Annotated in this window: 57 protein-coding genes (1 of these 57 running past the window's edge); 26 read left to right on the top strand and 31 right to left on the bottom strand. The window is 60.5% G+C overall.

Annotated elements, in window-relative coordinates; all coding sequences use genetic code 11:
- The 5 genes from uhpC to J9788_RS11955 all read right to left on the bottom strand — a co-directional run.
- Positions 1-1209, bottom strand: the 5' portion of a protein-coding gene (gene uhpC / locus J9788_RS11975; RefSeq protein WP_265183263.1) for an MFS transporter family glucose-6-phosphate receptor UhpC. 120 nt of this gene lie to the left of the window's left edge; the window shows 1209 of its 1329 coding nt (coding positions 1-1209); it begins with the start codon at positions 1207-1209; its stop codon lies off the left edge, out of view.
- A 60-nt stretch (positions 1210-1269) separates the two neighbouring features.
- Positions 1270-2811: an MASE1 domain-containing protein gene (locus tag J9788_RS11970; RefSeq protein WP_182264938.1), complete on the bottom strand. Its 1542-nt coding sequence runs from the start codon at positions 2809-2811 to the stop codon at positions 1270-1272.
- On the bottom strand, positions 2811-3440 hold the full coding sequence (locus J9788_RS11965) for a response regulator transcription factor (protein WP_182264937.1): 630 nt from the start codon (positions 3438-3440) through the stop codon (positions 2811-2813). Before J9788_RS11965 ends, J9788_RS11970 begins: the two co-directional genes overlap by 1 nt.
- Positions 3441-3563: 123 nt before the next feature.
- Complete coding sequence (locus J9788_RS11960; RefSeq protein WP_046896834.1) at positions 3564-4328, bottom strand: arylamine N-acetyltransferase; 765 nt, start codon at positions 4326-4328, stop codon at positions 3564-3566.
- Between the two features lie 89 nt (positions 4329-4417).
- On the bottom strand, positions 4418-5707 hold the full coding sequence (locus J9788_RS11955; RefSeq protein ID WP_046896835.1) for an oligosaccharide flippase family protein: 1290 nt from the start codon (positions 5705-5707) through the stop codon (positions 4418-4420).
- A gap of 155 nt (positions 5708-5862) precedes the next feature.
- Between J9788_RS11955 and J9788_RS11950 the strand changes: the two genes are divergently transcribed.
- Positions 5863-6714, top strand: a complete 852-nt coding sequence (locus tag J9788_RS11950; RefSeq protein ID WP_046896836.1) for an ATP-grasp fold amidoligase family protein — start codon at positions 5863-5865, stop codon at positions 6712-6714.
- A gap of 3 nt (positions 6715-6717) precedes the next feature.
- On the opposite strand, the gene J9788_RS11945 is transcribed toward J9788_RS11950, so the two are convergent.
- Positions 6718-7614, bottom strand: coding sequence for a LysR substrate-binding domain-containing protein (locus J9788_RS11945; RefSeq protein ID WP_182264936.1), 897 nt, complete (start codon positions 7612-7614; stop codon positions 6718-6720).
- A gap of 117 nt (positions 7615-7731) precedes the next feature.
- Here J9788_RS11945 and J9788_RS11940 point away from each other — a divergent pair, with 117 nt between their 5' ends.
- On the top strand, positions 7732-8511 hold the full coding sequence (locus tag J9788_RS11940) for a 2OG-Fe(II) oxygenase (protein ID WP_046686611.1): 780 nt from the start codon (positions 7732-7734) through the stop codon (positions 8509-8511).
- A 38-nt stretch (positions 8512-8549) separates the two neighbouring features.
- Here the strand turns inward: J9788_RS11940 and ansP are convergent, their stop codons facing one another.
- On the bottom strand, positions 8550-10016 hold the full coding sequence (gene ansP, locus J9788_RS11935) for an L-asparagine permease (protein ID WP_033642262.1): 1467 nt from the start codon (positions 10014-10016) through the stop codon (positions 8550-8552).
- A gap of 432 nt (positions 10017-10448) precedes the next feature.
- On the bottom strand, positions 10449-10886 hold the full coding sequence (locus J9788_RS11930; protein ID WP_046896838.1) for a PACE efflux transporter: 438 nt from the start codon (positions 10884-10886) through the stop codon (positions 10449-10451).
- A 112-nt stretch (positions 10887-10998) separates the two neighbouring features.
- Between J9788_RS11930 and J9788_RS11925 the strand changes: the two genes are divergently transcribed.
- Entirely contained in the window at positions 10999-11892 is an 894-nt protein-coding gene (locus tag J9788_RS11925; RefSeq protein WP_046896839.1) for a LysR family transcriptional regulator, read from the top strand.
- Between the two features lie 16 nt (positions 11893-11908).
- On the opposite strand, the gene J9788_RS11920 is transcribed toward J9788_RS11925, so the two are convergent.
- Positions 11909-12472, bottom strand: a complete 564-nt coding sequence (locus tag J9788_RS11920) for a DedA family protein (RefSeq protein WP_015377041.1) — start codon at positions 12470-12472, stop codon at positions 11909-11911.
- 50 nt (positions 12473-12522) lie between these two features.
- On the bottom strand, positions 12523-13200 hold the full coding sequence (locus J9788_RS11915) for a DJ-1/PfpI family protein (RefSeq protein ID WP_182264935.1): 678 nt from the start codon (positions 13198-13200) through the stop codon (positions 12523-12525).
- 91 nt (positions 13201-13291) lie between these two features.
- On the opposite strand from J9788_RS11915, the gene J9788_RS11910 reads away from it, so the two are divergent.
- From J9788_RS11910 to pbpG, 3 genes are all read left to right on the top strand, one after another.
- Positions 13292-14236, top strand: coding sequence for a GlxA family transcriptional regulator (locus J9788_RS11910; protein ID WP_182264934.1), 945 nt, complete (start codon positions 13292-13294; stop codon positions 14234-14236).
- 45 nt (positions 14237-14281) lie between these two features.
- The gene (locus J9788_RS11905) at positions 14282-15385 is read left to right on the top strand and encodes an adenosylhomocysteinase (RefSeq protein WP_046896842.1); all 1104 of its coding nucleotides are present in this window, start codon (positions 14282-14284) and stop codon (positions 15383-15385) included.
- 151 nt (positions 15386-15536) lie between these two features.
- A complete protein-coding gene (gene pbpG, locus J9788_RS11900) occupies positions 15537-16466 on the top strand; it encodes a D-alanyl-D-alanine endopeptidase (protein ID WP_015377045.1) in 930 nt (309 codons plus the stop codon).
- A gap of 34 nt (positions 16467-16500) precedes the next feature.
- On the opposite strand, the gene J9788_RS11895 is transcribed toward pbpG, so the two are convergent.
- Positions 16501-16956 (bottom strand): GNAT family N-acetyltransferase, encoded by a 456-nt coding sequence (locus J9788_RS11895; protein ID WP_046896843.1) that lies wholly within the window; start codon positions 16954-16956, stop codon positions 16501-16503.
- A 76-nt stretch (positions 16957-17032) separates the two neighbouring features.
- On the opposite strand from J9788_RS11895, the gene J9788_RS11890 reads away from it, so the two are divergent.
- The 3 genes from J9788_RS11890 (at position 17033) to J9788_RS11880 (ending at position 19527) form a co-directional block, all read left to right on the top strand.
- Complete coding sequence (locus J9788_RS11890) at positions 17033-17437, top strand: VOC family protein (RefSeq protein WP_182264933.1); 405 nt, start codon at positions 17033-17035, stop codon at positions 17435-17437.
- Between the two features lie 50 nt (positions 17438-17487).
- Positions 17488-18486: an alpha/beta fold hydrolase gene (locus J9788_RS11885; RefSeq protein ID WP_241427871.1), complete on the top strand. Its 999-nt coding sequence runs from the start codon at positions 17488-17490 to the stop codon at positions 18484-18486.
- Between the two features lie 120 nt (positions 18487-18606).
- Positions 18607-19527, top strand: coding sequence for a DUF808 domain-containing protein (locus tag J9788_RS11880; protein ID WP_182264932.1), 921 nt, complete (start codon positions 18607-18609; stop codon positions 19525-19527).
- Between the two features lie 229 nt (positions 19528-19756).
- On the opposite strand, the gene J9788_RS11875 is transcribed toward J9788_RS11880, so the two are convergent.
- From J9788_RS11875 to J9788_RS11855, 5 genes are all read right to left on the bottom strand, one after another.
- A complete protein-coding gene (locus J9788_RS11875; RefSeq protein WP_182264931.1) occupies positions 19757-20296 on the bottom strand; it encodes a GNAT family N-acetyltransferase in 540 nt (179 codons plus the stop codon).
- Between the two features lie 156 nt (positions 20297-20452).
- Entirely contained in the window at positions 20453-21265 is an 813-nt protein-coding gene (locus J9788_RS11870) for a MetQ/NlpA family lipoprotein (RefSeq protein ID WP_046896846.1), read from the bottom strand.
- A 130-nt stretch (positions 21266-21395) separates the two neighbouring features.
- Positions 21396-22247, bottom strand: a complete 852-nt coding sequence (locus tag J9788_RS11865) for a DUF1460 domain-containing protein (RefSeq protein WP_046896847.1) — start codon at positions 22245-22247, stop codon at positions 21396-21398.
- 104 nt (positions 22248-22351) lie between these two features.
- The gene (locus J9788_RS11860; RefSeq protein ID WP_033652386.1) at positions 22352-22894 is read right to left on the bottom strand and encodes a GNAT family N-acetyltransferase; all 543 of its coding nucleotides are present in this window, start codon (positions 22892-22894) and stop codon (positions 22352-22354) included.
- Positions 22894-23361, bottom strand: a complete 468-nt coding sequence (locus tag J9788_RS11855) for an acyltransferase (protein ID WP_069100124.1) — start codon at positions 23359-23361, stop codon at positions 22894-22896. The genes J9788_RS11860 and J9788_RS11855 overlap by 1 nt, the downstream gene beginning before the upstream one ends.
- Before the next feature lie 204 nt (positions 23362-23565).
- Between J9788_RS11855 and J9788_RS11850 the strand changes: the two genes are divergently transcribed.
- Positions 23566-24156 carry a Yip1 family protein gene (locus J9788_RS11850; RefSeq protein ID WP_019453944.1) on the top strand — a complete coding sequence of 197 codons (591 nt, stop codon included), beginning with the start codon at positions 23566-23568 and terminating at the stop codon, positions 24154-24156.
- 62 nt (positions 24157-24218) lie between these two features.
- Here the strand turns inward: J9788_RS11850 and J9788_RS11845 are convergent, their stop codons facing one another.
- Complete coding sequence (locus J9788_RS11845) at positions 24219-25070, bottom strand: DMT family transporter (RefSeq protein WP_182264930.1); 852 nt, start codon at positions 25068-25070, stop codon at positions 24219-24221.
- A gap of 546 nt (positions 25071-25616) precedes the next feature.
- On the opposite strand from J9788_RS11845, the gene J9788_RS11840 reads away from it, so the two are divergent.
- The 3 genes from J9788_RS11840 to J9788_RS11830 are packed head-to-tail and all read left to right on the top strand — an operon-like array spanning position 25617 to position 28376.
- Positions 25617-26399, top strand: a complete 783-nt coding sequence (locus J9788_RS11840; protein ID WP_227414553.1) for an ABC transporter ATP-binding protein — start codon at positions 25617-25619, stop codon at positions 26397-26399.
- Positions 26400-26415: 16 nt separating this feature from the next.
- Positions 26416-27372 (top strand): ABC transporter substrate-binding protein, encoded by a 957-nt coding sequence (locus tag J9788_RS11835; protein ID WP_182264929.1) that lies wholly within the window; start codon positions 26416-26418, stop codon positions 27370-27372.
- Positions 27369-28376, top strand: coding sequence for an iron ABC transporter permease (locus J9788_RS11830; RefSeq protein WP_033652390.1), 1008 nt, complete (start codon positions 27369-27371; stop codon positions 28374-28376). The genes J9788_RS11835 and J9788_RS11830 overlap by 4 nt, the downstream gene beginning before the upstream one ends.
- Before the next feature lie 73 nt (positions 28377-28449).
- Here the strand turns inward: J9788_RS11830 and dld are convergent, their stop codons facing one another.
- The 3 genes from dld to J9788_RS11815 form a co-directional block, all read right to left on the bottom strand.
- Complete coding sequence (gene dld / locus J9788_RS11825; RefSeq protein WP_182264928.1) at positions 28450-30156, bottom strand: D-lactate dehydrogenase; 1707 nt, start codon at positions 30154-30156, stop codon at positions 28450-28452.
- 126 nt (positions 30157-30282) lie between these two features.
- Entirely contained in the window at positions 30283-31077 is a 795-nt protein-coding gene (gene map / locus J9788_RS11820) for a type I methionyl aminopeptidase (protein WP_033642282.1), read from the bottom strand.
- On the bottom strand, positions 31074-31277 hold the full coding sequence (locus tag J9788_RS11815; RefSeq protein ID WP_006324220.1) for a ParD-like family protein: 204 nt from the start codon (positions 31275-31277) through the stop codon (positions 31074-31076). Before J9788_RS11815 ends, map begins: the two co-directional genes overlap by 4 nt.
- Before the next feature lie 168 nt (positions 31278-31445).
- Between J9788_RS11815 and ddlA the strand changes: the two genes are divergently transcribed.
- Positions 31446-32549 (top strand): D-alanine--D-alanine ligase, encoded by a 1104-nt coding sequence (gene ddlA, locus J9788_RS11810; protein WP_015377061.1) that lies wholly within the window; start codon positions 31446-31448, stop codon positions 32547-32549.
- 34 nt (positions 32550-32583) lie between these two features.
- On the opposite strand, the gene J9788_RS11805 is transcribed toward ddlA, so the two are convergent.
- Positions 32584-33363 carry an ABC transporter substrate-binding protein gene (locus J9788_RS11805; RefSeq protein ID WP_046896852.1) on the bottom strand — a complete coding sequence of 260 codons (780 nt, stop codon included), beginning with the start codon at positions 33361-33363 and terminating at the stop codon, positions 32584-32586.
- 34 nt (positions 33364-33397) lie between these two features.
- On the bottom strand, positions 33398-34552 hold the full coding sequence (locus tag J9788_RS11800; RefSeq protein ID WP_049208944.1) for a pyridoxal phosphate-dependent aminotransferase: 1155 nt from the start codon (positions 34550-34552) through the stop codon (positions 33398-33400).
- Positions 34553-34670: 118 nt separating this feature from the next.
- Between J9788_RS11800 and J9788_RS11795 the strand changes: the two genes are divergently transcribed.
- From J9788_RS11795 to J9788_RS11785, 3 genes are all read left to right on the top strand, one after another.
- The gene (locus tag J9788_RS11795; protein WP_182264927.1) at positions 34671-35591 is read left to right on the top strand and encodes a LysR substrate-binding domain-containing protein; all 921 of its coding nucleotides are present in this window, start codon (positions 34671-34673) and stop codon (positions 35589-35591) included.
- A gap of 112 nt (positions 35592-35703) precedes the next feature.
- Entirely contained in the window at positions 35704-38001 is a 2298-nt protein-coding gene (gene bglX / locus J9788_RS11790) for a beta-glucosidase BglX (RefSeq protein ID WP_182264926.1), read from the top strand.
- A 75-nt stretch (positions 38002-38076) separates the two neighbouring features.
- Entirely contained in the window at positions 38077-39000 is a 924-nt protein-coding gene (locus tag J9788_RS11785) for a PEP phosphonomutase (protein WP_046896856.1), read from the top strand.
- 55 nt (positions 39001-39055) lie between these two features.
- Here J9788_RS11785 and J9788_RS11780 read toward each other — a convergent pair whose 3' ends face one another.
- A complete protein-coding gene (locus tag J9788_RS11780; protein WP_182264925.1) occupies positions 39056-39571 on the bottom strand; it encodes a hypothetical protein in 516 nt (171 codons plus the stop codon).
- On the bottom strand, positions 39568-40371 hold the full coding sequence (locus tag J9788_RS11775; protein WP_182264924.1) for a winged helix-turn-helix domain-containing protein: 804 nt from the start codon (positions 40369-40371) through the stop codon (positions 39568-39570). Before J9788_RS11775 ends, J9788_RS11780 begins: the two co-directional genes overlap by 4 nt.
- A 362-nt stretch (positions 40372-40733) precedes the next feature.
- Between J9788_RS11775 and J9788_RS11770 the strand changes: the two genes are divergently transcribed.
- From J9788_RS11770 to J9788_RS25170, 3 genes are read left to right on the top strand one after another with little or no spacing between them, the layout of a single operon-like run.
- The gene (locus J9788_RS11770; RefSeq protein WP_182264923.1) at positions 40734-40886 is read left to right on the top strand and encodes a hypothetical protein; all 153 of its coding nucleotides are present in this window, start codon (positions 40734-40736) and stop codon (positions 40884-40886) included.
- A gap of 36 nt (positions 40887-40922) precedes the next feature.
- Positions 40923-42209: an O-antigen ligase gene (locus J9788_RS11765; protein ID WP_182264922.1), complete on the top strand. Its 1287-nt coding sequence runs from the start codon at positions 40923-40925 to the stop codon at positions 42207-42209.
- Positions 42206-42808 carry a LuxR C-terminal-related transcriptional regulator gene (locus tag J9788_RS25170; RefSeq protein WP_182264921.1) on the top strand — a complete coding sequence of 201 codons (603 nt, stop codon included), beginning with the start codon at positions 42206-42208 and terminating at the stop codon, positions 42806-42808. The genes J9788_RS11765 and J9788_RS25170 overlap by 4 nt, the downstream gene beginning before the upstream one ends.
- A gap of 41 nt (positions 42809-42849) precedes the next feature.
- Here the strand turns inward: J9788_RS25170 and J9788_RS11755 are convergent, their stop codons facing one another.
- Complete coding sequence (locus J9788_RS11755; protein ID WP_094142463.1) at positions 42850-43650, bottom strand: alpha/beta fold hydrolase; 801 nt, start codon at positions 43648-43650, stop codon at positions 42850-42852.
- 238 nt (positions 43651-43888) lie between these two features.
- On the opposite strand from J9788_RS11755, the gene J9788_RS11750 reads away from it, so the two are divergent.
- The 5 genes from J9788_RS11750 to J9788_RS11730 all read left to right on the top strand — a co-directional run bounded on the left by J9788_RS11750 (position 43889) and on the right by J9788_RS11730 (position 49380).
- Entirely contained in the window at positions 43889-44644 is a 756-nt protein-coding gene (locus J9788_RS11750; RefSeq protein WP_182264920.1) for a CDP-diacylglycerol diphosphatase, read from the top strand.
- A gap of 168 nt (positions 44645-44812) precedes the next feature.
- The gene (locus J9788_RS11745) at positions 44813-45337 is read left to right on the top strand and encodes a MarR family winged helix-turn-helix transcriptional regulator (protein ID WP_182264919.1); all 525 of its coding nucleotides are present in this window, start codon (positions 44813-44815) and stop codon (positions 45335-45337) included.
- Positions 45334-46665 carry a cytochrome c gene (locus tag J9788_RS11740; RefSeq protein WP_182264918.1) on the top strand — a complete coding sequence of 444 codons (1332 nt, stop codon included), beginning with the start codon at positions 45334-45336 and terminating at the stop codon, positions 46663-46665. Before J9788_RS11745 ends, J9788_RS11740 begins: the two co-directional genes overlap by 4 nt.
- A gap of 16 nt (positions 46666-46681) precedes the next feature.
- Positions 46682-47134 (top strand): (2Fe-2S)-binding protein, encoded by a 453-nt coding sequence (locus J9788_RS11735; RefSeq protein ID WP_046896859.1) that lies wholly within the window; start codon positions 46682-46684, stop codon positions 47132-47134.
- Between the two features lie 2 nt (positions 47135-47136).
- On the top strand, positions 47137-49380 hold the full coding sequence (locus tag J9788_RS11730) for a molybdopterin cofactor-binding domain-containing protein (RefSeq protein WP_182264917.1): 2244 nt from the start codon (positions 47137-47139) through the stop codon (positions 49378-49380).
- A gap of 36 nt (positions 49381-49416) precedes the next feature.
- On the opposite strand, the gene J9788_RS11725 is transcribed toward J9788_RS11730, so the two are convergent.
- The 6 genes from J9788_RS11725 to lsrK form a co-directional block, all read right to left on the bottom strand.
- The gene (locus J9788_RS11725) at positions 49417-49719 is read right to left on the bottom strand and encodes a hypothetical protein (RefSeq protein ID WP_046896861.1); all 303 of its coding nucleotides are present in this window, start codon (positions 49717-49719) and stop codon (positions 49417-49419) included.
- On the bottom strand, positions 49716-50351 hold the full coding sequence (locus J9788_RS11720) for an AAA family ATPase (protein WP_025301991.1): 636 nt from the start codon (positions 50349-50351) through the stop codon (positions 49716-49718). The genes J9788_RS11725 and J9788_RS11720 overlap by 4 nt, the downstream gene beginning before the upstream one ends.
- A 271-nt stretch (positions 50352-50622) precedes the next feature.
- Positions 50623-50964 carry an HNH nuclease YajD gene (gene yajD / locus J9788_RS11715; protein ID WP_004939576.1) on the bottom strand — a complete coding sequence of 114 codons (342 nt, stop codon included), beginning with the start codon at positions 50962-50964 and terminating at the stop codon, positions 50623-50625.
- Between the two features lie 54 nt (positions 50965-51018).
- Complete coding sequence (locus J9788_RS11710) at positions 51019-51936, bottom strand: LysR family transcriptional regulator (RefSeq protein ID WP_046896862.1); 918 nt, start codon at positions 51934-51936, stop codon at positions 51019-51021.
- 59 nt (positions 51937-51995) lie between these two features.
- Positions 51996-53180 (bottom strand): MFS transporter, encoded by a 1185-nt coding sequence (locus J9788_RS11705; protein ID WP_046896863.1) that lies wholly within the window; start codon positions 53178-53180, stop codon positions 51996-51998.
- Positions 53181-53399: 219 nt separating this feature from the next.
- On the bottom strand, positions 53400-54965 hold the full coding sequence (lsrK, locus tag J9788_RS11700) for an autoinducer-2 kinase (protein WP_182264916.1): 1566 nt from the start codon (positions 54963-54965) through the stop codon (positions 53400-53402).
- Between the two features lie 193 nt (positions 54966-55158).
- Here lsrK and lsrG point away from each other — a divergent pair, with 193 nt between their 5' ends.
- Complete coding sequence (lsrG, locus tag J9788_RS11695) at positions 55159-55452, top strand: (4S)-4-hydroxy-5-phosphonooxypentane-2,3-dione isomerase (protein ID WP_033642299.1); 294 nt, start codon at positions 55159-55161, stop codon at positions 55450-55452.
- Positions 55453-55509 lie beyond the last annotated feature (57 nt).

The raw sequence follows: 55509 nt of genomic DNA, 5'->3' as shown, positions 1-55509 counted from the left end.
GCCTTCGATGACCCGCGACAGCGGCCAGCCCGCCAGCGCTGCCCCCAGGTAGGCGAACAGGCCGAGAAAGCCGGTGATGGAGCCCGCGGCGCCTTTGTGCCCGCATTCCACGGCGGCGAGGCCAATCAGCATCTGTGGGCCGAAGACAAAAAAGCCCACCGTAAAGAAACAGCCCGCCAGCAGCGCGTAGTGATGCACCGGCGCCAGCCACAGCGCGGCGACGGAAACCATCAGCCCGAGCGTGAACAGCAGAATCATCGGCGCGCGCTGCCCGCCGAACAGCACATCCGAGCCCCAGCCGGCGAACAGCGCGCCGAGCAGGCCGCCTATCTCGAACAGCATCACCGTCGCATTGGCGCTGAGCAGGTTGACGCCGTGGCTTTCCGTCAGCCACAGATTGCCCCAGTCGTTCAAGGCGATGCGGATCAGATAGACCAGCACGTAAGAGACGCCGAGCAACCAGATCATCGGGTTGTTCAGCATCGTGGCGCGCAACATTCGCCACAGCCCCATCGGCGGGCTTTGCTGTTCCTGGCGCAGCTCCAGCGGATCGTGGCGCCACTGGCCGACCGACGGCAGGCCTTCTTCCTGTGGCGTGCCTGTCAGCTGCCGCGTGAGCCAGATGCCCAGCACCATGCTGACGGCCCCCGGGATCAACATCGCCGCCTGCCAGCCCCAGCGCTGGGCGGCGAAGGCGCTGATCAGCGGCACAATCGCGCCGCCGAGGTTGATCGACATATTCCAGCAGCCCCACCAGAAGCCGCGTTCGTTGCGCGAATACCAGTGGGTCAGCAGCCGCGCGCAGGGCGGCCAGCCCCAGCCCTGAAAGAAGCCGTTCAGCGCCCAGACCGCCAGCAGCAGCGTCAGCGATTCGCCGAAGGCGAACGCCACGTTCAGCAAACCGGTGGCGAACAGGCCGATCCCCATAAACCCGCGCTGCCCATGGCCGTCGTGCCACAACCCGGCGACGAATTTTGACAGGCCGTAGCTCAGATAAAACAGCGAGCCGAGCAGGCCGATGTCTCCTTTATCCAGCCCCAAATCCGTTTGCAGCGCCGGCAGCACGTAATTCACGCTTTTGCGCGTCAGGTAAAAGGCGGCATACCCGATGACCATGTACAGCAGCAGCCGCGGGCGCAGCGCGCGGTAGCGATGATCGATTTCAGATGCCGAGCGTGCTTGCATAGCCGCCTCCCTGGTGCTGACTATAAGAAGGTGAAAAGGAAAGGGGATGAGAGAAAGTCCGGAGTGGCTAAGACTTTTTCCTAGTTAGTCGGCGGTTTGTTGCAAATTTGTGGGCAGGTTAACAATTACCCGGGTGCCGCGCTGCGTGTCCAGCGTCAGTTCGCCGCCGAGCGCGCTGACCCGTTCGCGCATTCCCTGAATGCCGAAGCCCGGCGCGTTGCCCGCATGGATGCCGACGCCGTTGTCCCGCACCTCGAGGTGCAAAATGGCGCCTTGCTGATACAAAACGATGGCGACTTCGCTGGCCTCGGCGTGTTTGCACACGTTGTTGAGCAGCTCTTGCAGCAGCCGGTAGAGGGTGAAGCGCACCGTCTCGCCGGCGGGCGTGTCGGTCAGGCGGTAGTCGAAACGGCAACGGATGCCCCGTTCGCTAAAGGCGAATTCGCTCAGCAGGTGGTGAAGCGCGTCTTTGAACGCCAGCTCGTCCAGCGCGGGCGGGCGAAGTTGGCGCAGCAGCTGGCGCGTGGAGTGATGAATGCGCCGGGCGAGATCGCCTATCTGGTTCGCGGCGGCCTGGGTTTGCGCCGGATCGCGCGCCCGCTTGACCAGCTGCGACTGAATTTGAATGGCGGTGATGTTCTGGCCGATTTCATCGTGCAGCTCGCGCGCCAGGTTCTTTCGCGTGTCTTCTTCGGTGTGGATCAGTTTTTCGGTCAACGCCCGCCGCGCCGCCAACTCTTCTTCCAGGCGTTGGCGATAGTGGTGCAGGTTTTGCGCCAGGTGCTGCTGACGGCTGATGGCGATGCCCAGACCGATGCCGAGCAGCGCCTGGGTCGCCAGAAAGATTTCCAGCTCGACCAGATTGCCGAACCCCACGCCGACCTGCCGCGCGATGGTGATCATCATGCTGCCGAGCAGGCCGGACAGCACGCCGCCCTGCCAACCGAACTTCCACGCCATCACCACGTTCGGCAAAAACACCACGATCAGCAGCAGGCGCTCGATTTCCGGCGACAGCACCATCTGCGTACCGATGCCGATAACGAAAAACAGGCTGCACCAGATGATTAAGGACGCGCGCAGCGGCGGGTTGGCGGTGTCCAGCCCCAGCAGATGGTAGCGGTGCTGCTGGCGCAGAAATTCAAAGATCAGATAGACGAACGGGGTCAACAAAACACCGCCGGTAAACGACGCCAGGCCGAGCAGCATCGCCGGGCTCTGCGCGAAAGGCGACAGCAGGGCGGTATTGAGCAGCGAGGCGGCGGTCACTGCGGCCAGCAGCAGCGTCAGCCGTTGCCAGTAGAGCGGAAAACGGCGCCAGACCCGCTGCGCGAGAAGTGCCGGGATCAGGGTGATGAACGGCGCGGCCAGCAGGCCGTAGCCGCTCAGCAGGCGTTCGCCGTGCAGCCAGAACAGCAGCAGCACCGGTGGTATTATCAGGGCGGGCCAATAGCGCCGCCCCAGCAAGATCAGCAGCGCGAGATAGACGCCGTGGGGCAGAAACAGCGCCGCCTGATTGCCGTTGTGGGTCAGATAGAAACCGAGCGTCCACAGCATCAGCCAGCCGCTGCCCCAGGCCAACAGGATAAACAGCGAGATAACCCAGGGCCGTGAGCGGAGTGACATCAATGCCCCACCAGCAGCTGATGATCGAGGGCGAAATGCACCAGCTCGATGGTGCTGTTGCACTGCAGCTTGCCCAGGACGTTGGCGCGATGTACGTGCACCGTTTTATGGCTGAGATCGAGCTTGAAAGCGATCTCCTTTACGCTGTCGCCTTTGACCAGCAGTTCGAAGATTTCACGCTCGCGCGGGGTCAGCACTTCCAGCGCCGTGGCCGGCTGCTCGCCGCCGCGCAGCGCCCGCAGCGCGTCGGCGCACAGGTAATGGCCGCCCATATCGACGGAGCGCACCGCCTGCACCAGCTCTTCCGGCCCGCAGCGTTTGGTCAGATAACCGCTGGCGCCGGCATCCAGCGCGCTCTGCACGAAGGTGGGGGAGTCATAAATGCTGAGTATGATCGCGCGAAACAGCGGCTTCTGCGCCCGCAGGCGTTTCAACAGGCTCAGGCCGTTTTCATCCGGCATGGCGATGTCCATCACCGCGACGCTGACGTCGTCGCGCAGCAATGCCGGCCAGGCCGCCGCCGCGCTGCTGTATTGCCCCGCCACGTCGATGTCTGCTTCGAGGCTGAGCAATTGCGCAAAGCCGGAGCGCACCACCACATGGTCATCCACCAGTATCACACGGATCATTTTTCGCACTCTGTTGCCGAATCATGATCCTATGATGCCTGCCGCCGCGATGCTGGCAATCAGCCAAGCGCGGTTATGCAATCGATGTAACAGAATCGTAATAAAAGGACGCCGCCGGCGCCGTCAACGATCCACATCGATGGCGAAATGTCGCCACAGCGCGGCCCGCCGCTCCTCTTCCGAATGCAGCGTCGTTTCGTGGCGCTGGTGATCTTCGGTCACGATCAGCTTCATGTCGCTGAGAGTCACCCGGCCCTGTTCGGTCGGCCGTGAACACACCAGGCGCTGGGTGAAGTGCGACTGCGGCGAGGTGCTGTGGAATCGGCACATCTCGTCGAATTCATGCGGTTCGCGCGGCTGAACGGTAAAGCGATACAGGGTTTTGGCATGCGAGCGCTGGTCGCCGTTGCGGCGTTCCAGCAGGTAATATTCGCCTTCCCGCTCCAGGTGGAAGGTGCCGCTGGCCTGCGGTTGCGGCTCGGCAACGACGATTTTGAGCGGCGTCAGGAAGGAATCGCCGAAACCGACGTCCACCAGCCAGGCCTGGCCCGCCAGATCCACCCGCAGCGCCAGATGGTCGTAGGGCGGGCCGAAATGGCCGTCGCGCGCGCGGATCTCGCCGGAGATAAAGCTCACCCTGAAACCGATCTCCCGCAGCAGCAGGGCGAACAGCGTATTCAGCTCATAACAGAAACCGCCGCGGTTACGCTCGACCACTTTGCTGAACAGCGCTTCGGGCGCCAGCTGAATACCCTGATGATAAATAATGCTCAGGTTCTCGAACGGCACGCTCAGCATGTGGCGATGGTGCAGCTGTTGCAACGTGGGGAGATCGGGGCGGGCGACGCCGGTAAAGCCGATATGCTGCAGGTAGCGTTGGATGTCCACAGGGTGTCTCGCATGAGAAAAAGTAGGCTTAAAATAGCGGGCTTTGCGGCGTTTGTGAGCGCATTACGTGCTGCGCCTCGGCAGCCGGATTACTTTCCCGACGGGCGTCTTAGGTAAAGCGCCGGGTTCAGTGAGCGCAGATGCATTTTCAGTACGGCACCCCGTTGAAAGAGATAGTTGAGTACGGTCAATGACAGCAGTTCGGTCAGCAAGGTGCTGTAAGCGGCGCCCATCATGCCGTATTGCCGAATCAGGCCGTATGACAGGGGAATGTTAATGATAAACACCAACAACATTTTGCGTGAAAGGAAGCCGTAACCGGAAAACAGCACGATGTATTTATAGGCCACGGTCCCCAGGGCGGAGAGCAGGGTGGCGACGGCCAATACCCCCATGGCGGCATAGGCCGCCAGGTATTGCTCGCCGTACAACAGTGCGATGACCGGTTTGCCCAGCCAAACGATCCCGGCGACGATGGCTAAGGCGATGGCCAGCACCAACCCATTCAGTTTGGCCGCGGCGCGCATCGCGTCTTCGCGCCGATAGGCGAATATTTTCGCGAAGAACGAGGTGATGACGGCATCGGTAACGAACATCCAGGCGGTCGCCAGGGTAATGGCGACCGAGTAAATGCCCAGCACCGCGGCGGAAACGAACCACATCAAAAACAGCTGCGCCAGCCGGGTATAGATGGCGATGGAAACATTGGATACCGCCAACGGCAGGCCGCTGGCGAGCAGATAGCGCACATATTTGCGCCGAATACGGCCGGGGGCTGAAAAGCCCGGATGGCGGCGATGATAAAGGTGATGACGGATCAGATAGGGGATGAGGTACACCATCACGATAGGGATGGCCAGAAAGTACAGGTGCAGATCAAAAAACACGATCAGCCAGCGAGCCAACAATGCGCTGGCTAAGCCGGCCACGTTGGCCAGGGTATTGAAACGCGATTCCAGCCGGGCGTCATGGTAAATGGCGAAGACGTCTTTGAGTGAAAAAAACGAGGCCAGGAATGTGGCGGCGCAAAAGTAAAAGGTCGTGAAGTCTTCCCGCAGCCCGGTATAAAGCAAGATGATCGCAGAAAAGGCCAGGAAACAGGCTTGCCTCAGCCGGTTGGTGGAGAACATCAGCGCTGCGCCGGAGCGCGGATTACGGCTAATGCGTTTGAAGAGGATGGTGTCCGACCCCAGCAGCGCCAACGTTTGGGTAATGGCGAAAACCGCTGTGGCAAAGGTAATCTTTCCGAAGCTTTCCGGCCCAATATATTTGGCCATGTAGGCGGTGATGAATATAACGCCGAGGATTGATACCGTCTTTTCCGCTATCATCCAGGAAGCGTTTCTTATTATGCTGAAGTCTATGATCTTTAGTTTCACTGACGCTTCCCTGAATACCTTATGATATAGGATTATTCCGTTTTTTATCCTTTAATAATCACCAAGGCTTTTTTTATATTTTACAATTGAAGTCAATTGCATTTAAACTTTAGCTGGGTCTTTTGTTATGTTGGATTAATGGATGAATCAACGGAATGAGAAAATTCGTAAAATACCTCTATAAGGTTTCGCCTGACTTTATTTATTATCAGCTGTCGCATTATTTTGTTCACGGAAGCTTTGTCAACTTTTTGAATCCTAAAAGTTTTTCTGAAAGGATTTATCATAGAATGCGCTACCCGCGCGAAGAGTTCAGCCTGTTGGCGGATAAGGTGGCGGTGAGGGATTATATCTCCAGTCGCGTTTCGGAAAAATACCTAACGCCGGTCATCATGATAACGGAGAACTTCACTGAGCAAGACTATTTGTCGTTGCCTCAATCTTTTGTTATCAAAACAAATAACGCCTCACAGCAAGTTAAGATTGTCAGAGATAAAGCGCGAGTGAGTTATGATGAGATTGCAAGCACTCTCAAGAAATGGTCAAAAATAACGTATTGGAAGCGCTTTCGTGAGAAGCACTATGCGAAGATCCCACTGCAAATTGTGGTTGAAAATCTGTTGGACATCGAACGCGACGGTGAATTGATCGACTATAAAGTGCATGTTTTTAACGGCAGCCAGCCTTATCTGTTCGTGGAGTTGCTGCGGGGCGGCCCGGAGCCGACGTCGCTGGAGTTTTTGGACCGCCATGCGCATCACTGCTTTTTTACCCAGAAAGATATTCCCCAGATCAATACGTTGCACGCGAAGCCTGACTTTTGGGATGAGATGATTGAGGTCGCCCAAGCCGTTGCCGCCGATCTGGACTACTGCCGGGTCGATTTCTACCTGACGCAAGACAGGCTCTATATCGGCGAGCTGACGCTTACCCCCGGTGCAGGCAATGAAGTGTACCAACCGCGCGCCACGAACCTGCTGCTGGGCGAGCTGATGGCCAAAACCTGAACGCTATGTCGAGCGTTGAGCCAGTTCCCGCAGCCAGCCCAAAAACGCCGCAGCGCCGGGTTTTTCCAGCGTGCGCGGCGGGTAAACTACGTAGTAGGGCTTGCTGAGTGGCAGCGCCGGTTCAGCCAGGGTGACCAGCCGGCCTTCCGCCAGTTCACGGGCGATCAGCCGCCGCTGGCCGAGCAGCACCCCGCGTCCTTGCACGGCGGCGTCGATGGCCAGCGAGGTCAGGTTATAGGTCAGCCCGCGGCGCGGCGGCGGCGGCCGATCGGCGGCGGTGAACCATTCGTGCCAGCCCGGCAGAAACTGGCTCTCCTTGCCCCAATCGACGTGGAGCAGCGGCAGTTGCGTCCAGTCGCCGCGATCGCGCAGCGCCGGGCTGCATACCGGCTGCACCCGATCCTGAAACAGCTGCACTTTTTCCAGCAGCGGGTAATCCTGATCGCCGAAGCACAGCGCGAAATCCGCCGCCGAATGGGCGAAATCGACCGCCGCATGGGTCGCGTGCAGCCGCAGATCGCCGTCGGGGCACTGCGCCAGCCAGTCGCCCAGCGCCGGATTCAGCCATTTAGACGCCAGCGCCGGCAGGGCGAACACCGTCAGCGCCTGTTTGCCGCGCTGGCGTTCGACGTGTTGCTGCGCCACGCGCAGCGTTTCAAACGCCTCTTGCACATAGGCCAGGTAGTCCGCGCCCTGTTCGGTCAGCGTGACGCCGCTTTTGGCGCGAATGAACAGCGTGATGCCCAGATGTTGTTCGAGCTGGCGGATCTGTTGGCTGACGGCGGCGGCGGTCAGCGCCAGCGCATCCGCCGCACGGGCCAGGCTGCCGGTGCGAGCGGCGGTTTCGAACGCCAGAATGGCGCTCAGCTTGGGCAAGCGCGCACGGGACGGTGAGTGCATGAGCAGGGCTTATCGCTAAGAATTCGTTAGCTTATCCATAACGTATTTTTGTTATGGCGGCAATGCGGCATTCGCTACAGTGGGAGGCATCCGGCTTTCGCACACGAGGGGAACGTCATGCCGCAACTTGCCGATATTATCGATCTGTCCGCTCATCCCATCGACGACGCCGCGTTCCGCGTCCGCTGCCGGCAAACGCTGGCGCGCGCCGGCGCGCTGGTACTGCCGGGATTTCTGCGCGAAGCCGCGCTGGCGACGGTGCGGCTGGAGGGTGCCGAACAGCACCATGCGGCGTTTTACGCCACCAGCAAACACAACGTGTATCTACGGCCACAGGACGACGCGCTGCCGGCCGACCATGCGCGCAACCGGCTGGTGGTGTCGTCCAAGGGCTGCATTACCGACGAGGATATTCCGCCGCAGTCGCCGCTGCGCGCGTTGTACGACGCTCCGGCGTTTCGCGCGTTCCTGTGCGCGGTGTTGGATGAGGCGCAGCTCTATCCCTACGCCGATCGGCTGTCGTCGATCAACCTGCATTACGCCCACACCGGCCAGGAGCTGGGCTGGCATTTTGACAACTCCTCGTTCGCCATCACGCTCCTGATCCAGAAACCGCAGGCGGGCGGGCGCTTCGAATACGTGGAGAACCTGCGCGACGCCGATCGCGGCGAGATGAACTATGCCGGGGTCACGCAGGTGCTGGACGGCGAGCGGGCGGTCAAACAGCTGGCGATGGAGGAGGGGGATTTGGTGCTGTTTCGCGGGCGCAACGCCATGCACCGGGTGACGCCGACCGAAGGCGACACCACGCGCATGCTGGTGGTGCTGGCCTACAATGCGCAGCCGGACGTGATGCTGTCGGAAAGCGCCAGAATGACGTTCTACGGGCGGTTATAGCGGATAAAAAAAACCGCCCCGGAGGGCGGTTTGTCGATTCAGTGCGGGTTCTGCTCTTCGTGAGCCTGCTGTTCCAGCTTCACTTCCTGCGCGCGTTTGCGCAGGCCGAACCAGCCCAGCGTCAGCAGCACCGCCAACACCGGAATGGTGGCGATGGTCCAGGTGCCGTTCGGGTAGTCGAAAGCCATCATCACCACCACGATCAGCAGGAACGCCAGCGTCAGCCACGAAGTGAACGGCGCGCCCGGCATTCTGAACGACACCGGCTGAGCACGGCCTTCGCGCACGGCTTTGCGCAGGCGCATCTGGCAAACGATGATAAACGCCCAGGAGGCGATGATGCCCAGCGAGGCGATGTTCAGCACGATCTCGAACACCTGCGACGGCACCAGGTAGTTGAGCACCACGCCGATCACGTAGATGCCGCAGGTGACCAGGATGCCGGCGTAAGGCACCTGCTGGCTGCTCATTTTGGCCATCAGCTTCGGCGCGGAGCCGCCCATCGCCAGCGAACGCAGGATGCGGCCGGTGGAGTAGAGGCCGGAGTTGAGGCTGGACAGCGCGGCGGTCAACACCACGATGTTCATGATGGTGCCGATGTAAGGCACGCCCAGCTTGCTGAAGAAGGTGACGAACGGGCTTTGGCCGGCCTGATAGGCGTTCCACGGCAGCAGCAGCACCAGCAGCACCACGGAGCCGACGTAGAACAGACCGATACGCCAGATCACGCTATTGATCGCTTTAGGCATCATTTTGGCCGGATCTTTACACTCGCCGGCGGCGGTGCCGATAAGCTCGATGCCGGCGAAGGCGAAGATCACCCCTTGCACCAGCACCAGCGCTGGCAGCAGGCCGTGCGGGAACATGCCGCCGTTTTCCGTGATCAGGTGCATGCCGGTGGTGTGGCCGGCCACCGGCGTGCCGGTGCCGAGGAAGACGACGCCGACAATCAGGAACAGCGCGATGGCGGCGACCTTGATCAGCGCGAACCAGAACTCCATCTCGGCGAACCACTTCACGCCGATCATGTTCATGGTGGCGACGATGCCGAGCGCGCCGAGGGCGAACAGCCACTGCGGCACGTCGGCGAAGGTGCCCCAATAGTGCATGTACAGCGCCACGGCGGTGATGTCGACGATGCCGGTCATCGCCCAGTTGAGGAAATACATCCAACCGGCGACGTAAGAGGCTTTTTCACCGAGGAATTCGCGAGCGTAAGAAACGAAGCTGCCGCTGGAAGGGCGATGCAGCACCAGTTCGCCCAGCGCGCGCAGGATGAAGAAAGAGAAGATCCCGCACACCAGATAGACTAGCGCCAGCGCCGGCCCGGCCAGTTCGAGACGGCCGCCGGTACCGAGGAACAAGCCGGTGCCGATGGAGCCGCCGATGGCGATCATTTGGATTTGCCGGTTGCCCATGCTTTTGTGATAACCGGATTCATGAGAGTCTAGCCAGCGTCTTCTGGCGGCGTGTTTTTCATCCGCAGACTGTTTTTGTGAGTGCATTATCCGTCCTGTTTACCTGTCTATGTTAACCCTGCTCTTACCGAGAGCAAACGATTGCTATGACCAATCGTCATGAGAATGAGGTCGTGGCATCATTCCGCTGTTTATTGTGTATACAGCCATCATTAAAATAACGGCGAAGCATGCTACCTTTTCTCCGTAATGGTGGCAAAAAATACTGCGCATAAAACGTGAACAAGTGTGTTTATTTTTTAATCCAAATATAAAAGGATATATTATTCAAAAAGATGTGATGTTTTATCAAGACGGAAATCTCGAGGAATAAAAAGTGATTAAAATCACAAAATAATAATTACCGTGCAAATTACAGGGTGTTGTTCTTATATTTCGCGGTGAGAAATAAGGGGAAAGGAAATGGCGACCCGCGCAGAAAATGGCATCAGCAGCGGGTCGGTGGGCGCGTAACGGGTCTTAGGCCGATTCGCCGGCCGGCAGGGCCGATGCGGGCAGGCCGAACAGCTTGTCGAATGCCCAATTGAACACGAAGGTATAACAAGGAATGATGACGATCAACGCCATATCCAGCAGCAGCGCCTGCCACAGCGTGATGCCCATCCACCAGGCGATCAGCGGGATCAGATACACCACCAGCGTCAGCTGAAAGCCGACGGCGTGCAAAATGCGGCGTTTGAGCGTGCGGGTGCGCGACGCCTGGCGGCTTTCCCACCACTCGAATAAATAGTTGTAAATAAAGTTCCAGCTTACCGCGATGGTGGTGATCACCACCGCCAGCGGCCCGGTGCTGCTTGGCGCATGGCCCGACAGCAGCGCCAGCCCCAGCGCCGAGATCGCCATGCCGATGATTTCATAAGCGGTGACATACACCAGTTTGCGTTTGACGCCTTGCATCGTTTTCTCCCGATCTGTTTTTAGTTGCCTCTGTGGCGACGGCGGCTAAGATAACGTCAATCACATTGATAGAAAAAGTCAGGAGTTGTCAGTTAATCTGACAGGTTGAACAATGAATTTTTCCAGCGACAACATCGAACTGTTTTTGGCGGTGCTCGATCGCGGCTCGTTTTCCGCCGCCGCCCGCGCGCTGCGGCGCGTGCCCTCCGCCGTCAGCATGGCCATCGCCAACATGGAGGCGGAGCTCGGTTTCGCCTTGTTCGACCGTTCTCACCGTGAACCGACGCCGACCGCGCTGGCGTTGGCCCTGGCGCCGCACGCCCGCCTGATCGCCGGGCAGCTCAAGCAGCTGCAGGTGCACGCCATCGAACTGTCCCAGGGGCTGGAGAGCCGGCTTTCGATCGGCGTGGCGTCGGATATCAACGGCGCCGGCCTGCTGGCAGCGGTGAAAACGCTGTCGCGACGTTATCCGCTGCTGAACATCGAAGTGCTCAGCGCGCCGCAGGACGACGTGTTGCACATGCTGCACGAGGGGCGCATCGGCGTTTGTCTGGCGTTCGGCGGGCTGAACGTCAACAGCGCGGAACAGTTCCACTTCGTGGGCGCGGAGTCACTGGTGGCGATGCTGTCGCCGCAGCACCCGGCGCTGGACGGCGCGGCGGGCGAGCTGTTTCTCGAGGATCTGGTCAACGTGCGGCAGATCATGGTGGCCAGTCGCGATCTGCCGATCGGCGATCTGCGTCCCCAGGTGGCGGAGGCTTACTGGCGCACCGACAGCCTGCCGATGGCGCTGAACATGGTGGAAGCAGGCCTGGGGTGGGGCAATTTTCCGCTGTCGTTGGCCGAGCCGCTGCTGGCGCAGGGGCGGTTGGTGCGGCTGAAATTCAAAAACACCAAGAACGAGCTGCGCTTGCCGATGCATTTGATCTGGCTTAAGAATCGCCCGCTGGACAAGGCGGCGCGCGAACTGGTCGCGCTGATGCGCGAGGCGCCGCAGGAAAGCTGACGCCCGCTGCGTTTGCTTACTCTGGGTGGCGTTTACGCCACCAGAAACGCACCAGCAGGATGGCGGCGATCGCCAGCGCGACAAACAGCAGGCTGGAGAGCTTTTTGTCGAAGCCGGTAACGAAGCGTTCGATCGCCTGGCCGCCAAAATAACCGAGCATGACGAAGATCGTCGCCCATAAAATGGCGCCGAGGATGTTAAGCGGCACGAAGCGCGAGGGCGGCAGGCGGCTGGCGCCGATCAACACCGGGCCGATGATGCGGAAACCGTACATGAAACGCACCCCAATAACGAACAGCATCGGGTGGCGGGCGATCAGCCTTCTGGCGCGCGCGATGCGCTTTTCCTGTCCCTTGAGCCGCGAGATGACGCGGCCTTCAAACCGGCGGCCGGCGAAGTACAACAGCTGGTCTCCCATCATGCCGCCCAGCGCCACCACTGCGATCACCCACGGCCAGTGCAGCAGCCCTTCATGGGCGGCGATGCCGCCCAGCAGCGTGATGGTTTCCCCTTCCGCCAGGCAGCCGATAAACAACGCCCAGTAACCGTAGTCCGTAATATAGTGGGCTAAATCGGTCATTCCTTACTCCTTATGTGGCTGACGCATAAGGGCAAGTATACGCCCGATTGCTAACCTTGGGCGATCTGGGCCACCAACGCTCTGCGCCGCTGCAGGCTCTCCGCCATCTGCGCCTGTACCTTGGCGTAAATGTGCGGCGGGGCCAATTCCGGCGTGCCGCCCTCGAACGGCGGCGCCGGGGCGTATTCCAGATAGAGCTGGATCATTTGGGCGGTCTCTTCGCCGTGCAGTTCGGCGATCAGCGCCAGCGCGAAATCGATGCCGGCGGTGACGCCGCCGCCGCTGATCACATTGCCGTCGCGCTCCACGCGCGCTGAGCTCGGCACGGCGCCGAACAGCTGCAGGCTGTCGCGCATCGACCAGTGGCAGGCGGCGCGTTTGCCTTGCAGCAGACCGGCGGCGGCCAGGATCAGCGAACCGGTGCATACCGAGGTCAGGTAGCGGGCATCGGCGCCCAGCCGACGGATCTGCTGCATGAACGCCTGATCCTGCAGTGCCTGGGTGCAGCCGCTGCCGCCCGGCACGCACAGCACGTCGCAGCGCGCGATCTCCGGCAGCGGGCGCAGCTGGGTGAAGTGCAAGCCTTCAGACTCGACATCCGCGCCGTCTACCGAGGCGACGATGATTTCCGCGCCCGGCATGCGGCGCAGGAACTGCAAGGGGCCCGTGAAGTCGAGCTGGGTGACGCCTTGATAGATGGGAAATACAATCACTAATGATTCAGACATGATATTCGCCTCATTTTTATCGTTGGACCTGGGTCATAATAGCCGCCCTGTTTTTGGCTGATATGACAGATAACCCTCAAAAAGCGCCATCATGAAAACGATCGGTTTTGTGGTTTTTCCCGGTTTTAACCTGCTGGACTTTGCCGGGCCGCTGGCGGCGTTCGATAACGTCAGCCAGTTCACCGACCCGCCGGCCTACCGCTGTGTGGCGATCTCGCCGCAGGGCGGCATGGTCGCCAGCTCGGCCGGGGTGGAAATCGCCACGCAGCCGTGCGTCGACGAGCATTTCGATACCCTTGTCGTCGCTGGCGGCAGCGGCAACGTGATGGCGGCGCAGTCACCGGCGCTGGCGGCGTTCCTGGCCAAGCAAAGCCGACGAGCGCGGCGCATCGCCAGCGTATGTACCGGCGCGTTTATTCTGGCGGCCTGCGGGCTGCTGGACGGCAAGCGCGCCACCACTCACTGGTATCATGCGGCGCGGCTGCAGCAGAACTACCCGCGCATTCGCGTCGACAGCAACCGCATCTTCATTCGCGACGGGGATATCTGGACCTCGGCCGGCATCAGCGCCGGCATCGATCTGGCGTTGGCGCTGATCGAAGACGATCTGGGCGCCACCCTGGCGGCGGCCGTGGCGCGGCAGCTGGTGGTCTATCACCGTCGCCCCGGCGGGCAGTCGCAGTACTCGCTGCTGCTGGCGCTGAATCCGTCATCGGATCGCATGCGCACCGCGCTGTCGTACGCGCGCGAGCATTTGCATCTGCCGCTGTCGGTGGCGGATCTGGCCGACGCCGCCTGCCTGAGCGAGCGGCAATTCGGCCGGCTGTTCCGCGCCGAAACCGGGCAGACGCCGGCCAAGGTGATCGAGCAGCTGCGGGTGGAGGCGGCCAGAGGGCGTATTGAAGAGAGCGCCGAACCGCTGGAAGCGATCGCCCGCTCGGTGGGGTTCAGCGATCCGGAACGCATGAGGCGGGCGTTTATCCGCGTATTTGGCCTGTCGCCGCAGGCGATCCGCCGGCTTGGCCGCGCGGGATAACTTTTTTGCCACGCCTGGCGGCGGGGCGCATCAGAGGAGCAACGGATGTATCAGGATTTTGAGAGCGAATTGAGCTGGGCGATGCGCCATATGCCGCGCACCCGGGCGGCGGTGGCGGCGTTGCCGGACCTGCACGGGGTGCGGCTGGCGTGCAATATGCACCTGGATCTGAAAATGGCGCCGCTGGTGGCCGGCCTGCTGGACAAGGGCGCGGCGATCTTTCTGACCACCTGCAATCCCACCACGGTACAGAACGACGTGGTGGCCTGGCTGGAACGGCGGGGCGCGCAGGCTTACGCCTGGCGCGATATGAGCGCCGGCGAATGGTCGGAATCTTTCGATCGCGCGCTGGCCTGGCGGCCGACTCACCTGTGCGAAATGGGAGCGGATCTGACCACCCGTCTGCACCAATCGCCGAACGGCCCGCAGATCGTCGCCGGGCTGGAGGCCACCGGGTCAGGCATCAGCCGGTTGAACGGCGTGGCGCCGCGTTACCCGATCTTCAACTGGGACGATCTGCCGGTGAAAGAAGGATTGCATAACCGGCACATGGTTGGGCTGACCGCCTGGCATACCTTCTTCCAGACCACCCATTTGACGCTGCACGAGAAGCGCGTGCTGGTGATCGGTTACGGCCTGGTCGGGCAGGGCACGGCGGCCGCGGCCAGAGCCTACGGCGGCCAGGTGATGGTGGCGGAAATCGATCCGGCGCGTGCGCTGCAGGCGCGCTATGACGGCTGGCAGGTGGTGGATCTGGCGAACGCGGTCGCGCAGGCGGACGTTATCGCCACCGCGACCGGCGCGAAAAACGTGCTCTCGGCGCAGCATCTGCAACAGGCGCAGGACGGCGTATTTATCCTCAACGTCGGCCACGTGGCCGAAGAGATCGATGTCAGCTTCCTCAAGGGCCTGCCGCACCACGAGCCGATGCCTTATGTGAATGCTTACCAACTGAATGAAAAGACGGTCTATTTGCTGGCCAACGGCTCGATGTTCAACCTGACCGCCGGCTATGGCGACAGCCTTAACGCCTTCGACGTGACGCTGGCGGTGATGGCGGCCGGCATCGGCCATATTGTCGGCGCGGGAGCGCGGCAAACGCCGGGGCTGTACCTGTTGCCGCAGTCGGCGTGGCAGCCGGCACTGTAACTTTTTCCCCGCGGGCGTTCATCCCAGAGCGCCCGCGGGCTGTGCCGTTTTTCGGCCGACAGAATTTGTCACAAATCCGCCATACAATCCCAGTGCCAAGCGCTGAACCCTCACATATAATTCGCTGAGTTCAAGCCCCCATTTCAGAGTAATGCCTGTGAAAATACGTGTTTTGGTTCTGACCCTGCTCGCTTTGCAGGCGGGCGCAGGCTTTGCGCCGCGCGCGCTGGCCAGCGACAACGCTGCCGCCCTGCACGCCACCCAGCCTGAGCTGGCCTCCGGCAGCGCGATGGTCGTCGATATGCAAACCCATAAGGTGATGTACGCGCGCAACCCGGATGAAGTGGTGCCGATCGCCTCGATCACCAAGCTGATGACCGCCATGGTCACGTTGGACGCGCACCTGCCGCTCGACGAGATGCTGTCGGTGGACATCCACCAGACGCCGGAGATGAAAGGGGTGTATTCACGGGTGCGGCTGAACAGCGAAATCAGCCGCAAGGATATGCTGCTGCTGGCGCTGATGTCGTCGGAAAACCGCGCGGCCGCCAGCCTGGCGCACCACTATCCGGGGGGCTACAACGCCTTCATCAAAGCGATGAACGCCAAAGCCAGGGCGCTCGGCATGACCAATACCCATTATGTGGAACCGACCGGGCTCTCTATTCATAACGTGTCGACGGCGCGCGATCTGACCAAACTGCTGATCGCCACCAAGCAATATCCGTTGATCGGCCAGCTCAGCACCACCACCGAACGCATGGCCAGCTTCAAGGATCCCAACTACACGCTGCCGTTCCGCAACACCAACCACCTGGTGTACAACCCGAAATGGAACATTCAGCTGACCAAGACCGGCTTTACCAACCAGGCGGGCCACTGCCTGGCGATGCGCACCATGATCGGCAACCGCTCGGTGTCGCTGGTGGTGCTGGACGCTTTTGGCAAATATACCCACTTCGCCGACGCCAACCGTCTGCGCAGCTGGATTGAAACCGGCAAGGTGACGCCGATCCCGGCCGCCGCGCGTGACTATCGCCGCCAAAAAGACGCCCGTCTGGCGAAGAACGACAGCGAATAACCCGCCTGGCGGTCCGCCCGTTTGCGGCGGGCCGCTATCGGCCCTCGGGCCGTCTGATGACAAATCCCCGCTCGCGATCGCCGTCGAAACCCGCTTTGAGATAAAGCTGGTGCGCGCCGGTGCGTTGCTGCCCCGACAGCAGCATCACCTTATAACAGCCCTTGCGCCAGGCCAGCTGCAGCGCGTATTCGATCATGGCGAGCGCCACGCCGTGGCCGCGGTAGGGCTCCGCCGTCACCACATGCTCGATGACGCCGAACGGCTGCGCCTGGTGCGCCAGCCCCGGGATCAGCGCCAGCATGCAGGTGGCTATCGGGTATTCTTCTTTCGCCGCCACCACCAGACGGATCGCCGGATCGTCCAACAGGCGTTGCAGGGTACGGCGCGCATCGTCGGTGCGCAGCGGCGCGTCCTGCGGGCGCAGCTCGCGATACAAGGCTAACAGGCCGTTGAGATCGTCCGGCTGCGCCAGGCGATGAATGATGCTCATGGTTGCTCCTTTCCGCCGCTTCAACGGTAATCCGCTATCCTCCATTAATACCACAACGTTTGCCGGAGGGGATGTTATGAGTCAGGTTTCGACCTTTGTCATGTTCCAGGGAGAGGCGCAGCGGGCGATCGATCTCTACAGCCAGGTGTTTGAGCGTTTTCGGCTCATGCAGGTGCAGCATTACGATCCGACGCCGGACGGCCGGCGGTTGATCAAGCATGCGTCCATCGATTTTGATCGGCAGAACCTGGTGTTTACCGATAGCCCGATCAGCCATGACTTCAGCTTTACCCCGGCGGTGTCGCTGTTCATCAACCTGCCTAACGAAGAAGCGTTGGAGCGGACGTTCCAGCGTCTGGCGGAGGGCGGCAAGGTGCTGATGCCGCTCGATGACTACGGCTTCAGCGCCCGTTTCGGTTGGCTCAACGATCGTTTCGGCCTCTCCTGGCAGCTCAATGTGCCGGCGGGCGATCTGCCCTGAGCTTAGCGCGCGGCGTGCAAAAGGGATGGTCGTGCCTACTGTTGTTTCATATGCTTATCGCCATGGCGGCAGGGCTCTCTGCCGTGGGAAATACCGACAACATCATGGAAAGGTGCGCTTTGATTGATTTTGACCGCTATGTTGAGCAAGCGAAGTCTTACGGCGAGTGGCCGGGCGGGCATGTGGAGATGTCGTCCGGTCGCGTTGAGGGATTGAGCTATCGCCTGTATCGGCAAACTGCCGCGAGTGAAGACGTGATGGTGGTGTATCACGGCGGCGGGGTGAACAGCGCCGCCGGGTATGACGTTCTTGCGCGCCAGCTGGCCGCCGAGCCAACGCTCGCGGTGTGCCTGGTGGATATCCGCGGACATGGCGATTCCACGGGAGAGCGGGGGACGGTTGAGCGGCCTGAGCGTATTTGGCGCGATGTCGATGTCATCCTGGCGGAAATGCGCCGCCGGTTTCCGTTGGCGCGCAGGCATCTGCTGGGCCATTCGAGCGGCGCCGGGATGTTGCTCAACTACTTGACCCGTTACTCTGGCGAACAGCAGGCGGACAGCCTGATCATGCTGGCGCCCGAGCTGGGGCCATTTTCCGGGATGGCCCGCGATCTGGCGGCGACGGCCCGTTTTGCGCAGGTGCGTCAATGGCCGTTTGTCGCCAATGCGCTCAGCGGCGGGCGCTGGTTTGGGCACGTTCGGGCGGTCAGCCTGAATTTTCCCCCGGCTGTGCTGGCCGCTGACCCCGATTTTGTCTGCCAATACAGCGTCAATATGGCTAACGCGTTGACGCCTCGCGCCCCGGCCAGGCAACTGGCGGCGCTGCGATTACCGACCTTGCTGCTGGCGGCAGCGCAGGATGAGTTGTTCAATGCGCAAGCGATGCAGCGCTTCGTCGAACAGCATGGCAACGCCCAAACCGCCTTTGGTTTGCTTGAAGGCAGCACGCATTTATCGTGCGTATTTGATGCCCATCGCCTTGTCCTTCAACATATCTCGCGTGCGGCCGCTACCGGATCCGGTGAGGGGCTGGCGGGCGAGGGGGCTTAACGTCGGCGCGGGGCGGCCATTGCTGGCCTGGCGTTTTCCTCTCTCATCCTATATCCCTGCATGGCGCTTAACCGCTATGCTAAACAAATAATAAATGTGAATGTAAAAGGATGAATCATTTTGGCAGGAAGTAGCTTACTCACTCTCATCGACGACATCGCCTCATTGCTCGACGATGTCTCTTTAATGAGCAAGATGGCGGCGAAAAAAACCGCCGGGGTGCTGGGGGACGATCTGGCGCTCAATGCGCAGCAGGTCACCGGCGTTAAAGCCGACCGCGAGCTGCCGGTGGTGTGGAGCGTCGCCAAAGGCTCGCTGATCAACAAGGCGATCCTGGTGCCGTTGGCGCTCTTGATCAGCGCCTTCGCGCCCTGGGCGATTACGCCGCTGCTGATGGTGGGCGGCGCCTACCTGTGTTACGAAGGGTTCGAAAAGGTGTTCCACAGCCTGAAGCCCGGCAAGGCGGCGCAGGAGGAAAAATCGGACGGGCCCGGCGCCAATGAGGACGCCGCGGCCTATGAAAAACGCAAGGTGAAGGGGGCGATACGCACCGATTTTGTGCTGTCCGCCGAGATTATCGCCATCACCTTGGGCACGGTCGCCGGCGCCACCTTCAGCCAGCAGGTGATCGTCTTGTGCGGCATCGCCGTCGTGATGACGCTCGGTGTGTACGGCATTGTCGCCGGCATCGTCCGCCTGGACGATCTGGGGCTGTATCTGAGCCGCAAACGCAGCGCGGTGGCGCGCTCCCTCGGCGGCGGCATCGTGCGCGCCGCGCCTTATTTGATGAAAACGCTGTCGATCGTCGGCACTGTCGCCATGTTTATGGTCGGTGGCGGTATTCTGACCCACGGTTTGCCGCCGGTGCATCATCTGTTCGAAGACTGGGCCTCGTACACCACTGTGGTGCCGACGTTTGGCCACCTTTTGCAGGGGGTGATCCCGGCGCTGTTGAACGTGGCGTTCGGGCTGGTGGCCGGCGGCGTGGTGCTGGCGGTGGTGTCGGCGCTGGGCGCCGTGCGTGCGCGTTTCAAGGCTTGATGAAAAGTCTCGCCCCGGGAGGGGCGGGACGTATCAGACGAATTAAAAGATCAGTTTGAGAACGCCGGTAATCGTCAACAAACCCACGATGAAGATGATGGCGACAATCCACAGAATAATTTTCATTGGCTTCTTCCTTACCGGTTAAAGGTGGGGCGCGATTGGCGCTAACTTAATGAAATCATTCTTCACTATAGACGCTATCTCTCTATCGTGCGTCGTCATGCCTTCACGGGCGCCGCTTGTCGCCCGCGCCCAGCGCGCGCTGCATAATCTGCGTGTCGCGCCATTCCCCCAGCTTGAACCCCACCGCTTTTAACGTCCCTGCACTGGTGAAGCCGAGTGACTGATGCAAGGCCAATGAGCCGCGGTTGGCGGCGGAATCGCCGACGATCGCCAGCATCTGGCGCCAGGGGCCTTGTTCGCAGCGGGCGATCAAGGCGCTCAGAAGCGCTCTGCCGATGCCTTTACCCTGCTGCCCTTCGGCGATGTACACCGAGTCTTCCACGGTAAAGCGGTAAGCCGGCCGGGGGCGATAAGGTGTGGCATAACAGTAACCCACAATGGCGCCTGCGCTTTTCGCCACCAGCCAGGGCAGCCCGGCCTCCCGCACCTTGCTCAGGCGCAGCTGCATTTCCGCCAGCGTCGGCGGCTGTTCTTCAAACGAGGCCGCGCCTGTCAGCACGTGGTGGGTGTAAATACGCAGCACGGCGGCCATATCGTCCGGCGTGGCGTCAAGAAGGCTGAGTACGGGGGCGGAGAGCGTCATGGCGGGTCGTTCACCTTGAAAATCAGCGGATAAACCGCATTATGCGCGCCGCCCGCCGTCGGGGTAAATCGGGTTTTCTTATGGTGAGATAAGAAAAGGCGATGATGAGCGGGAAGGGGCTCTTTGGGGAGAGCCCCTGAGGCGGTTTGCCTGGCATTACCAGCCTTTCACCGCGCCGCCGTTGAAGATTTTTTCGGCGGCTTTGGCCACTTCATCCGATTCATAGGCCTTGATGAAGTTCTGCACGTTCGGCGCGTCCTTGTTGTCTTCGCGCGTGACGATGATGTTGGTGTACGGCGAGTCTTTATCTTCGATGAAGATGCCGTCTTTGGTCGGCGACAGGCCGGTTTGGTTGATGTAGGTGGTGCTGATGACGGCGACGGTGACCTTCGGATCGTCCAGTACATGCGGCAACTGCGCGCCTTCCAGCTCCATGATCTGGTAATGATGCGGGTTGGCGCTGATATCCAGTGCGGTAGGCAGCAGCCCTTTGCCAGGCTTCAGGCTAATCAGCCCGGTTTTTTCCAGCAGCAGCAGGGCGCGCCCCAGGTTGGTCGGATCGAGCGGAATGGCGATCACCGCGCCGTCCGGCAGCTCTTTCAGCGATTTTATCTTTTTGGAGTAGCCGGCCATCGGGAAGACAAAGGTATTGCCGACCGCTACCAGCTTATAGCCGTGATCTTTGTTTTGCTGTTCGAGGAACGGGCGGTGCTGGAACACGTTGGCGTCCAGTTCGCCCTTGTCGGTGGCGTCGTTCGGCAGCAGCGAGCCGCTGAAACCGACCAGCTCGACGTCCAGCCCGTATTTCTCTTTCGCCACCTGCCTGGCGACTTCCGCCACGTCCTGTTCCGCGCCGTTGATGACGCCGACTTTGATATGGTTTTGGTCGATTTTTTGATCGCAGCCCTGAAGTGCCAATACGGCGGCGAAGGCCGCCGCCAGAGGGGTGATACGCCAGCGTAAGGTCATCGAACTCTCCCTGAAAAGAACAATAAAATCAGTTGGTTTTTGTTCTTACAGCTAAGCCTGAACCGCCGATGAAGTCAAACGCTCGTTCAGCATAAACGGCTATAGCTTATAGCCGTTATGCGATGGGGGATTATCGGCTGAGTGAACGCAGCACCACGATGCCCGGCGTGGCCATCACGTAATCCATAAAGGGCGAATCGACGACCTGCATGTTGGCCTTGCGCGATGAGGCGTTGCGCAGCACCGGGCCGTTGTCGGTCATGACGAAGATGCCGGTATGGGTCACGTCCAGCCCGGCGAGGTTGGTGTAAATGCCGATGTAGTCGCCGGTGCGCAGCTGGGCCAGTACCTTGTCGTCGACGCGATCGCTGGGAATGTAGGTCACGCTGCGCTGCACGACGGGCAAGCCGGGCAGGTAGCTGCCGCCGTCGGCTTTCTGATTGAGGTTTTTCACGAGGCTGACGGCGTGCGGGCTGAGCTGGGCGGTGATGTCTTCGGCCACTTTTTTCGGCCGCTGCGCCCAGTCGGTGAAGAAGTGTTTGCGCTGCGGGAAGGCGATTTTGCCGTCGACATAGCGGATGTCCACCAGGCGCTGAACGAACTCGGCTTCGTTGCGGGCGGTGCTGAGCGCTTCGACATAATCGATGTAGGTGAAGCAATCCAGCCCGCGGAAGTCGATCACCAACTGCTCGGGCGTGCTCTGCGAACCGATCAGGCGGTTGGCGAGATAGGGCGTGCCGAGGAATTCGCGCGAAATCAAATCGACGGTGCGGCCATGCGGCTGCGCGGCGGGCCAACCGGCGCGCAGTGCGAGGATCTCACGCAGCTTGCTGCGGGTGCTGTCATCCATCTGCGGTTGCAGGTTCGGCGGCGAAACGGCGGCGTCGGTCGGCGGCGTTGCGGGGGTGACGGCGGTGGGGCGATCGGCGCATCCGCTCATGGCGATAGCTAACATCAGTAAAACAGCCTTGTTCTTGTTCATACGGCCCTCCATGGGTGTCGCTGGTTTATCAGAGTAAGTGATAACAGTTCTCATCCGATGGTAGGGGTTAAAAAGTAAACATAACCTCAATGGGAATCGATAAATCAGTAACCGATTTCGCTATTGAACGGCAAATACCAGAACAGCGCGATTTCGTGATCGGCGATCTCCGGTTCGGCGCGGTACAGCAAGCGATCGATGCCGCCGAGGATAAATCCATAGTGCTGGTAGCAGCGGCAGGCCGCCAGGTTGTTGTTCTGCGTTTCGAGCATCATACCTGAGGTTTCCTGCTGCCGCGCCCACTGTTTGGCGCAGTCCAGCAGCGCCCCGGCGATGCCTTGGCGGCGCGCGTCAGCGCTGACGGCGATCTCGTCGATCAGGGTGTAGCCGTTCCAGTTTTTGCTCAGCGTGATGTGGCCAACGGCGTCGTTCTGGCGATAAGCCAGGAAGGTCACGCTGTCTTCGTTGGCGAACGGCGCCAGGGGATAGCGTTTGCGAAACGGCGCCACCGGGCGGGTTGGCCAGCTGTCCACCGGGCTGTCGAACTGCGGCAGGGCGTAACAGGCGATGGTGAAGCTGAAATCGCCGCGGGCCAGATAATCGTCGGGCAACGTCTCAATGGCTGCGATGCGGATGGCCGGGTTCATTACGGCAGCTCCCGCAGCAGACGCGCCGGGTTGCCGGCGTAGATCCCCTTGCGGGTGATGTCGCGGGTCACGACCGCCCCGGCGCCGATCACCGCGTCGCTGCAGATCGTCACCGCCAGGATCGTGGCACCGGAACCGATGGACACCCGATCGCCGATGCAGGTGCGCCCCCAGCTGGCCGGATCGGCGTTGGGCGCGCCGTCCCGAAACAGATCGTTGGCGAAGGTGACGCCGTGGCCGACAAAGCACGCTTCGCCGAGGGTAACGTATTCGCAGATAAAGCTGTGCGACTGAATTTTACTGCGCGCGCCGATGCTGACGTGGCGCTGGATCTCGACGAACGGGCCGACGAAGACATCGTCGCCGAGCCGGCAGCCGTAAAGATTGCAGGGTTCTACCACGGTGACGTTGCGCCCGGCGTCGACGTCGACGATCCCCGCCTGGCGGGTAATGATAGCGGATGACATAACCTTCCTCACAGCCTGGGTTTAATGGGGAGAGTATAAGAGAAAGCGCCGCGCCTTTCGCTTTCCGCACGTTTTTTCGCCAAAAGACTATAATTAGTACAGGGGAGAGAGCCCCGTGGCCGCAATCCTCGCACGGGTAGCTGTCCGTCAGAGGTGTGAAATTCGTTCGCCGATCGCGGCCTACGGCGAGATAGGAGGTGTCTCATGGTCAGTCATGTTTGGGGACTTCTGGCGCATCCCAGCGCCGAGTTCGAACAGATCAAAAGCGAGAATGAAAGCGTCTCGCACCTATACACCCATCACGTGTTGCTCTTGGCAGCAATCCCGGTGGTCTGCGCCTTTATCGGCACCACCCAGTTGGGCTGGCTCTCCGGCGAGGGACATGCCATCAGGCTCGACATGTTTACCGCGTTTTATACCGCCGTGGCGTTCTACCTGCTGATGCTGGCAGGCGTAGCAGCCATGGGGAAAGTCATTCACTGGATGGCGCGGCGTTATGAATCGCGCCCAAGCCTGCACCGCTGCATGGTGTTCGCCGGCTACGTGGCGACCCCGATGTTCCTCAGCGGGGTAGTGGCGCTTTATCCGGTCGTCTGGCTGTGTCTGTTTGTCGGCATTATCGGCCTGTGCTATTCGGGCTATCTGCTGAATCTGGGGATCCCACACTTCCTGAATATCGACAGTAAGGAAGGGTTCATCTTCTCCAGCTCGACCTTCGCCATCGGCATTCTGTTGCTTGAGCTGCTGCTTGGGGTGACGGTGCTGCTGTGGGGGTACGGTTCCTGGTTGTTCTGAGTTAACGGTTGTTGTTATCGCCCCCGCGCCGGTGGAACGGCGCGGGGGCTTTTGTTTTTAGGCTATGCGCGGCGGAAAACCAGCATCACGCCGAGCACGATGCCCGCCATGCCCAGCAGGCTCAGCGCGGCCAGCGCGTGGCCGAGCAGCAGATAATCCAGCAGGGCGGTGACCGCCGGGATCAGGTAGAACAGGCTGGTCACCTGCACCAGGTTGCCGCGCTGGATCAGCCGATACAGCAAGAACGTCGCCAGCACCGAGATCACCACCGCCATCCACAGCAGCGGCAGCACGAACTCAGGCCGCCATTCGACCCGCAGCGGCTCAAACGGCAGCGCCAACGCACACATCAACAGCCCGACGGCATACTGCAGCGGCAACACCGCCAGCGGCGGCTGCGTCATGCCCTTTTGCAGCAGGGTGCCGGCGGTCATGCAGCCCAAGGCGATAAAGGCGAACAGCATGCCGCTCAGCGAGAAATGGGCCACCATCAGGCTTTGGTACACCACCAGCGTCAGCCCCGCCAACGCCAGCGCCAACCCGAGCGCGCGCAGCCCGGCGCAGCGCCGTTCGGTAATGAACTGGGTCAGGATCGGCTGCACGCCAAGCAGCGTGGCCAGCACGCCAGGGGTAATGCCCCGTTCGAGGGCCAGCAGATAGCAGATCTGATAGCTGCCGATCATCAGCACGCCGATCAACGCGACGCGCCGGCGGGTGCCGGCGGCGGGCAGGCACTGGCACCGCCACAGGCCGATGGCCAACAGCACCGCCAGCGCGATGGCGCAGCGGAAGAACAGAAAAGCGAAGGCGGAGGCGTGCTCCAACCCCCAACGGGAGAAGATCGCGCCGCTGCTCCAAAGCAGGACGAACAGAGTAGCCAGGCCGGCATTGGCCCAGAGAGAAGGTAATCGCATATCAATTTCACCTGTCGTGAAAATTACAGGCTCCGGCGCGCGCGGCGGTCTACGCCTGAACGCAACAAATCAACATAAGCCGGAGGTAAAAAGTCGGTGTGGCTTAGCGCACGACCACAATGCGTGGCGGGTAAGCGGCAACCGCGGAAACGACAGAGAAAACGGCGGGTGGAGCGGAGGAAGCACACAGCAAAACGACGGCCGGAACGGTCGCGTTTGTCGGATCTGTGCTGTGCGCCAGGTAGGTCATGTGAGTTCCTGAAAACCGTGAATGAAACCAATCGCTTCAAACATAGCCAAGTTCAGCGGGGCGCGCAACCGAAAATCACAGAAGTACAGATGATAATGAAAATCATTATCATTAAATTAAAGGTGTGCTATGTTGCTGCAAAAACGCAGTTTTAACGCCAGCGCGAGGCGCAAGGGGGTAGGCTCCCCGCCGCCGTTTCCCGTCATGCGTGCGGCAAGAGACTTTACGATTCGTTTTTGCAGAGGGCGCGCAATCGTGATAAAAACATTGATATGTTATAATATAACAATTAACGCATGATGAATTCAGCTCACGACATCCTCCATGTTGATGAGGTTAGCCTGACCGGCCACGGCGGGGCCTCGATACTCGACAACATCCATTTCACGCTGCGCGCCGGTGAGAAGCTGGCGGTGATCGGTCCTAACGGCAGCGGAAAATCCAGCCTGTTGCGCACGCTGATCGGCGAAACGCGTCCGGACAGCGGTGAGATTTACTGGCGCGGGCGCGCTTTGTCCGGCTTGTCGGCGGCGGAACGCGCCAGAAGCATCGCCTTTCTGGCGCAAAACGATCTGCCGGATTTGCGGCTGTCGCTGGAGGACTATGTGGCGTTAGGGCGTTTGCCGCATGGCGAACGGCCCGCGGCGGGAAAACGCATCGTTGACGAGACTATCGGGGAAACCGGTCTGGCGCCGCTCAGGCACCACCCGTTGGGGCGGCTCTCGGGCGGCCAGCGTCAGCGCGCTGCGTTGGCCCGGGCGTTGGCGCAGACTCCCGACCTGTTGTTGTTGGATGAGCCGACCAATCACCTCGATCCCCCCGGGCGTTCGGCGCTGCTGTCGTTAGTAAAACATAAAGCCATCGCCGTGATTGCGGTGCTGCATGACCTGCCCGTGGCGGAGGCGTTCGCCGATCGGATCCTGGTGCTCAACGAAAGCCGCCAGGTGGCCTGTGGCTCGCCCGCGGCGGTGTTGCAAACCCCGGTAATTCTGCCGGTGTTCGGCATGCACAGTTTCAGCGTGGCGCATCCCGTCAGCGGGAAAACGCTGCGTATTTTTGAAGTTCCCCATTGCGCTTGATAAACCAGAGAAAAACATGAACATACGCGTACTCCCCTTGCTCCTGCTGTTGGCCGGCGGAGCGGCAGCGGCCGAAAAATTTCCCGTCACCGTAGAAAGCTGCGGTACGCCGATCACCTTCAATCAGGCACCGCAGCGCGCCGTCATCAACGACATCAATATGGCCGAGATGGCTTTTGCGCTTCATCTGCAGGATCGGATCGTCGGGCTGACCGGCATCACCGGCTGGTACAAATTGACGCCTGACTTCAAGACGGCGATGGGCGCCATTCCCGAACTGGCGCCGAAGTATCCCGCCCTGGAAACGTTGCTGGCGGCGCAGCCGGACTTTTTCTTCGCCGGCTGGAATTACGGCATGAAGATCGGCGGCGACGTCACGCCGGAGACGCTCGCGCCGTTCGGCATCAAAACGCTGGTGCTGAGCGAGAGCTGCGTACAGGCCGGCGGCCGGCCGCAGAAGGCCGATATGAACCTGCTGTATGACGATGAGCTGAAGCTCGGCAAGATTTTCGGCAAGCAGCGAGAGGCCGCCGCGCTGATTGAGGGCTGGCGCCGCCGGTTAGCTGCGCTGCCCGCCAGACCGGCGGGTCAGGCGCCGCTCAAGGTGTTCGTGTATGACTCGGGAGAAGAGAAGCCTTTTACCAGCGGTAAATACGCCATGCCGACGGCGATCGTCGAAGCGGCGGGCGGCCGCAACGTGATGGATGGTTTGGCGGCGAGTTGGACGACGGCATCCTGGGAGGCGGTGGCGGCGGCGGAACCCGACTTCATCATTCTGCTGGATTACCAGACCGGGTCAGGCGCCGAGGCGCTGCGGCGTTTCCTCGAGTCTCATCCGTTAATGAAGTTGACGCCTGCGGTACGGCACCATCGTTATCTGAAACTGCAGTATGCGGAGCTGACGCCGGGGCCGGCCAACATCGGCGCGGTGGAAAAGCTGGCGCGGGCGCTGTACGCGCCGGAGGCTGAATGAACTCGCCGACACGGCGGTTTATGGTGCTCGCGCCGCTGGCGCTGTTGACGTTGTGCGGATTAATGGTCTGGAGCCTGCAATTGGGCAGCGTCGCGCTGTCATGGCGGCAGGCGTTGGCGGCGTTAGGGATAGGTTCGGCGCCGCTTTCCGGCATGCTGGACACTATCGTCGTGCAACTGCGCGTACCTCGGGCCTTGTTGGCGGCGTTGACCGGCGCCGGGCTGGCGATGACCGGCGCGCTGCTGCAGACCACCACCCGCAATGAGCTGGCCGATCCATTTTTGTTTGGGCTTTCCTCCGGCGCCGCCGCCGGCGCGGTGCTGGTCATCACGCGCTTCGGCGATGCGCTGGGGGCGCTGACGTTGCCGCTGTCCGCTTTCGTCGGCGGCATTCTGTCCGCGTTGGCGGTGATGATCCTGTTTCGCGTCAGCCGGGTCAGGCGCGCCGAGCAGCTTATCGTCTGCGGCCTGGCGGTCTCATTTTTGTTCAGCGCGCTCACCAGCTATCTGGTCTTTTCCGGCGATCAGCGTGCGGCCGGTTCAGTGTTGTTCTGGTCGCTGGGCGGCCTGGGGTTGGCGCGTTGGGATAATCTGTTCATTCCGCTGGTGAGTTTCGCACTGTTGGCCGGGTTTACGGCGCTGCGTTGGCGGGCGCTGGACGCGCTGCTGGCGGGCGAGCAAACCGCCCATTCGATGGGCGTCAACGTGGCGCGCCTGCGCACCGAGACCTTTCTGTGCTGCGCATTGTCTACGGCGTTTCTCGTTTCGCTGACGGGGGTGATCGGTTTTGTCGGGCTGATGGTGCCTTATCTGGCCCGGCGCCTGGTAGGTGTGCGCCACCGCTTGTCCGTGCCGATGTGCGGCCTGCTGGGGGCGATGCTGCTGACCGGCGGCGACATGCTCAGCCGCAGCCTGATCCCCAATCAGGAGCTGCCCATCGGCATCATTACGGCGGGGCTGGGGGGCGCGTTCATCGTCTCCTTGCTGTTGCGCGCGGAGCGGTGAACGCCATTCTGCGAAGATAACGTCGTCTATCGAAGGCCCGCGCCGGGTGGGCGGCGGGCCGATCGTGCGGCGTTTAGCGGGGGTCTTCGGCCCAACCTTTGCGTTTGCTGGTTTTGCCGATGCCGGGGTTGAAGCTGTTGGTCGGATCGGCAGCGCGGTAGAACGCCTGCAGATCCGGTTTGGCATGGTACAGGTGGCCGACGTTATGCTCCGCCGGGTACTCGGCGCCGCGCCGGTTGAGGATCTCGAGCATCTTTTCTTTCAGTGCATGGCTGTCCACGCCTTTTTTCACCACGTAGTCCTGGTGGAAGACGTGGCACATAAAGTGGCCGTAATACAGCTTATGCACCAACTGACTGTCGATTTCCGGCGGCAGCGTTTCGAACCAGTCGGTGTCGTTGCGGCGCAGGGCGATGTCCAGCGCCAGAATATCCTCCACCTTGTCGGCGTGCACCGCGTGGTAGCGCACGGCGGCGCCGGCGGCGGCGAAGCGGTGCAGGAAAGCCTTTTTGCCCTCGTCAGGCGTGCAGGCGAAGAAGGCGCCTTCGGCCTGGGCGAAATAGTCGGTCAGGTAGCGCTGGGCCTCTTCCACGCCGGGGCCGGCCATCTTCAGCAGCAGATGGTGTTCGAAACGTTCACGGTATTCCTTCATGCGTTTCGGCAGGTGGCTCGGCGCCAGATGGCTCAGGCCCTGCATCAGCCGATCGGTCAGGTTGTGCGGCAGCAGCGGCAGCTTGTTGAGGCTGGCGTCCATACGGCCCTTCAGAGTGAAGAAGCGCGGCATCTGATCGGTGCCGAGCTTGTCGATCATCATGAAGGTGTCTTTGCCGTACACCTCGGCGATGTCGAAGATATCGCGGTGCATGTATTCACCGGCCACCGGCAGGTTTTCGAATTTGCTCAGCATGTGGCGGCGCAGTTCGGTCAGCACCGCGGTGTCGTTGGTGCCGATATAGAACACCTGCTCTTTGCCCTCTTTCTCGAAGGTGTCGAGCCGCACCGCGAACACCGCCAGTTTGCCGGCGCAGCCGGAGGCTTCGTACAGGCGGCGTTTGTCGGCGTTGAAGCGGGAAGGGGTGTCGGCGTCGACGTCGCGCACCCGGCTGGCGTACTCGTTATCCGAGGCGCGCAGCTCGCCGTATTCGACGTCGCTCGGGCGATAGTCGCCTTTTTCCAGCCGGGTGAGGATCTCTTCCGGCGTGTCGCCAAGCCGGATGCCCAGATGGTTAACCAGGCGCAGCTGGCCGTCTTCCCCTAACTGGGCGTACAGCGCCATTTCGGTATAGGCCGGGCCGCGTTTCACCAGCGAGCCGCCGGAGTTGTTGCACACGCCGCCGATCACCGAGGCGCCGATGCAGGAAGAGCCGATCACCGAATGCGGTTCACGGCCGTAGGGCTTGAGCAATTTTTCGAGGTGGTGCAGGGTGCTGCCGGGGAAGCCGACCACCTGCTTGCCGTTGTCCAGCACCTGAATATGGTCGAGGCGCAGGGTGCTGACGATGACGATATCGCGATCATAGTTGTTGCCGCTGGGGGTTGAGCCCTCGGTCAGGCCGGTGTTGGCGGCCTGCATGATGACGATTTTATCGGCGGCCACGCAGGCCTGCAGAATGCGCCACAGCTGCAGCAGGCTAGTGGGAAACACCACTGCCAGCGCCTGGCCTTCGCCGGAGCGGAACCCTTTGCGATACCGTTCGGTGTTGCGATCGCCGGTCAACAACTGCGGGCCGCCGACGATGTCCTTAAGCTGGTTGAGAAACGCCTGATTGCCTGACTGCATGCTGCCTGTCTCCCTGTCATCCCCGTCGCTTTAACCGCGGCGCCGGAGTGCCGCGCAGTCAGCTAAGAGGCTATTAATTAAATAACTTATTAAGCTATCAGCTTGTCAAGCTAATGGCTTGCGGATTTAGTAGCGTTCGGCGTAACCGGCACGACGCTCTTCGTCGCGCAGCGTCAGGATCTCCACGCCGTCGGCGGTGACCGCTACGGTGTGTTCCCACTGCGCCGACAGTTTTTTGTCGCGCGTCACCACCGTCCAGCCGTCTTTCTTCTGCTTGATGCGGCGGTCGCCCTGATTGATCATCGGCTCGATGGTGAACACCATGCCTTCCTGCAGCGCCATGCCGCTGCCGGGTTGGCCGTAGTGCAATACCGCCGGCTCTTCGTGCATGTCGCGGCCGATGCCGTGGCCGCAATACTCCCGCACGATGCTGTAGCCGGCCTGCTCGGCGTGGCGCTGGATGGCGTGGCCGATATCGCCGAGGGTGGCGCCCGGTTTCACCGCGCGAATGCCCTGCCACATCGATTCATAGACGTTGTTCACCAGCCGTTTGGCCAGCGGCGTCACCTGGCCGATGCAGTACATCTTGCTGGAGTCGGCGATGTAGCCGCCGTTTTCCAGCGTGATGTCCACGTTGACTATCATGCCGGAACGCAGGATTTTGCTGGCCGACGGCACCCCGTGGCATACCACGTCGTCGACTGAGGTGTTGAGCACATAGGGGAAATCATACTGCCCCTTGCTGGCCGGGCGCGACTTCAGTTCTTCGACGATAAACGCCTCGGCGCGGTCGTTGATCTCCATGGTGGAGATGCCTTCGACGATGACCTCATCGAGCATAGCAAACACTTTAGCCAGCAGAGCGCCGGAATGGCGCATTTTGGCAATCTCTTCCGGCGTTTTAATCACAATCTGTTTCACCCGACAATCTCCTTCAGCGTCAACGCGTTATCTTTCATCATTTTTTTTACCAGTTGCGGGTAGGTCAGTTCCGGATGGAACTCCGCCAGCATGCCGATCTTGATCCAGTACTCGGCCTGCGCGTTGATCGAACGCGTCATGGTCAGACTGGCGAGGCGCAGATCGTCATGCAGCGCGTCCGAAATTTTTACGATGCCCATCGGCGTCTCCATAAATGAACGATATACGAAGTGTATACGCTTTGGATGGTCACGATGTGGCAATCTGTGGCGTAAGAAGATTCTGGCAACAACGATTGCCGCCGCCAGGCAATGCGTTTATTGTGATGAACGACTTTTTTGCCATGATTTTTCAGAAGGATTTAAGGCGTGACTAAACTACGTGTTGGGGTGATTTTTGGCGGTAAATCGGCGGAGCATGAGGTGTCGCTGCAGTCGGCCAAAAACATTGTGGATGCAATCGACAAAGAGAAGTTTGACGTCACGCTGCTGGGGATCGACAAACAGGGGCAGTGGCACATCAACGACGCCTCCAACTATCTGCTCAATGCCGAGAACCCGGCGCTGATCGCGCTGAACCGCTCGAACAAGAACGTGGCGCTGATCCCGGGCCAGGAAAAACAGCAGCTGATCGAAGCGGGCAGCGCCGGCGCGCTGGGCCAGCTCGACGTCATCTTCCCGATCGTGCACGGCACGCTGGGGGAAGACGGCTCGCTGCAGGGGCTGCTGCGCATGGCCAATATGCCGTTCGTCGGCGCCGGCGTGCTCGGCTCGGCGGTCAGCATGGATAAAGACGTGACCAAGCGCCTGCTGCGCGACGCCGGGCTGGCGGTGGCGCCGTTCGTCACTCTGACCCGCGCCAATCGCGCCGGGTTCACGTTTGAGCAACTGAGCGAGCGCCTCGGCCTGCCGCTGTTCGTCAAGCCGGCCAACCAGGGCTCGTCTGTGGGGGTCAGCAAGGTGGAAAACCGCGCCGAGTTTGACGCGGCGGTGGCACTGGCCTTCAGTTTCGATCACAAAGTGCTGGTGGAGTCGGCGATCGTCGGCCGCGAGATCGAGTGCGCGGTGCTGGGCAACGACGATCCGCAGGCCAGCGTGTGCGGCGAGATCGTGCTGAGCGACGCTTTCTACTCCTACGACACCAAATACATCAATGAGCAGGGCGCTCAGGTGGTGGTGCCGGCGGCGATCGCGCCGGAAGTGAGCGACCACATCCGTGAGGTGGCGCTGAAGGCGTTCCGCGCGCTGGAGTGCTTCGGGTTGGCGCGGGTGGATGTGTTCCTGACGCCGGATAACCAGGTGGTGATCAACGAGATCAACACGCTGCCGGGCTTCACCAACATCAGCATGTATCCCAAGCTGTGGGCCGCCAGCGGCGTCAGCTACCAGGCACTGATCACGCGCCTGATCGAATTGGCGCTGGAGCGCCACCAGCAGGATCGCGCGCTGAACAGTTCGGTGTTCGATCGCTAAACGCGGCAGGGGGCGGCGGTGCCGCCCCCGTCCATCACTTCACCGTCACGTCGATATCGCCGAAATACTTCTTCGACAGCGCCGTCACCGTGCCTTGCTGTTTCACTTTGGCGATGGCGGCATCCAGTTTCTTCTTCAGCGCCTCATCCCCTTTGCGCAGGCCGAAGGCGATGCCTTCACCGAGGATCTTGTCGTCGCGCACCGCCTCGCCGACGAAGGCGAAGCCTTTCCCGTCCGGCTGCGACAGGAAGCCGCTTTGCCCCGAGGGCGCCATCACCAGCGTGGCGTCGAGCCGACCGGCCGCCAGATCGAGATACACCTGATTCTGATCCTGATAAGACACCACATCCACGCCCGCCGGCGCCCAATGGGTTTTGGCGTAAATCTCCTGAATCGAGCCTTGCAGCACGCCCACGTGTTTGCCCGCCAGCGCTTTGGCGTCCGGCAGCAGGCCGCTGCCCGCTTTGGCGATCAGGCGGTTCGGCACCTGATAGATGGCGTCAGTAAAGGCGATCGCCTGGCGCCGCTGTTCGGTCACGTTCATCGCCGAGTTGATGGCGTCGAACTTGCGCGCCTGCAGCGCCGGGATCAGGCTGTCGAACGAGGTTTCCACCCAGCTGCATTGCAACTGCGCGGCGGCGCACACCGCGTCGCCCAGTTCAATGTCGAACCCTTCCAGTTTGCCGCTGGCGGATTTGGATTCGAACGGCGGATAGAGCGCTTCCAGACCGAAGCGCAGGCTGTTTTCCGCCGCCAGAGAAGAGCCGGCGGCCAGCAGGCATCCGGCGGCGAACAGCGTTTTCAAAGCTTTCATAGGCAGTGCCCCTTTCCCATGGTCGGACAAAAAATTACACCTGGCTCAGGCGGCGCGCGCCTTCCAGCAGGGTCTCGTTATCTTTGGAAAAACTCAGCCGAATAAGGCCGGTATCGGTGCCGTCGCTGTAGAACGCCGACAGCGGGATCGTCGCCACCTTCGCTTCGCGGATCAAGCGCACGGCGAAATCATTGTCGCTTTCGTGACTGAAGCCGCTAAAGCGGGCCAGCATGAAGAAGCTGCCGCGGCTGGGCAGCAGCTCAAAGCGCGAATCCTGCAGGGCGCTGGCCAGCAGATCGCGCTTTTGCTGGTAAAACGCCGCCAGCCCCAGGTAACTCTGCGGGTTGGCGAGCGCGGCGGCGAAGGCGTACTGCATCGGCGTATCGGCGGAGAACACCATGAACTGGTGCACCTTGCGGATCTCGTCCATCAACGCCGCCGGCGCCAGGCAGTAGCCGACGCGCCAGCCGGTGACATGGTAGGTTTTACCGAACGACGACACGATCACGCTGCGTTCCGCCAGCTGAGGATAGCGCGCCATGCTGTGGTGAATATCGCCGTCGAACACCACATGCTCGTAGACCTCGTCGGACAGGATCACGATGTCGGTGTCGCGGGTCAGGGCGGTCAGGCGGTCGATATCCTGCGCGTCGAACACCGCGCCGGTCGGGTTGTGCGGCGTGTTGACGATGATCATGCGCGTTTTGCCGTTGATGGCGGCGGCCACTTCGTCCCAGTCGACGCGAAAGTCCTGCAGCGACAGTTTGATCGCCACCGGCGTGGCGCCCTGCAGGCGCACGATCGGCGCATAGCTGTCGAACGCCGGTTCGAAATAGATCACCTCGTCGCCGGGGTGCACCAGCGCGCTGATCGCCGAGTACAGCCCTTCGCTGGCGCTGGCGATCACCGTGATTTCTTCGTCGGCGTCATAGCGCGCGCCATACAATCGTTCAGCTTTTTCCGCCAGAGCAGCACGTAACGCCGCCACGCCGCTCATCGGCGCGTATTGGTTATGACCTGCGCGCATGGCTTGCGCCGTTGCCTCGATCAGCTGCGGGTCACCGGCGAAGTTGGGCGCGCCCTGCGACAGGTTGAGGGCCTGATGTTCGGCGCTGAGTTGGCCAATGACGGTGAAGATGGTGGTGCCGACGTCCGGCAGCTTCGAGCGGGATGAGCAGGCGCTCTGCATGATGGGCTCCAGGCAAACAGGGAAGTGTTGAGCGATTAAGCATCAGGCGGCGTAGGCGGACAAGGGAAAGTTTGTCATACTTGCCATGCACTACGATCATACCTAATCGAGGCACGCTATGCCGATATCCCTGCCGTCGCTCGACGTATTGAAAACCTTTGTGGTGGTGGCGCAACGCCTCAACTTTACCCATGCCGCCCGGCAGCTGCACCTGACGCAGGGGGCGGTCAGTCGGCAAATTCTTGGGCTGGAACAGCGTCTGGGCTATCCGCTGTTCAGCCGTCAGGCGCGCGGTCTGGCGCTGACGCCGCAGGGCGCGCAGCTGCTGGCGCCGGTGCAGCAGGCGCTGGGGCAGTTGGATGAAGCCCTGACGCGGGCCGCCGCCCCGCCGGGGGCGCTGCGCATCAAATGCCCGACCTGCGCCATGCGCTGGGTGCTGCCGCGCATCATTCGCCTGCAAAATGAACGGCCGGACATGCATATCGAGCTGACCGCCTCGGTGTCGCACGGCCTGGATTTCAGTACCGAGCAGTTTGACGCCGCGGTGGTATTCGGCCGGCCGCCGGGTAAAAAGCTGACCGCGCACTTGCTGTTCGATGAAATCCTCACGCCGGTCTGCACGCCGACGTTTCTGCCGCCGGCGGCCCGGTTGATGGACTTGACGGACAAAACTCTGCTGCACCCGACGCGCGATCGGCGCGACTGGCTGCGCTGGCTGAAGGCGGCGGGCGCCGATGCGTTGCCGTCCGGTAAGGCCCAGCATTTCGATACCCTCGATCTGGCGATGAGCGCCGCGCTGCAGGGATTCGGCATCGCCATCGGCGATCTGTGCCTGCTGGAGGAGGATATTCAGGCGCAGCGCATCGTAACGCCGTTCCCGCTCTGCGTCAGCAGCGGCGCGGCCTATTATTTGGTCTATCCTGAACGCACGGTGGCGCCGCCGACGTTAACCGCGCTGGTCGATTTTCTGGCGGCGGAGGCCGCCGACAACCGCGCCCGGCTGCAGAATTACCTGCCGATAACCTGTCATGCTTTGTAAACATTAGCGATGCGAATTCCCTTGGCGATGAAACAGAGTGTGGCAAACTGTTTCTTCACTCCGATTAAACTCCGCGGCGTTGGCGGCGGAAACACGCCTGAGATAAAACAAGATGAAATGGCTTTGTGTGGTGAGTATGTTGTCCGGTCTGGCCCTCAGCCCGGTTTTTGCGCAGGAAACGCCGATAACGCAGGGCATTCACGCCCAGCAGCGCGACGCCTTCGTGTCCAATTTGATGAAGCAGATGACGCTGGAAGAGAAGATTGGCCAGCTGCGGCTGATCAGCGTCGGGCCGGATAACCCGAAAGAAGCGATCCGCGAGGGGATCCGCAAAGGGCAGATCGGCGCCATCTTCAATACCGTCACCCGGCCGGATATCCGGGTGATGCAAGATCAGGCGATGCAGCTCAGCCGCCTGAAAATCCCGTTGTTCTTTGCCTATGACGTGGTGCACGGCCAGCGCACCGTGTTCCCGATCAGCCTGGGGCTGGCGGCCAGCTTCGATCTGGAAGCCATCGCGCTCAGCGCCCGGGTCGCGGCGCAAGAGGCCAGCGATGACGGCCTGAACATGACCTTCGCGCCGATGGTCGATATCACCCGCGATCCGCGCTGGGGCCGGGTTTCCGAAGGCTTCGGCGAAGACACCTGGCTGGTCTCGAAAATCGCCAAGGTGATGGTCGACGGTTTCCAGAACGGCGACCCGGCCAAACCCGGTTCGGTGATGGCCAGCGTCAAGCACTTTGCATTGTACGGCGCCGTCGAAGGCGGCCGCGATTACAACACCGTCGACATGAGCCCGCTGCGCATGCATCAGGACTATCTGCCGCCTTACAAAGCGGCGGTGGACGCCGGCAGCGGCGGGGTGATGGTGTCGCTCAACTCGGTGAACGGCGTGCCGGCCACCGCCAACCCGTGGCTGCTGAAAGATCTGCTGCGCGAGCAGTGGGGCTTTAAAGGCATCACCATCAGCGACCACGGCGCGATTAAGGAACTGATTAAGCACGGCGTGGCCGCCGACGCGCGCGACGCGGTGCGCCTGGCGATCACCTCCGGCGTCGATATGAGCATGAGCGACGAGTTCTACGACAAATACCTGCCGGGTCTGGTGAAGGACGGACTGGTGTCTGAAAGCGATATCGACCGCGCCTGCCGCGACGTGCTGAACACCAAATACGACATGGGGCTGTTCAAGGATCCGTATGTGCATCTGGGGCCGGTGGGTTCCGATCCGCAGGACACCAACGCCGAAAGCCGTCTGCACCGCGCCGAAGCGCGGGTGGTGGCGCGCAAGACGATGGTGCTGCTGAAGAACGATAAACAGACGCTGCCGCTTAGCAAGCAGGCGACCATCGCGCTGGTCGGGCCGATGGCCGACAGCCAGCGCGACGTGATGGGCAGTTGGTCAGCCGCCGGGGTGGTCAAGCAGTCGGTCACCCTGCGCGAGGGGCTGGAGCGGGCGGTGGGCGACAAGGCGCGCATTCTGTACGCCAAGGGCGCCAACGTCACGCAGGATAAAGGCATCATCGACTATCTGAACGAGTATGAGCCGGCGGTGGCGTTCGATACCCGTTCGCCGCAGCAGATGATCGACGAAGCGGTGCAGGCGGCGAACAAGGCCGACGTGGTGGTGGCGGTGGTGGGGGAATCGCAGGGCATGGCGCACGAGGCCTCCAGCCGTGCCGACATCACGATCCCGCAGAGCCAGCGTGATTTGATCGCCGCGCTGAAAGCCACCGGCAAGCCGCTGGTGCTGGTGCTGATGAACGGCCGGCCGCTGGCGCTGAGCTGGGAGAGCGAGCAGGCGGACGCGATGTTGGAAACCTGGTACAGCGGCACCGAGGGCGGCAACGCGGTGGCGGACGTGCTGTTCGGCGACTATAACCCGTCGGGCAAGCTGCCGATGACCTTCCCGCGCTCGGTCGGCCAGATCCCGATGTACTACAACCACCTGAACACCGGCCGGCCGTTCGGCAAGGAGAACCCGGGCAAGTACACCTCGCGCTACTTCGATTCGCCGAACGGCCCGCTGTATCCGTTTGGTTACGGCCTGAGCTACACCACCTTCAGTCTGTCGGATCTGAAATTGTCCAGCCCGACGATGGCGCGCAACGGCAAGTTAACCGCCAGCGTCACGCTGAAGAATACCGGCAAGTACGACGGCGCCACGGTGGTGCAGCTGTATCTGCAGGACGTCACCGCGTCGGTCAGCCGCCCGGTGAAAGAGCTGCGCAACTTCAAGAAAGTGACGCTGAAGGCCGGTCAGTCGCAGCAGGTTGAGCTGCCGATTAGCGAAGACGATCTGAAGTTCTACAACGCCAGCCTGAAGTGGGGGGCGGAGCCGGGCAAATTCAACGTGTTCGTCGGCCTGGATTCCGACAACGTGCAGGCGCAAAGCTTTACGCTGAAGTAACCTTTTCCCCCTCTTTCACTGCGGTGGGAGAGGGGGCATCCATCCCTTTCCGCTAACGTCACCGGAGCTTGCCTCATGAAACGCTATCTGGACTGCAGCGCCAGCGATCTGGCCGATATCGGCAAAACCGATCTGCTCTACGCCATCCGCGCCAGTGAAGGGCGCATTTTGGTCAGCGAAACCATCGCGGTCACTCAGCCGCTGCTCAATAACGTCACCAACGCCGAACTGGCGGCCAGCCAGGGCGCCGACCTGCTGCTGTTGAACCTGTTCGACGTCGATCGTCCGCATATCGCGGGCCTGCCCGCCGACGTGCCGCCGCAGGAGGCGCTGCGCACGCTGCAGCGCCTGACCGGGCGGGTGATCGGGGTGAACCTGGAGGCCGTCGATCCGGCTTTCGCCAGCGAACATAACGACTTTTGGCAGATGACCGCGGGCCGCGCCGCCACCGCCGAGAATGCGCGCAAGCTGTATCAGCTCGGCGCGCGCATGCTGGTGCTGACCGGCAACCCGAACAATGGCGTCAGCAATCAGGCGATCGCCGCCGCGCTGAAAGCGATCCGCGAGGAAGTGGGCGACGAGATGGTGCTGGTGACCGGCAAGATGCACGGCGCCGGCATCGTGCGCGAAAGCGGCAGCCAACTGATCGGCGAGCAAGACATCGCGCTGTTCGTGGAGAACGGTGCGGACATCGTGCTGCTGCCGGCGCCGGGCACCATTCCCGGCATGTCGCAGGAGAAAGTGGCGGCGCTGATCGCCTTTGCCCAGCGGCAGGGGGCGCTGGCGATGACGGCGATCGGCACCTCGCAAGAGGGGGCCGACGTGCAGACCGTGCGGCAGATTGCGCTGATGAGCAAAATGGCCGGCGCGGATCTGCACCATATCGGCGATACCGGCTTTTTGGGGCTGGCGCTGCCGGAAAACATCTTCGCCTACAGCGTAGCGATTCGCGGCGTGCGCCACACCTACAGCCGCATGGCGCGTTCAATTAACCGCTGAAATGGCTGCCGCTTGCGGGCTTTTCTTCCGCTAGGCAACATTCGCAACCCATAGCTTAATAACGCCGGCAGACAAAGGTCGGGCTTTGAAGCGTACTGACCACATACAGGTTGCCGAGTACGTGTTCGACGGCGACATGGTAGGAGATTCGGGGATCTTCCGACTGCAAAAAGGTCGCCCAAAGGGGGGCGGGAACCGTATCTCCGGCATGTTTACGGTCGGCGGCGAATCGCAGCGTATACCCATCGCCGCCGCCATCCTCTTCATCCGTCTCATCGCCGGGGGTGTCATACACATAGTGAAGTTCGCGGTTCAGCACATAGGTTTTTTCTTGTCGCTCGATAAAGCCATTGAGCCTGATAAAGCCAGTGCCGTTGTGGTAGAGGAAAAAATACATCTTTGCTTTTAAAACCGCGGCGGGCTCCATGGCAGGGCCATAGCGGTTGCGCGTGGTGATCTCCGCTTCGCAACGCAGTAAGGTTTTAGGATGGTGCGACAGCTGGGCGACCTGGCTTGCCAGAGGCGCCATCAGCAATAACAAGCCGACGATGAAGCGTGTTTTTTTGTTCATGGCGTCATACCGTCGGTGTTTTTGATCGTGCGGCACCGGCCATATTGACCGGGTTGCACCAGATTGCAAATGGCGATGAAGGTGACCTGAAAAGGAAGATTGGGGTTGGCGATTTTGGTGTAGAACAGATCGGCGGGCGTCGTGCCGCAGTCGGTCGCTTCAGCTTTCAATGCAGCGGCAATTTGCGCTTGCGTTTCATGCCGGTCGTTCAGCGCGGCGGTTTCCAAAGTAAAAACGTTGCACAGCTCATGGCGATAAAAAAAATCGACCCTGGCGTTTTTGAACGCGTGAACCGGCCGGTTGAACCACAATAAAGCGCAGACGAGGCTAAAGCACGCAATCATCATCAATACAGCGGCAAGGGGCGCTTTTTTTGCCTGGCAGATATTCCCATGCCGTTTTAACAGCGCGCTGGCTCGGGTCAACAGGGGGGGAATAACCGTTTTTGGGTTGTCCGGTGAGCGCATGTTTTCGCATGAGGTAATTTCCGCTTCAAGAATGAAACCCAGCTTGGGGATGGTAATAATGATTTGCGGATCCAGTGCCAGCGATTCAAGCGCTTTTCTTATCTCACTGATGCAACCATTCAGATTATTGTTTGAACCCACAAAACCATTATCTTCCCAGACCCGCTGCATCAAATGCCTGCGGGTGAGCATCTCTTTATGATGGGTAACCAACTCTAACAATAAGCGGGTGGCAGGGTTAGATAACGGCATAAAAGATTCCCGTTCATTGATGATGAACAATGCGCGTTCGGCAGGTGAGAAAATAATCATCTGATTAATGACGTATTCCATAATGTGCTGCTTGCCCTTATAGCGACGGCGAAATTTAGCGAGGACAGAGTTATCTATTATTTTTCACCCGTCAAGATGATGGCGGTTTTTTCATGTTGTGAAATTTTTGGCGAAAGTTTAAACGTACGGATGTTGCCAGTTTTATAATATTAGGTTTTCTTTGTTTTGGTTTTTAATTCTTTATTTATATATTTTTAGGAATTAAAAACTGTTTTCATGGTTAAATGCAATACATATTTCTTGTTTTTGGCTGCGGCGATACTATGGAACTCGCTGGGTAATGCGACAGGATTTTGCCGTAAATCCACGTTTAAATTGCGGGTTTTCTTTGTTTGACGCCTGAATGGCCAAGAGGAAAAGGTATGTTTAAAAGAAGCTGGACGCTTTTACGCTATAGGCGAAAATTCTTTGAAGCTATTCAATCTGTCGGGATTGTGATGGCGATAGTTACCGGGCTGGTGTTGCTGGCAGGCATTTCGTTTATTGCAATTGAAAAATGGCTCAGCCTTTTCTGATGGTTTTTCGGATATATATTTTGGGATGAAGTTATTATGTCTATTCCATGTTTAAAGTTCATGGTGATGGTCTATGTCAGCGTATTGCTTTTGTTGGGTGGCTATATTTATCACTATGATATGAACTATTTCTCGCTGACGTTTCCATATTCTCTTGTGATTGGGGGGGGCCTGTTTGCTTTATTGGGCGTCGGCGGCGCGATCCTTTTTTTGCGAAAAACGTGGGGGATGACCCCCGCGTGTTTTTTCTTTGCGCTGGGCGCGGTGATATTGCTGCTGCCCCTTTTTTATTCTCGTGCCGAGTGGGGCGTGCTTACCGTCGGGCGAATGGCCTGCCTGTTTGGCAGTTGGATTATTTACTTTATCCTATTGCAATATCGGGTCATGCCACACGTGCGTATTGCGTTTATCTATACGCTGGTATTAGCCGCAGCCGTGGGAGGCATTTGGCTTTTTTCCTTCCCGGCCGAGGCGGCGGCGGGCTATGCCGGCAGCGGGGGGCGTTGGCCGGATGCCGCGAGCAGTATATTGGCGAGCGGATTATTGGCGGGATGGGGTCTGACGGTGTTGCCTCGGTTCCGCATGTTGCGCCGAGATAGCGAGCGATGGCGTATTTTACTCTTGCTGCCGCTCTTGATCGGTTTATCCGCCGCGCTGGGCTGGGGGGCATCGCAGACCGTTTGTCTCAGCGTGCTATTGGGTGCCGCGCTGCTGACCCTGATGTTTGTGCGCAGATACCCGCTGCATTGCGTGCTCGCGCTGCTGATGACGGCATTGGGATGCTGCCTGGCGATATTGGCGGATGAATTGAACGCCGGCGTTCGTTTGTCGAATGCCGCGCCTTGCTGCGATACGCTGCTTGATTCGCTGGCGCTGGTGGCAGAGCGGCCGTGGTCAGGATGGGGCTATGGCCGATTCGAGCATGGCTTTGAGCATTTACAGGCCCATGCGCTGCCCGCGGTAGCGCGGGCTGGCGCAGCGCGGCAACCCTATAACGAGCTCCTGCTGTGGTGGATAGAAGGCGGCGTCGTTGCGTTGGCGGGCATGCTGTGCCTGCTGGCGGGCGTGGCGGCGCTGGTGCGCCAAACATGGCGACGGGAGCGCATCGCCGCCCGCTTGCACAGCCCGGCCGCCGGGGAAGAGGCCGCGTTGGTGGCGAGCGGCATTCCCTTGCTGCTGTGCGCGCAGTTTTCCTACCCGTTCGGGCTGTCGCTCATCCAATGGGCGGTTTTGACGCTGCTGCTCGTTACATTGGATGGGCGCAGCAGGTTCAGCGCCGGCCGGTTTTGCCGGTTTGTTTTCGCGCGGAGGGAAACGGCGTGAACACGGTCATCAATATCGCCTTCCTGGATATCGACCGCTTTTTTGTCGCCGGGACGTATCGGGCGCTGAGCGACTATTTTGGTGAACGTGGCATCGAGGCGCGCTGCTGCGAGCCGATGAATGCCGACCTTGTGTTCCAGGCGATCGCCAAAGGCGACATGGCGCGTTTTTGCCATCCTCCCCATGCTCCTCACGCCCTTTATCTCGCCGTTTACGATCTCAGAGAAGCCCGCATTCGCGCCATTTCGGGGTGCCTGAGGGAAGCGGGCAGGGTGTACCGCAATGAAGGCGTCGCAAAGCTGTTGCACACGGTAGCGCGGGTGATAAAAGGCCGAACCGGCGGCGCCTGCGGTTTTTCTTGTTGCGCCTGGTGTCAGCCGTTGCCATTGACGCCGCAGGAAAAACAAGTGATGCGTTACCTGAGTTGGGAAATGACGCCGACCGCCATTGCCCGTCGGCTTCGGGTCAGCATCAAGACGGTGAGCACGCATAAACGGGCGGTGATGAGAAAGATGCATTTTCAGCGCGATGCGGAGCTTTACCGCTGGTTGCGTCAGGGGGGATTCGGTCCGGGAAATGGCGATAGCCACATCGTCTGAGCGATAGCATGGCAGGTCCGGGCCTGATGGCCCGGAGCGACTTACCAAAACAGCGGCGTGGTGCTTTCGGCCAGAAATGCCAGCAGCGTTTCATTGACCGCCGCCGGATTTTCCTTGTTGCTGATATGCCCGGCGTTGGGGATCAGCACATGTCGGCAGCCGAGAAGATCCGCCATGCGCTGGCCTTCCGCCGGCGGGCGCGGCTTATCCTGCGCGCCGGTGATGACGATGCTGGCGGCGGTGATGTGTTCCAGCAGCGCCAGCTTGTCGGGGCGGCCGAAGATCATCCGGCCCAGCGGCACGATGCTTTCGCGCAGGCGCTCGGCGGGCAGGCTTTGCAGATGGGCCAGCAACGGCTGCGACAGCGCAGCGGGCACGTCGTCGGAATAGAACTGCGCGGCGATATATTCCAGCAGCGGCGGCGTAATGGCGCCGGCCTGTTCCACGGCGGCCAGCATGCCCATATAGCGCTGCCGCGCCTCTGGGGTTTCGTCGCCCAGGTAGCTGTCCAGCAGCGCCAGCACTTTCACCCGCTCCGGCGCCAGCGCCGCCAGTTCGGCGCCCCACATGCCGCCGACGGACAGGCCGACGATGCCGAACTCTTCAATATCCAAATGATCCATCAGCGCCAAATGATCGGCGGCGATATCCGACAGGCTGTTTCGCCCGGGCGGCAGCGCCGGTGAATCGCCGTGGCCCCAGAGATCCGGCACGATGAGGCGGTAGCGTTTAGCCAGCGCTTCGAACTGCGGCGCCCACATATTCAGATCGAACAGATAGCTGTGGCCCAGCAGCAATGGAAAGCCTGAACCTACGTCGAGATAATGCAGGGATTTGCCCATCGTTGGCATCTTATCGGTTCCTTATATAAAAAGAGTCCCGGCTGCTTATATCACACTCATATTCGACCCACGGTATTAATTTACCTTAAATTACTCAGGCGGAGGCTTATTTTTAATTACCCATTGCTAACAAGACGTCAATAAAAGGTGACATTAAGGAAAATATTCTGGTCGATGCCAGAGCCTTGGTTTATGCTGGCGCTCCTTTCGGTATGGAATAGATAAACAGGGAGTCGCGATGAAAAGACTTTTCAGACTATTAATTATTTTGCTTGTCATTTTGCTGCTGGCGGCGGTGCTGTGGTGGTTCTTCGGGCGCGGCAATCCGAATGCGCTGTGGCAGATAGTCAGCCAACAGTGCGTGCCCAATCAGCAGCAGAACCACGATCCCGCGCCCTGCTTAAAGGTGGATTTAACCGAGGGATATGTGCTGTTTAAGGACAGCAAGGGCCCTTACCACGATCTGGTGATGCCGGCCGAAAAGGTCAGCGGCATCGAGAGTCCGATATTGCAAGCGGAGCGAACGCCGCCTTATTTCGCCCAGGCCTGGAATAACCGCGAACATATATCCAGCGAGCTGGGTAAACCGTTAAAAGACGCATGGGTTTCTCTGGCGGTCAATTCGAAATATGGCCGCTCTCAAAATCAGCTGCATATTCACGTTGCCTGTTTGCGCCAGGATGTCTATAACGCGCTGGGGGAACAGGCTGAGCAATTAGATCAACAGTGGCGGCCGCTGGCGGTGAAATTGGTCGGCCATCAATATCTGGCCAGAAAATTGGCGGGCACCGATTTAACCCAGGAAGATCCTTTCCGCTTGTTGCAAAACTACGTGGTCGAGCAGGGCGACAGCATCGGCAATTACGGCCTGGCGCTGGCGGTCAGCCCGAAGGGCGAGATGCTGCTGTTGGCAAACCGTCTGAAGTTGACCGATCTCAACCTGGGGTCGGCCGGTGAAATTCAGGACTACCGGTGCGAGATCGCGGGGAACTGAGTTTTTCTTATCGCTCCCCGTCGCTGGGGAGCGTATGCCGTGCGATACGAACTAACCAAATGTATTAACTCGTTTTTATTTTATTCTCCCTCATCTGCTTGATCCTGTTCTCATGTCCGATCTATTATTTGTTTGCACAAGCAAATAAATAATCGAGAGTAACCCGACATGTCACAACCGCGTAAACTTCCTGCTGCACTGGGCATCCATCTGGATGTGACCAATCGCCTGTGGCGCACGGCGATGGACCAGTCGGTGAAAATGACCAATCTGACGCGCCCGCATTGGCTGGCGCTGAGTGCGATTGCCGATCTGGGGGATGGCTGCACGTTGAAAGACGTTTCGCAGCATTTGAACGCCGAAGTCTCGACGATGTCGCGCGCGCTGCTGTTTCTGGAAAAAAATCGGCTTATCGCTCGCGATGCTCTGTCCGAAGATAAGCGCGCCAAAGGGGTGAGAATGACCGAGGCCGGGCAGGAGATGCTGGCGCAGTTGGATCATTCCAGCCAGCAAGCGAGGGAAAAACTGCTCAATGGCATTTCGGCCAACGATCTGGAGGCTTTTTACCGCGTATTGTTTGGCATCAAGCATAACGCGATAGCGATGCTCGAACAGGAAAATCTGTTGCCAGACGAGTTTGCTCTTCTGGCGGAGGAGCGAGTGGGTGCGATGAAGCCGGAAGGTGAAGCGTGAACGGCCGCTGGCGGAGAGCACAACAGCTGTGCGTTATCGCGTTGGGGATCTTCTCCTGCTCGGTCTTCGCCAGCCAGAATGACCAACAGGTCATCGCACGGGGAAAATATCTGGCTACCGCCGCAGATTGCGCGGCTTGTCACCGCGGCAGCAGTCAACAGGACGCCCCCTATGTCGGCGGTTATGCCATCGCGTCGCCGATGGGCGACATCATCGCCAGCAATATCACGCCCGCCAAAGGAACCGGCATTGGCGACTACAGTGAACAAGAGTTTCGCCGCGCGTTAACGCAGGGCATTCGGCGGGACGGCCAACCTTTGTATCCCGCCATGCCTTATACCGCTTATCGGGGGCTGAGTGATGACGATCTGCACGCGCTGTATCGCTATTTTATGGCCGGTGTCGCACCGGTCGATCGTGCGGTGCCTGAGACCCAACTGACGTTCCCTTTTTCCTGGCGTTATGCGATCCACGGCTGGAACTGGCTGTTTCTGAAAAAGACGCCCGTCGATGCAGACGAGAGGAAGGCGCGTGGCCGCTATCTGGTGGATGTGCTGGGGCATTGCTCGGCGTGTCACAGCCCGCGTAACGGGATGATGGCGGAACGCGGCGATCGCTATCTGGCAGGAGGAGAAACCGGCGGTTGGATCGCGCCGAATATCACCTCGGATCCCGTGAGCGGCATCGGCGGCTGGAGCCAGAAAGAGTTGGTGCAGTATCTGCGGACCGGGCGCAATGACAAAGCTCAGGCTGCCGGCGGCATGGCGGAGGCGGTGGAGCATAGCCTGCGTTTCCTGAGTGACGACGATCTCGACGCCATCGCCGACTGGCTCAAACAGACGCCGCCGCTTGTCACCGTACAAGGAACGAAAGCGGCCTATCAATATCAGGGGGGCGGTAAAGGCCGTGCCGCCGGACAGGCGCTGTATGCCGCTTCCTGTGCCAGCTGCCATCGTCTGGGCGGCGAGGGGGCTTATGACGGCCATTTCCCTTCTTTGATGCACAACACCACCGTAGGCAGCGAACGGGCCAATAACCTGATCATGGTGATGCTGTATGGCGTGCAGCGTCAGGGGGAGACGCTGCAGACCTGGATGCCGGGGTTCGCCGATAGTCTGGATGACAGGCAACTGGCTGAATTGGGCAATTACGTATTGCAGCAATTCGGCAATCCGGCGGTCAGGATAACGCCGGAGCAAGTGGCTCTGCAGCGGGCGGGCGGTGAAAAACCGCTGTTGATTACGTCATTGCCTTATGTGTTCTGGGGCGGCGTATTGTTGGCATTGATCGTCATTGGGGCGTGGGTGAAACGTCGGGTGAAGCATTGATCCAAGAGAGGATGGCATGAAGTTTAATCTGAACGGCCAGGCGGTCGAATTTAACGGCGAGCCGGATACGCCGCTGCTGTGGGTGATCCGAGAACATTTTAAGTTAACCGGCACCAAGTTCGGCTGCGGTATCGGCGCCTGTGGCGCTTGTACGGTACATGTCGACGGTAAGGCTGTGCGTTCATGCTGTTATCCGCTGCAATTGGTGCGCGATCGGCAGGTGACCACCATCGAAGGGCTGTCCATCGATCGCCGTCATCCGGTGCAGCAGGCCTGGATTGCGGAGGACGTGCCGCAGTGCGGCTACTGCCAATCAGGCATGATCATGGCGGTCAGTGCGCTGCTGGCGGAACACCCGAGTCCGGACGATCGGCAGATAGATACGGGCCTGACCAATCTGTGCCGCTGTGCCACTTACCACCGGATCCGTGCGGCGGTGCACCGCGCCGCCGACAAGGGAGAACCCTGAGTATGGCGATCACCCGCAGAACCTTGATAAAAGGCAGCGCGTTGGCAGTGGCCGCCATGCTGCTGCCGATATCGACGCGCAGCCTGGCGGCCGTGGTTTCACAGGACGTGGCGCCTCCGGACAACCAGTACGAATTGAACGATTGGATCTGGATCGATCGCGATGGGCGCATCGTTATCGGCGTGTCGCAATGTGAAGTCGGGCAGGGGATTTACACCGGCCTGGCCGAAGTGGTGGCGGCGGAGATGGATGCCGATTGGGCGCAGGTGACGGTGAAATTCGTCACCGGCCGCGACGCTTACCGTCAGGTTGCCGGGGGCGAGGCTTTCGCGCAGTTTGTCGCCGCCTCAACCTCCATGACCAAATTTTATCAGCGTGCCCGGCTGGCCGGCGCACAGGCGAGAGATTTCTTTCTGCGGGCCGGCGCAAAACATTTCGCGCTTTCACCATCGCAGTGCCGTACGGAGAAAGGCTGGGTGCTTGAGAAAGGCGGGAAGCGCAAGGTTGCCTATGGCGATTTGGTGCGCTATGCCGCCGAGCTGCCGTTGGATCCGCAGCCTGCTTTAAAGAGTGAGGCGCAAGAGCGAGAGAGTGTCATTGGCAAGCCGCTGTTGCGGGTCGATACGCCGGAGAAAGTGGATGGCAGTGCGATTTACGGTATTGATATCGACTTGCCGGAGATGCTGATCGGCGTCCCCTGGATGGTGCCCGACCTTAGCGGAAAGCTGGTCGCCGTGCGTAATGAACGACAGATTCGGGCCATGCCGGGCGTGGTGGATCTGGTGTTGACCCGGCAGTGGTCGATGAACAACATGGTCGGATTGGATCATGATATGTCACTCAATACGGTGATCGTGGTGGCGGCGAGTTACTGGCAGGCCAAAAAGGCGGCGGATTTGCTGGAGGTCGACTGGCTGCCGGGCGCAGGAAAAGCGCTGACCGGCAGCGTGATTGCGGCGGAGAATTTGGCGATGCTGGATGGCGATACACTGGTGCCGGCGGTCGATCGCGGCGAGGCGTCGGCGTTGATTCGTGGCGTTGAACAAGGTTCGCGCTTGCATGAGGCGCGTTACAGCGCACCTTATGTGGCGCACGCTACCCTGGAGCCTTGCAATGCCACCAGCCATTACGGCGAGGGCCGTATCGAAACCTGGGGCCCCTTCCAGGGGCAGGACATGGTGCGTAACGTTCTGGCGAAAATGTTCGGGCTGAAGCCGACGGATGTGGTGGTGAATACGACCTATCTGGGGGGCAGCTTTGGACGCAAATATCTGCCGGATGCCGTGATGCATGCTACCGTCGCCTCCCGGGCGGTGGGGAAACCGGTCAAAGTGATCTATCCGCGCGAGATCGACATGCGGCACGAATACTATCGTCCGGCCTGCATCAGCCATTATCGGGCGCTGTTGGATGAAAACGGCTACCCGCAGGCGCTGTGGGCGCGCTATGCCGGGCAGTCTCTCTTCTGGCAAATGCGACGCGAAACGGTCAACGACGCCGGGGGATGGGATGAAAGTATGGTGGAGTGCGTTTACAGCACGCCGTATCGCATTCCTCATCTGAAGGTGGAGGCCGGCATCGTCGAACAGCCGATTTCCCTGAGCTATCTGCGCGGTGTCGGCAGCGTCGCCAGTCTGTTCTTTTTGGAAAGCTTTATCAGCGAACTCAGCCATAAGGCAAACCGGGACGAATACCAATATCGACGGCATCTGTTGCAGGACAGCCCGGAAGCGTTGCGCGTCCTGGACGCCACTGCGGCGGCGGCGGGGTGGCAGCATGAACCGCCGTCGGGTGTTTATCGCGGTATGGCGTGCAATATTTGGGTTGGCCGCAATAACGCTTTCACCACCTACGTCGGTTTGGTGGTTGAAATCGCCATTCAGGAGGGGCGACTACGGGTGCTGCGCGCGGTATGCGGGATTGACTGCGGTAAGGTGATAAACCCGAACCTGGTGCGTGCCAACGTAGAGGGCGGCATCGGCTTTGCGCTGACCACCTGTCTGCACAGCGAGCTGCATTTTGAACGGGGTGGCGTGGTGGAAGGGAATTTCGATCGTTATCCGCTGCTCGCGATCGCCGAAATGCCCAAGGTGGAAGTGGTGGTACTCGACAGTGCGCGTGCGCCGCAGGGATGCGGGGAAGTGTCGACTGCGGTGGTCGCCCCGGCGATGGCCAGCGCGCTGCATAAGGCCACCGGCAAAACCTATCGTACTATGCCGTTCCCACGCGAGTTCTCGTCGGTGTAACGGCCCGCCGGTTCGGTCAGCCGGCGGGCCGTGCGGTCAGAGCTTTTTCAGCAGCGCCAGCAGTTGCGCTTCGCTTTTCTCCGCTAATCCGTCGATCGCCAGCTTGATGATGTCGGAGCGGGTGATGCGCACGATGCCGTTGCGCGCCGCCTGCACGATCACTTCATCGATAGCGTCAATGTGGCTGTCCGTCAGGCTGACGGAGATCGCCTTATAGGTGCGCTTACGGCCGGCCGGCTTGGCTTCCGGCGCGGGCGCCGCTACCGGCAATGTATGCGAGGTGGCGCTGTTGATGAATTCGTCTTCCGACATGCGGTGGGTAGGGGTGCGTTTCTTCACAGGATCACCTCTTTCACCAGGCATTCAATTTCGCTCTGCGCCTTTTCATTGTTCGCCTCGTGCACGGTGATGGCTTCACCCCAGGCGTCGCGGTAAATCTTGCGGTCGCACAGGCGGTTGCTCACCAGGGTGAACTCCGGGTATTCACTCAGCACCTGCGCCGCTTCGTTGGCTTCATTAATAAAGATATTGGTCGGGCACATGTTCAATACGATGTAGCCTTTGACCTTCTCGTTGTATTCCTGCGCGGTGGAGAACATCTCCGACAGATAGCCGATGGTGTCGAGATCCATCTGCGAAGGGCGCAGCGGCGAGAGGAACAGATCGGCGGCCAGCAGGCCGGAGCGCAGTTCGGCGCTGTCGCGGCCGGCGGTATCGACGATCACGTAGTCGTAATGGCGATCGAGCTCCAGCAGCGTTTCCTTGATTTTACCCGACGCGGCCACCACCGGAATGTGCGGCAGCCCCTCGACGTTCTGACGGTCGTTGTACCAGGTCATGATCGATTTCTGGTCGTCGGCATCGACGATGATCGCCGTCTTGCCTTGCTTAAGAATCAGATACCCGGCGATATTCACTGCTTTCGTCGATTTGCCGACGCCGCCTTTTTGCGAGCCAATCAGAACAATCATGCTGCCATCTCTCAAGTTATTAAGCGGGTAACTTATTAAGTTAATGTGCTTATTAGGTTGATAATTAAACAGGTTAACAAGAATAACTCGCGAACAATATGCACCAACTGCGGCGGCTTGCCAAGCCAGTATGTTGTTAACTGCGCAGCTTATTTTGCGGTGAATGGACCGGATGGGTAAGTAGGAATTCTCTGGGAAGTGGCGGAACGGAAGAGGCTTTTGTTAGTTTAACAGCTTAATAAGTTAGTGGCTCATTAAGCTGTCGATGGCGTTACTTCTTCATCATCGCCTTCAGGTTGGCGAACGGGTTGTGGGTGGCGACGCCGATATCTTTTTGCGCATCTTCACCGGCCACCACCGTCGAACCGTATTGATCGGCCTCGGTGTATTTCGAGTGTTCGTGGTCGTGGCAATACAGACACAACATTTCCCAGTTGCTGCCGTCTTCCGGGTTGTTGCTATGATCGTGATCGATGTGGTGCACCGTCAGCTCGCGCAGGTTGGAATAAACGAATTCGCGCGAGCAGCGCCCGCATACCCAGGGGAACAGTTTCAGCGCTTTTTCGCGGTAGCCGGTTTCCAGCTTCGCATAGTTTTTGGGGATATAGGCCATGGTGGTTGTCCGTTGTGAATCACTATGCGGTAAATAATACCACACAGCGTGCGGCTACAACGTGCGGCTCATCTTGCCGTTGTCAAAAGTCTCCACCGCCCAGTCGATGAACGCCCGCAGCTTGCCGCTGAGGTGGCGATTGGATGGGTAGACCACGTACATCTGCTCCGGCGGCGGCTGCCAGTCGTGCAGCAGGCTGATCAGTTCGCCGCGCTCGAGGTGCGGCTGCGCCATAAACCGATAGATCTGGATGATGCCCAGGCCGGCCAGGCTCGCCGCCAGCAGGGCGTTGCCTTCATTGATGCTGACCGGGTAGCGCTGTTGGATGGCGATCTCTTTGCCGCGCTCGACATAGCGTTGCGGATGGATGCGGTCGTTGACCGGATGGCGGTAGTGCACCATCGGAAAACCCTGTTCCAGATCGCACGGGTGGCGCGGGGTGCCGTGGCGCGCCAGATAAGTCGGGGTGGCGCAGCTGACCCAGTCCAGATCGAACAGACGCCGGGCGATCAGGCTGGAGTCGGCCAACGGACCGCTGCGGATCACGCAGTCGGTGCTGTCGCTAATAAGATCGATAACGCGATCGCCGATGCTGAGATCGATCTGGATTTGCGGGTAGCGTTCCAAAAAGCCGGGCAGCGCCGGCAACAGCAGTTGGCGGGCGGTGCCGCTGCCGGTATCGATGCGCAGCACGCCCTGCGGAGAATTCTGCGACTCGGTCAGACAGCCCTCCATCTGCTCCAAATCCGCCAGCCATTTCACCGTATTCTGGTAATAGCATTCGCCTTCGCGGGTGACCGACACGCTGCGGGTGGTGCGCTGGAACAGTTTGGTCTGCAGGTGATCCTCCAGATTTTGGATCAGCTTGGTGACCGTCGCTTTCGGCATGCCCAGCGAATCGGCGGCGCGGGTAAAGCCGCCGGTTTCCACGACGCGATTAAATACCCGGATAGCGAGCAAATGATGGTCCATAGGTTCTCAACGCCATGCCCCGGCGGTGGCCGGGGCGTGTTTCTGCAGATAGATAATGATTAACACTGTTTAGCGCCAATCACGCCGGCGCGCAAGCTGAGACCGAACACCAGAGCGGCGGAGAGGATCAGCGCGCCGCCGAACAGCATGGCGCTGCTGACGCCCTGCCAGTCCACCACCTCACCGCCCAGCAATGCGCCGGAGGCCAGCGCAATCTGAACGACGCACACCAGCAGCGCCTGGCCGGCTTCCGGCGCCTGTGGCACCGCGGCGAACATCCAGTTGGTGGCGCAGACCGGCACGGCGCCAAAGGCCAGCCCCCACACCAGCACCATCAGTGTGGCGCCGCCGAGGCCGCTGAGCAGCGGTGAAACGATCAGGATGCCCGCCAGCATGGCGGCGATCAGGATAAAGGTGGCGCGCAGGCTGTATTCCCCCAGGCGTTCGCCGAGGAAGGTGCCTAGCAGGCCGATGGCGCCATAGGCCAACAGCTGCAGCGAGATGGCCGACGGGCTGAGCACGAACACCTGCAGCAGCAGGGGCCGCAGATAGGTGTAGGCGGCGAAGTGGCCGATGAACAGCAGCACGATGGCGATCAGGCCGATGCGCGCCATCGGCAGACGCAGCGGCAGCACCAGATCGCGCGGCGTGACCGGTCGGGAAGGCGGTACCGACGTGAGTAAACGCAGCTGCGCCAACAGTACGCCGACCGCCAGCGCCGCACCGCCGAAGAAGGCGGCGCGCCAGCCGAACAGATCGCCGACCAGTGCGCCGATCGGCACGCCGCATACCGCGCCGACCGAAACGCCGCTGAGGATCAGCGCGGTGGCTCGCCCCTGGCTGGCTTCCGGCACCAGATGGCGGCCATAGTTGGCGGCGAACGACCAGAAGCCGCCGACGCAGATGCCCAGCAGCACGCGGCCGAGCAACATCATCGGAAAGTTGACGGCCAGCGCCGCCACCAGATTGGATACCACCAGCAGCAGCGACAGCCCCAGCATCAATAAACGCCGATCCAGGCGGCCGGACATCAGGCTCAATGCGGGTGCGGCCACCGCTGCCACGATGCCGGGCATGGTGACCATCAGCCCGGCGGTGCCGGTACTGACGCCCAGCGAAGGGGCGATGTTGGTCAGCAGGCCGATCGGCAGAAACTCGGTGGTGACCATGACAAAACAGGCGACCGTCAGCGAGAAGATCGCCGGCCACGGGGATGATGCAGGGTTATCTTTATTATTCAGCATAATGCCGCTCTTCTCAGGTGAATGCGCAGGCCGCGCTCGGGGCGCGGCGTGACCGAAATCACAATTTACGGCAGGCGAGAGCGGCGGATAAATCCATTCACGGTGGTTACACTGTTTCTGAGGGGGAACAATGACGGCAGCGAGTTAAAACGCGGCTTGCGCCGCGCCAAGGGGAAAGGAATAAAACGGTATAAGGTTATGACCGGAACGCGCGCGGCGCTAGAGCCCCGGCGCTTTCCACATGGAGGTGGTCAGGCCGTTATCCACCAGCGTCAGCTGATCGGCGTAAACCTGCCGCCAGTTTTCCTTCTGCTCCTGATACAAGGCGTGGTGGGTCATGTCCGGCTGATGTTCACGCTCCCAGCGCACCAGCTGCTCGCCGGTTTCGGCCAGCGACGCGTAAAGCCCGGCGCCGACGCCGGCGGCGATCGCGCAGCCCAGCGCGGTGGCTTCTTTCACCACCGGCACGCGCACCGTCAGGCCGGTGACGTCGCTGAGGATTTGGCTCCACAGTTTGCCTTTGGCACCACCGCCGGCGAACACCAGCGAGCGGGCCTGCACGCCGGAGAAGGCGGCGATCTGTTCCAGATTACAGGCGGAGACGATGGCGGCATTCTCCTCCAGCGCGCGGAACAGCGTTTGTTTGTTGCAGCGTTCAGGATCGATAGACATGTTGATGAATGACGGCGCCGCGTGATACCAGGTTTTGAAATGCATGGCGTCGGAAAAGATCGGCATCACGCCGTAGGCGCCCGGCGGCACCCTGGCCGCCATCTCTTCCAGCAGGCTGTAAGCGTCGATCCCCAGTCGCTCCGCCAGCAGTTTCTCTTCGGCGCAGAAAGCGTCGCGGAACCAGCGCATGGTCAGGCCGGTAAAGAAGCTGATGGATTCCGCCTGCGCCATGCCGGGAATGACGTGAGGGTTAATGCGGATGTTCATTTCCGGATCGATGGCCGGTTCCGGCAGGTTGACGATTTGCTGCCAGAAGGTGCCGCCGAGCACCGCCGTCTGCCCGGCGCGCACGATGCCGAGCCCCAGGCTGCCGAGCTGCACGTCGCCGCCGCCCATCACCACCGGGGTGCCGCGCAGCAGCCCGCTCTCCTGTGCCGCCTGCTCGGTGACGCGCCCCAGCACGCTGCCGGTCTCTTTCACCGGCGACAGAATATCGGCGCGCAGCCCGGCCATATCGAGCAGCGCCGGCCGCCAGTCGCGGCTGGTCAGATCCAGCATGCCGGTAGTACCGGCGTTGGAAGGATCGACCGCCAGCTCGCCGCTCAGCATGTAGGCCAGCCAGTCGCTGATCATGGTCAGCGTCGCCGCCTGGCGATAGATGTCCGGCCGATGGTGCGCCAGCCACAGCAGGCGCGGCATGGCGCTCAGTGCCAGCGTCTGGCCGGAGTACTGGTAGACCTCACGTTCGAAGCCTTGGTTGTGCAACTCTTTCAGTTCGCTGACTTCATGGCTGGCGCGCGCATCGACATTGGCGCAGGCCCAGATCGGCACGCCGTTGCGATCGTACAGAACGATGCCTTCACGCATCGAGCAGCAGGCCACCGCACGGATCGCCTGCGCGCCCAGCCCCGCGCGCTGCAACGCCTGGCGGATGCACTGGCAGGCCAACTGCCAGTTGCGGTTGAGATCGAATTCCATCGAGCCGGGCACGCCCGGCACCGCGAGGTGTTGCCACTCCGCCTGACCGTGCGCGATCTGATTGCCCGCCAGATCGAAGATCACCGCGCGAATGCTGCCTGTTCCTGCGTCCAGCGCCATCAAGTAGTTATCCATAGCCTATGCTCTCAGGGGGAGGAATAGTAACTATAGATGCCGCCGTCTTCCCTCGCCGGGGGCGGAGTGGGCATCGCCGGTGCGATTTGTGAGCCAGGCGGCAAAATTGCCGTTGCGGCAGGGCAATCGACGGGAATAAACCTATGGTTGGAAAGCGCCATGCTGCGGCGCGCCGTTTAAACAAGGAGCTGTCATGCACGTCACATTGGTAGAGATCAACGTTAAACAGGACAAGATCGACGAATTTATCGACGTTTTCCGCGCCAATCATCTGGGGGCGATCGAAGAGCCGGGCAACCTGCGTTTCGACGTGCTGCAGGATGAGCATATTCCGACGCGGTTTTACATCTACGAAGCCTATCGCGACGAGCAGGCGGTGGCGGCGCATAAGCAGACCCCACACTATCTGCAGTGCGTGGAGAAGCTGGAAGCGCTGATGACCGGCCCGCGCAAGAAAACCACCTTCATTGGCCTGATGCCGGAATAAACGCCGGCGTTTGCCGGTGTCCATGCGCCCGGTTTGGTTGTAACCTGCAAGGCAAAG

The organism is Serratia sp. X10, from assembly GCF_017811775.1.
Classification (GTDB): domain Bacteria; phylum Pseudomonadota; class Gammaproteobacteria; order Enterobacterales; family Enterobacteriaceae; genus Serratia; species Serratia ureilytica.
The sequence above is the reverse complement of the archived record's forward strand: the minus strand, read 5'-3'. Positions and strand labels throughout refer to the sequence as shown.

What these genes read in the sequence shown, in the direction of transcription:
- J9788_RS11925 (WP_046896839.1), top strand. Translation starts at nt 10,999, where the DNA reads ATGAATTTTTCCAGCGACAACATCGAACTGTTTTTGGCGGTGCTCGAT.
- J9788_RS11890 (WP_182264933.1), top strand. Translation starts at nt 17,033, where the DNA reads ATGAGTCAGGTTTCGACCTTTGTCATGTTCCAGGGAGAGGCGCAGCGG.
- J9788_RS11910 (WP_182264934.1), top strand. Translation starts at nt 13,292, where the DNA reads ATGAAAACGATCGGTTTTGTGGTTTTTCCCGGTTTTAACCTGCTGGAC.
- J9788_RS11885 (WP_241427871.1), top strand. Translation starts at nt 17,488, where the DNA reads ATGCTTATCGCCATGGCGGCAGGGCTCTCTGCCGTGGGAAATACCGAC.
- J9788_RS11840 (WP_227414553.1), top strand. Translation starts at nt 25,617, where the DNA reads ATGATGAATTCAGCTCACGACATCCTCCATGTTGATGAGGTTAGCCTG.
- J9788_RS11830 (WP_033652390.1), top strand. Translation starts at nt 27,369, where the DNA reads ATGAACTCGCCGACACGGCGGTTTATGGTGCTCGCGCCGCTGGCGCTG.
- yajD (WP_004939576.1), bottom strand. Translation starts at nt 50,964, where the DNA reads ATGGCCTATATCCCCAAAAACTATGCGAAGCTGGAAACCGGCTACCGC.
- lsrG (WP_033642299.1), top strand. Translation starts at nt 55,159, where the DNA reads ATGCACGTCACATTGGTAGAGATCAACGTTAAACAGGACAAGATCGAC.
- J9788_RS11775 (WP_182264924.1), bottom strand. Translation starts at nt 40,371, where the DNA reads ATGGAATACGTCATTAATCAGATGATTATTTTCTCACCTGCCGAACGC.
- pbpG (WP_015377045.1), top strand. Translation starts at nt 15,537, where the DNA reads ATGCCTGTGAAAATACGTGTTTTGGTTCTGACCCTGCTCGCTTTGCAG.
- J9788_RS11930 (WP_046896838.1), bottom strand. Translation starts at nt 10,886, where the DNA reads ATGCAAGGCGTCAAACGCAAACTGGTGTATGTCACCGCTTATGAAATC.
- J9788_RS11755 (WP_094142463.1), bottom strand. Translation starts at nt 43,650, where the DNA reads ATGGGCAAATCCCTGCATTATCTCGACGTAGGTTCAGGCTTTCCATTG.
- bglX (WP_182264926.1), top strand. Translation starts at nt 35,704, where the DNA reads ATGAAATGGCTTTGTGTGGTGAGTATGTTGTCCGGTCTGGCCCTCAGC.
- J9788_RS11835 (WP_182264929.1), top strand. Translation starts at nt 26,416, where the DNA reads ATGAACATACGCGTACTCCCCTTGCTCCTGCTGTTGGCCGGCGGAGCG.
- J9788_RS11915 (WP_182264935.1), bottom strand. Translation starts at nt 13,200, where the DNA reads ATGTCTGAATCATTAGTGATTGTATTTCCCATCTATCAAGGCGTCACC.
- J9788_RS11705 (WP_046896863.1), bottom strand. Translation starts at nt 53,180, where the DNA reads ATGCTGAATAATAAAGATAACCCTGCATCATCCCCGTGGCCGGCGATC.
- lsrK (WP_182264916.1), bottom strand. Translation starts at nt 54,965, where the DNA reads ATGGATAACTACTTGATGGCGCTGGACGCAGGAACAGGCAGCATTCGC.
- J9788_RS11895 (WP_046896843.1), bottom strand. Translation starts at nt 16,956, where the DNA reads ATGAGCATCATTCATCGCCTGGCGCAGCCGGACGATCTCAACGGCCTG.
- J9788_RS11970 (WP_182264938.1), bottom strand. Translation starts at nt 2,811, where the DNA reads ATGTCACTCCGCTCACGGCCCTGGGTTATCTCGCTGTTTATCCTGTTG.
- J9788_RS11780 (WP_182264925.1), bottom strand. Translation starts at nt 39,571, where the DNA reads ATGAACAAAAAAACACGCTTCATCGTCGGCTTGTTATTGCTGATGGCG.
- J9788_RS11805 (WP_046896852.1), bottom strand. Translation starts at nt 33,363, where the DNA reads ATGAAAGCTTTGAAAACGCTGTTCGCCGCCGGATGCCTGCTGGCCGCC.
- J9788_RS11950 (WP_046896836.1), top strand. Translation starts at nt 5,863, where the DNA reads ATGAGAAAATTCGTAAAATACCTCTATAAGGTTTCGCCTGACTTTATT.
- J9788_RS11940 (WP_046686611.1), top strand. Translation starts at nt 7,732, where the DNA reads ATGCCGCAACTTGCCGATATTATCGATCTGTCCGCTCATCCCATCGAC.
- J9788_RS11750 (WP_182264920.1), top strand. Translation starts at nt 43,889, where the DNA reads ATGAAAAGACTTTTCAGACTATTAATTATTTTGCTTGTCATTTTGCTG.
- J9788_RS11730 (WP_182264917.1), top strand. Translation starts at nt 47,137, where the DNA reads ATGGCGATCACCCGCAGAACCTTGATAAAAGGCAGCGCGTTGGCAGTG.
- J9788_RS11735 (WP_046896859.1), top strand. Translation starts at nt 46,682, where the DNA reads ATGAAGTTTAATCTGAACGGCCAGGCGGTCGAATTTAACGGCGAGCCG.
- J9788_RS11795 (WP_182264927.1), top strand. Translation starts at nt 34,671, where the DNA reads ATGCCGATATCCCTGCCGTCGCTCGACGTATTGAAAACCTTTGTGGTG.
- J9788_RS11945 (WP_182264936.1), bottom strand. Translation starts at nt 7,614, where the DNA reads ATGCACTCACCGTCCCGTGCGCGCTTGCCCAAGCTGAGCGCCATTCTG.
- J9788_RS11850 (WP_019453944.1), top strand. Translation starts at nt 23,566, where the DNA reads ATGGTCAGTCATGTTTGGGGACTTCTGGCGCATCCCAGCGCCGAGTTC.
- J9788_RS11905 (WP_046896842.1), top strand. Translation starts at nt 14,282, where the DNA reads ATGTATCAGGATTTTGAGAGCGAATTGAGCTGGGCGATGCGCCATATG.
- J9788_RS11965 (WP_182264937.1), bottom strand. Translation starts at nt 3,440, where the DNA reads ATGATCCGTGTGATACTGGTGGATGACCATGTGGTGGTGCGCTCCGGC.
- J9788_RS11745 (WP_182264919.1), top strand. Translation starts at nt 44,813, where the DNA reads ATGTCACAACCGCGTAAACTTCCTGCTGCACTGGGCATCCATCTGGAT.
- J9788_RS11845 (WP_182264930.1), bottom strand. Translation starts at nt 25,070, where the DNA reads ATGCGATTACCTTCTCTCTGGGCCAATGCCGGCCTGGCTACTCTGTTC.
- J9788_RS11800 (WP_049208944.1), bottom strand. Translation starts at nt 34,552, where the DNA reads ATGCAGAGCGCCTGCTCATCCCGCTCGAAGCTGCCGGACGTCGGCACC.
- J9788_RS11875 (WP_182264931.1), bottom strand. Translation starts at nt 20,296, where the DNA reads ATGACGCTCTCCGCCCCCGTACTCAGCCTTCTTGACGCCACGCCGGAC.
- J9788_RS11720 (WP_025301991.1), bottom strand. Translation starts at nt 50,351, where the DNA reads ATGATTGTTCTGATTGGCTCGCAAAAAGGCGGCGTCGGCAAATCGACG.
- J9788_RS11920 (WP_015377041.1), bottom strand. Translation starts at nt 12,472, where the DNA reads ATGACCGATTTAGCCCACTATATTACGGACTACGGTTACTGGGCGTTG.
- J9788_RS11770 (WP_182264923.1), top strand. Translation starts at nt 40,734, where the DNA reads ATGTTTAAAAGAAGCTGGACGCTTTTACGCTATAGGCGAAAATTCTTT.
- ansP (WP_033642262.1), bottom strand. Translation starts at nt 10,016, where the DNA reads ATGCACTCACAAAAACAGTCTGCGGATGAAAAACACGCCGCCAGAAGA.
- J9788_RS11870 (WP_046896846.1), bottom strand. Translation starts at nt 21,265, where the DNA reads ATGACCTTACGCTGGCGTATCACCCCTCTGGCGGCGGCCTTCGCCGCC.
- J9788_RS11815 (WP_006324220.1), bottom strand. Translation starts at nt 31,277, where the DNA reads ATGGGCATCGTAAAAATTTCGGACGCGCTGCATGACGATCTGCGCCTC.
- J9788_RS11765 (WP_182264922.1), top strand. Translation starts at nt 40,923, where the DNA reads ATGTCTATTCCATGTTTAAAGTTCATGGTGATGGTCTATGTCAGCGTA.
- J9788_RS11865 (WP_046896847.1), bottom strand. Translation starts at nt 22,247, where the DNA reads ATGAACAAGAACAAGGCTGTTTTACTGATGTTAGCTATCGCCATGAGC.
- dld (WP_182264928.1), bottom strand. Translation starts at nt 30,156, where the DNA reads ATGCAGTCAGGCAATCAGGCGTTTCTCAACCAGCTTAAGGACATCGTC.
- J9788_RS11785 (WP_046896856.1), top strand. Translation starts at nt 38,077, where the DNA reads ATGAAACGCTATCTGGACTGCAGCGCCAGCGATCTGGCCGATATCGGC.
- J9788_RS11710 (WP_046896862.1), bottom strand. Translation starts at nt 51,936, where the DNA reads ATGGACCATCATTTGCTCGCTATCCGGGTATTTAATCGCGTCGTGGAA.
- J9788_RS11855 (WP_069100124.1), bottom strand. Translation starts at nt 23,361, where the DNA reads ATGTCATCCGCTATCATTACCCGCCAGGCGGGGATCGTCGACGTCGAC.
- J9788_RS11860 (WP_033652386.1), bottom strand. Translation starts at nt 22,894, where the DNA reads ATGAACCCGGCCATCCGCATCGCAGCCATTGAGACGTTGCCCGACGAT.